Origin of the sequence: Pseudoalteromonas prydzensis, from assembly GCF_001661495.1 — a bacterium.
Lineage (GTDB): Bacteria > Pseudomonadota > Gammaproteobacteria > Enterobacterales > Alteromonadaceae > Pseudoalteromonas > Pseudoalteromonas prydzensis.
In genome coordinates this window covers 115,343-173,013 of the sequence record NZ_BDDT01000007.1, presented here as the reverse complement: position 1 = coordinate 173,013, position 57,671 = coordinate 115,343, and the positions used below count along the sequence as shown (strand labels likewise).

The following is a 57,671-nucleotide window of genomic DNA, read 5'->3' as shown; positions in this document are numbered from 1 at the left end:
ACTAACTGAGCTACCTGTTGTAAACATGCAAAGTCGGCAAGCGACGACCCGCCAAATTTTAATACGCGCATTTTTTATGTTTCCTCATCCCATAAAACGAAAAAAGGCCTGTGTTCTTAGTGAACACAGGCCTTTAAATTTGTTGCACCGACCTATGCCACTATCCAGTTAGAATGGTGGTTGTAATAATAATGGTCAATACGTGATTATTTGTTTTCATAGCCCTTAGACTGCCTTAAACATGGCTATTCTGTCAACCCTTAATAAAAAGATAAATTATGCTTTTTGGTTATAAACAAATCTAATGAATGCCAAATTTATGCAGGATTTCATTTAATCTGGTTTTATCTATTGGCTTATCAATAAAATCAATAGCGCCTAACTTTGCGACACGCTGTTTCATTGCATGTTGAATATCAGCAGAAATAACCAGCACGAAGCATTCTATTTTTTGCGCTTTAATACGCTCAAGCACCTGCACGCCATCAATTTCAGGCATTGTTAGATCAAGACACAATAAGTCAAAATTATGCGTTTTCATTAACTCTAAGGCTTCGCGGCCATTTTTTGCTTGCATAATATCTGCTGTAATACATTCATTTAAACAACGCACAACTTGTTTGCGTGCTACTGTAGAATCATCACACACCAATACGGAAAAATTCATAATATTGACAACTAAAATACCGATAATAGATCACTGAGTGAGGCTAATTGTCACTCAAAAAATCATAATGTTACAAAGTGATTGTGATTTTATAACACAAAAATTTAACAGCGATAAGCTTAAGTTTCTGCTAAAAAAAGAAAAATAGGCAATATACGGCTAAATAAGATTATTTTATTTATTTTTAAACATTTATTAGCTAACTTTAGTATTTAATGTACTCGTTGCTAGGGTATGAATTAAGCTTTGTGTAAAAAATAAAGGAGCTATGGGACCCCCATGCTACAAAAAAGCCTGTCGAAGAAGCTACTTACCAGCGTGTTATCCGTCTACTTTTTATTAACTTTTGTAGTGACGTGCGGGCAAGTTATAGCAGAGTATGTGAACACGAAAGATTATATCCGTGATGAATTAACGACTCTACAAAAAACCTTTAGCCGTAGTTTAACTCGCGCTATTTGGGAACTAAACACCAAACAAACCATCACCACTGCTGAAGGTTTATTAGCGATTCCTATGATCGAAGGCATCATTGTCCGTGATGATAGCGGCGAAATTATTTCACAGTTGGGCCGCTCGTTAGATATTCGCGAGCTGTACAGCCAACAATTAGTACAAGAAGAAGCCATCATTGAAGACACCCCATCGGGTTTATTTGGTTATACCTTTCCATTGATCTTTGAATTTTCAGGGCGTGCTACCCAAGTGGGTGATGTAACACTGTTCTCCAGCCGAGAAGTAGTATTTAGCCGAATTATGATCTCCATTTACTTTTTAATTGGTAATGCGATGATCAAAACCACTTTCTTGATCATTTTGTTTTTAATGGCATTTAGAAAATTGCTCACCGAACCCCTCGCGCAATTGACAGAGCAAATAGAAGACCTTGAGTTAAACGACCTTGAAGGACAACATATCGAGATTGAAACCAGTGAGCACAACGAATTAAAAGTGATGGAAGAATCATTTAATAAATTGATCGATAAAGTTGTGCAATATCGCAAAGAACTTGAACAGACACAAAAAAAATTAATGATCAGTAACGAAAAGCTTGATCAACAAAACCTGCAACTAGAGCAAGAAGTAGCTCGTAAAACATCAAACTTAAGCCAAGCGATGATGGATTTACAACAGCAAAAATACGAACTAGAAAAACAAAAACTCACGCTCACTGAAGAAATTGATTTGCGTCGTCATACCGAACAAGAATTACTGACTAAACAAACCGAAATGCAGCGCTATGTGGATGAGCTCAATATGGCACAAGAGCGTTTAGTTGGCTCAGAAAAAATGGCGGCATTAGGTGGACTGGTTGCTGGTATTACTCATGATATTAATACACCGGTAGGCATTGGCGTTACTGCCACCTCTTTTTTACAAGAGCGTTTATTACAAATAGAAGCGGCCTACAAAGATAAAACCCTCTCTCCTAAAGCGCTGGAAGAGTTTATTAATGATGCCAAGCAAAGTACCAGCCTATTAACCACCAATTTAGACCGCGCTTCTGAACTGGTTGCCAGCTTTAAGCAAATCGCCGTCGATCAAGCCAGTGAAGCGGTACGCACCATTAACTTTAAAGAGTATTTAGGTGAAGTCATTCGTTCATTGCACCCTAAAATTAAACATACCAGCCATCACATTAATTTAGATTGCCCAGCAGATTTAACCCTTAACCTGCCAGCGGGTGCGATTAGCCAAATATTTACTAATTTAATTATGAACTCATTGATCCACGGTTTTGATGGCATCAATAACGGTATTATTGATATTGCAATTAAAGATGAAGACGACCAAGTGATTATCGACTTTAAAGACAATGGCAATGGGGTCACTGAACAACAACTAGAGAAACTATTTGACCCGTTCTTTACCACCAAACGCGATCAAGGTGGCAGCGGCCTTGGCACCCACATCACCTTTAACTTAGTCAAGCAAACCCTCAGCGGTGAAATTGAGGTAACCAGTTCACCCGGTAAAGGCCTGCACTACCATATTAGCTTCCCCAAAGACATGCCAAAACCGTTGTCTATATTTAATAACTAGGTCGCGATACTGATTGTCTAAGACATTGCTTAATTGCTAAACGTTTGGCCAATCAGTCATTTGCGCATCAGCTTTTTATTGCTATGATTGGGCAAATTTACCGAATGGATCAATTTCCCTATGTGGTTTAGTAACCTTATTTGTTACCGCTTTAAACAAGACGTTTCATACACTCAAGAAGACTTTGATAAAGCTTTAGAACAAGATTTATTTCGCCCTTGTGGCAGCCAAGATCTAAGTACCTTTGGTTGGACAAAAGCCTTTGGTAAGCACGGTGATACCCTTGCCCATTTTTCGCAAAAAAGTATTTTAGTCTGTGCAAAGCGTGAAGAAAAAGTACTGCCAGCATCTGTTATCAACGATATGGTTGCCGAAAAAATAGAGCTTATCGAAGCAGAAGAAAATCGCCCAGTTAAGAAAAAAGAAAAAGATGAGCTAAAAGAAAACATTCTCCATAGCTTACTACCACAAGCATTTAAAAAATCGAGCTTGCAGTTTGCTTTTATCGACCAAGAAAACGGCTGGGTGGTGGTCAATAGCGGCAGTTTCAACAAAGCGGAAGAGTTATTAGCACTACTGCGTAAATCATTAGGCACGTTACCGGTAGTACCTGCCTTTGCTAACTATGATTTAGACGTATTCTTAACTGACTGGTTAACTAACTTTAGCACGCCTGAAGGTTTTGCGATTGGCTCAGATGCAGAACTTGAAGAAGCCGATGACAGTGGCGCACAAGTTAAACTTAAAGGCCATGACCTTGCCTGTGATGAAGTAAAATCACACCTTGAAAGTGGCAAACGCGTTACTAAACTAGCCCTTGATTGGCAAGAGCGCTTGAAGTTTATGCTGCAAAACGACGGTTCAATTAAACGCCTTAGTTACTCAGAAACATTAAAAGAAGAAAATGCAGATATCCCTAAAGAAGACATGCTAGTTAAACTTGATGCTGACTTTATTCTTGCTTCAGAAGAAATAAAACAACTGCTTGAGGAATTAACAGCGGGCTTAGGTGACGTTGAAGACTTAGCCTAATTTAGGTTCAGGCTGTATTAAACACAAAAAGCGCCAATTGGCGCTTTTTTGCTGTCTTAATAAAGTTAATTGAATACCGATTTCACATCATCGAGCATGTCATTGTATTCATCAGTCGAAAAAATATCTAACGATGGGATCACGCCTTTATCAATATAAGTTTGCAGTGCCGCAGACTTATCTGAGACTTGTAAAATACCTTCCATGATGGCACCAATACGAATGAAATCAACATAGCTAATATGCTCAGGGCGATAATTTGGGTTTGCCCAGCTTTCAGCCACCTCAACAAACTCATCTGTAAATTCCCATGCTCGCATAATTGCACCGCCTACTTTACCACTGAGCTTTTGTATCGCATGGGCTAAAAAACTTGGGTTTGCAAATACTTCAGGATGACGCTCTGCTTCAGTTAAGATAGGTAATACACCAATATTATAAACTAGCGATGCTAAGGTAATGGTGTCACGATTGAGTGATGTTTTTTTGTTTTCTTTTAAGAAAAACTCCATCAATGTAATTGAGTGGCAAGCTACTTTTAGCGTTTTTTGCCATGCTTTATCCATATACCCTTTGATCAATTCATTATTAGAAACAAATAATTGTTCCATTGCCATCGCAGTCGCAATGTTTTTTATTTGTCGCAAACCAATGCGGGTGACCGCTTGATTAATATTTGAAACTTTAACTGAGCGCCCCATAAACGCACTATTCGCAACTTTTATCATCCGTGCTGCTAAAGCAGGATCATGGGAAATAACATCGGCCATTTGCGCTAAATTTACATCTGGATTATCGGCAGCTTGGCGTACACGCACCGCAACCTCTGGGAGGGTTGGTAAGACTAACGTGTCATTATTAATACGATCAACCAAAATGGTCAGTAATGCGTTTTCTGTTGACATAAATGTGCCATCCTTTTGTATTGATTTGTTTAAATACCAAATCATGGATTCTTATAGATACAGTATTGTCTAAGTTACCGCTAAAGTTAAGAAAATTACAGAAAATAGTTTAGTTTATTTTCTACTAAAATTTATAACCCAAAGCCTAGAGTCAAGGAAACTTGCTATTTAAGCATAAGATTTGCTTTAATGTTGACACAACAAGGAAACAGTAGTCCTTTGTACCTAGGGCATATATTAAATCCACTTTTTAACAGGCAACATAATGACTCTTAATAAAATAAGCCAAGCACTCATTCTTAGCGGTGCCGTTTTTCTTAGCGCATGTTCTGAACAAGCCAGCACTGCAAAAACCGCGGCTGACGTTGCAACTCCCGTAAAACAAACTCAAGCTAGCGGCCCACAGCTTATTAATGCTGATACTAGTCGCTTAGATATCTATACTGACTTTAGTTTAACCACTGACTTATCACATTTAAGTGACAATCAAAAAGCACTCGTTGCTAAGCTTATTGATGCGTCAAAAATAATGGATGACCTATTCTGGCGCCAAGCATTTGGTGAAAATAAAGCATCATTTTTAGCTAAAATAAATGATCCTAAAGTCCAAAAATTTGCTGATATAAACTACGGCCCTTGGGATCGTTTAAATGGCGATGAAGCGTTTTTATCTGGCTATGAAGAAAAAACGGCAGGTGCACAGTTTTACCCTGCAGACATGACTAAAGAAGAACTAAACAAATCAGATGTAACCGATAAAAACGGCCTTTACTCTGTAATTAAGCGCGATGACAGTGGCAAACTTTATAGCGTAGCGTATTCAATTGAATACGCACAAGCTCTTGAAAAAGCAGCTAACCTATTACGTGAAGCGAGCAAGCTTGCTGAAGATAAAGAATTTGCTAACTACTTAAACTTACGAGCCGATGCCCTGCAAAGTGATGACTATCAAGCGTCAGATTTTGCATGGATGGACATGAAAAATAACCCCATTGATGTGGTTATTGGTCCAATCGAAACCTATGAAGATCAATTATTTGGCTACCGTGCTGCGTTTGAATCTTATGTTTTAGTAAAAGATTTAGCTTGGTCTGAACGTCTTGCAAAGTTTGCTGCATTTTTGCCTGAGCTACAAAAAGGTTTACCTGTTGATGATAAATATAAACAGGAAGTCCCAGGCTCAGACGCCGATCTAAACGCATACGATGTTGTTTACTATGCAGGCCATTCAAATGCCGGCAGTAAAACCATTGCTATCAACCTACCAAACGATGAACAAGTACAACTTGAAAAAGGCACACGTCGCTTACAGCTGAAAAATGCCATGCGGGCCAAGTTTGATAAAATTTTAGTGCCTATTGCCGATCAGCTTATTGTGCCAGAACAACGTAAACACATTACTTTTGATGCGTTTTTTGCCAATACCATGTTCCACGAAGTGGCTCACGGTTTAGGCATTAAAAACACCATTACTGATAAAGGCACTGTGCGCCAATCACTGCAAGAACACGCCAGTGCCCTTGAAGAAGGCAAAGCTGATATCTTAGGTTTGTATATGGTTGAGCAGTTACTTAAAAAAGGTGAGATCACGGAAGGTACATTAGAAGATTACTATATTACCTTTATGGCCGGTATCTTCCGTTCGGTTCGCTTTGGCGCATCAAGTGCGCATGGTAAAGCAAATATGATCCGCTTTAACTTTTTCGCCCAAGAAGGTGCCTTCTCTAAAAACGAGCAAGGCCTTTACAGTGTTAATATGGAAAAAATGGGCCAAGCTATGGCGAAATTATCACGCTTGATTTTAACCCTACAAGGTGACGGCGATTACGAAAAAGTTGACCAGCTAATTGCTACGCATGGTGATATTAAAGCAGAGCTTGCTAAAGACTTAGAAAAGCTAAGCCAAGCAAATATCCCGGTAGATGTAACTTTCAAGCAAGGTAAAGATGTACTCGGCCTTAATTAATATGAGCTAAATTAGTTCACAGAAAAAGCGTTACACTGTAACGCTTTTTTTCTTACTCTGATTATTTATCTGTCCAATTATTTATCACTCATGACTTCACGAACAATCGGCTCTAAGCTTGCCATTCCCCACTGCTTGCCGGTTTCAATTGCAGACTCTATATCAGCGCCTTGCTGATGGGCTGAAATAGCCATTAATGCACCAACGCGATTACTGCTTGCACAATGAACAACCACTGACTCACCTTTGAGTTGCTCTAAAAGACTGGCTAATCGTTTTGCATTATCAATGTTTACATCTTGTGCACCCGCAATCTCAATTGCGTGGTAGTTCATCCCTAAAGAATTTACTAACGCCCCTTCATCCCAATCTTGCTCATTGGCTGCTCGTAAATTAATAACGTGCATCACCTTAGCTTGCGATAGTTGCTTAAACTGATCTTCAGTTGGTTGCGCTGCTGAAAAAACTAAGTTGTTATGTGCTGCCAAGTTTTTAATATTGGCGCTATTTAGCAATTCTATAGCTGCTGGCTTCTCGCTCGCTATCACTGTTGAAGCTGCAATGGCTGTAATAAATACACTAGCACAAAGTTGCTTTATTAATTTCATACTATCCCCTAAAAGTAACTCATTCTGATTTTCAAAAATGCGTTTTTAATTGTTCTACCTGCTCATTAGTATAAGGGACACTCGGAAACTTGCCCCATACTGGCGCAGGCCATGCAGCGTCGTTTTTAAAGCGAGCGATATGATGAATGTGTAACTGCGGCACCATATTACCTAGTGCGGCAACATTGAGCTTATCTGGGTTAAACACTTCTTTAAGCAACTGGCTTAATTTCGCTGATTCTTTCATTAGCATCAGCTGATCAACATCATCTAAATCAATACTTTCATTTAAATTTGGCTTTCGAGGTACCAAAATAAACCAAGGGTATTGGCTGTCGTTCATCAGTAACACTTTACACAAAGGCCAATCTGCCACTTCAATACAATCACGGGCAAGCTCTGGGGCAAGAGTAAATTCAACCATTATTTTTATTCCTTATAGAAAGTACTTTTTCGCTACTTTATAGCATTTAGTTGCAGTTGCCCACGCTTGCCTTTACCATCATGGCAGTTTTTATTCGAGCGAAGGTAAACACGTGTTAAAAAAAATTAAACACCTCTCATGGGTGCTTCCTTTGGTGGTAACGACCATTACAGTGCAAGCACAGCCACTTACGTTAGAACGTATCTTTGATGATCCTAGTTTAGCGGGTACAGCCCCCGTACAACTTAAGTTTTCACCTGATGGTAGCCGTGTTACCTATTTGCAAGGTAAAAGCGATGATTACAACCGCTATGATTTATGGGAATACAATTTAAAAGACAACAAAAATAGTATGTTAGTGGATTCAGCTAAGCTATTTTCTGGCCCAGAAAATCTCTCAGACGAAGAAAAAGCACGCCGCGAGCGTCAACGTATTTTTGGTAAAGGTATTTTAGAATACAAGTGGTCTAAGGATGGCAAAGCGCTGTTATTTCCACTTAATGGCGACCTTTATTACTACGAGCTTGCCTCAGCAAAAAGCCGCAAACTAACCGATACCGAAGCATTTGAAACAGATGCCCGTTTTTCACCAAAAGGTAATTTTGTCTCGTTTGTACGTGAACAAAACCTGTACGCGCTTAACTTAAAATCAGGTAAAGAAATTCAACTGAGCAAAGATGGCGGTGGCGTGATCAAAAACGGCATGGCTGAATTTGTTGCGCAAGAAGAAATGGGCCGAATGACGGGTTACTGGTGGTCAGGCGATGAATCAAAAATCGCTTTCACCCGTATTGACGAAAGCCCGGTTGAAGAAGCTATCCGTAACGAAATTTACGCTGAAGAAGTGAAACTCTTCAACCAACGCTACCCATTTACTGGCACCAACAATGTAAAAATCCAACTTGGTGTTGTCGCTATTAACGATCAAAGTGTTGATTGGGTTGACCTTGGTAAAGACGACGATATTTATATCGCCCGTGCCAAATGGTTAGAAGACGATAAAACGCTTTCATACCAATGGCAAGACCGCTCTCAACACACGCTAGAATTGCGCTTTTATAACAGTGATACAAAAGAGCAAAAAGTTGCCTTAACTGAAACCAGCGATACTTGGATCAACCTACATTTTGACCTACAGTTTTTAAAAGACAAAAAACACTTTGTATGGGCCTCTGAGCGCAATGGTTACAAGCATTTATACCTTTATCGTAGTAACGGTAAATTAGTACGCCAAATCACAAATGGTGACTGGGTGGTTGATAGTTTAAAAGGTATTGATGAGAAAAAAGGCATCGTCTATTTTGCAGGTCGTAAAGACACGCCTCTAGAAAGCCACTTATACAGTGTGCCGTTATTTAAAAAGGGCGATATCAAGCGTATTACCGAACAAGGTCAATATCATAATGTCGTCATTGCCAAAGACAGTAAAACATTTATTGATAACAGCTCATCGGTAAATAAACCAGGCTCCGCTGCCCTTCGTAAAATAAACGGTGAGTTCATTACTTGGCTTGAGGAAAACAAGCTAGATAAAACACACCCATTAACGCCTTATTTAGCAAATTTAGCTGAGCCAGAATATGGCACAATAAAAGCGGATGATGGCCAAGTAATGCATTACCGTTTATTTAAACCCGCCACTATTAACGATGGCAAAAAGCACCCTGTACTCGTTAATGTTTATGGTGGCCCACATGCACAACGTGTAACTAATAGCTGGCGCAGCAAAAACTTGTACTTCCAATATATGGCACAACAAGGTTATGTGGTTTTCCAACTTGATAACCGTGGTTCATACAACCGTGGTAAAAAGTTTGAAGATGCCATTTACAAACACTTAGGTGTAGTGGAAGTAGCCGACCAAATCAAAGGCGTGGAGTTTTTACGTACCCTTGATTATGTTGATCCGCAGCGTATCGGTATCTACGGCCACAGCTATGGCGGTTATATGGCATTAATGACCATGTTTAAAGCCGGTGATTACTTCCAAGCGGGCGTATCTGGTGCACCCGTAACTGATTGGGCATTGTATGATACGCATTACACTGAGCGCTATTTAGGCCACCCTAAAACAAACGCTCAAGGTTACACTGACAGCGCGGTATTCCCTTATGCCGATGGCCTAAAAGGCCCACTGATGATTTACCATGGCATGGCTGATGACAACGTACTATTCACACATGCCACTAAGTTATTTAAACAACTGCAAGATAACGAAAAGCAGTTTGAGATGATGACTTACCCTGGCTCTAAACACAGCCTACGTGGTAAAAGTGTGCAAACACATTTACATCAAACAATTACCAGTTTCTTTAACCGCCACTTTGACGTTAAATAACCGGGTTAAACTAATTTAATAATTAAAAAAGGCTGATTGTAAAATCAGCCTTTTTTTCTCACATAAAAAATGCACTGTTATTTATTATCAGTAATCGGCTAATTACCTAGATTTTTATACAGTATTAACTACGCTTAATTATATTCGCGAACAATGCGAGCACACACAAAGGATCTTCTATGTCGTATTTACGCCGTTTTACAATTTTCCAGCGTTTAGCAATGCTGGTCAGTGTGGTGGTAATTGGCTTGCTTTTCTTAAGTATAACCAGCCTTGCACAACAGTATAACTCACTAAAAACAGAGCAATACACTAAAACAAAGAACCTGGTAGAAGCAGCCCATAGTATTATTAGCCACGCTTACTCATTAGAACAAAATGGCACATTCAACAAACAACAAGCACAACAACATGCACTCGATACCATAGCGGCCATGCGTTATGACGAAAGCAACTATTACTGGATCAACGACTATCAGCCAAATATGGTGATGCATCCAATTAAGCCAGACCTCAATGGTAAATCTTTAGCCAACAACAAAGATCCCGATGGCACTCTATTATTTATTGAAATGGTGAATATAGTAAAACAACAAGGCAGCGGCTTCGTGCCCTATAAATGGCCTAAACCAGGTAAAGATCAACCAGTAGATAAAATTGCATTTGTGAAAGGCTTTACGCCTTGGCAGTGGATCATTGGCTCAGGAGTCTACTTAGACACCATTGATGAAGCATTTTCAGAGCTACGCACCCTAATGATCATCAATGCCAGTATTATTCTTATACTATTTATTAGCTTAAGTTACTTAATTGCACGAAGTATTTTACTGCCAACCCAACTTGCTGCCGATATGATGAAAGATATTTCACAAGGTGAAGGCGATTTAACGCAGGTATTAGATGAGAGCGGCAATGATGAAGTATCGCGTTTATCTCGATACTTTAATTTATATACCACAAAAATTCGTGAATCTCTCAAGCAAGTCGCCACCAATGCTTATGAGGTAAACCAGCATGCACAAACCGTTGATGATGCCAGTAAAACTAATCATTCTTTTATCGAACTGCAAAATGATAGTTCAACTCAAGTCGCGGCTGCCATGGAGCAGATGACCCACCAAATCCATGATGTAAGCCGTAATGCTGAGGCTGCCGAACATGCCGCCGTTGATGCTGCAAGTAATGCGTCGCAAGGTAAAGAAGTGGTCGCAAAAACAATTAAAGCCATAGAAACCCTATCACAGAATATTGAAACAGTGAGTCAGGTAACGACAGATTTAGCCAACGAAAGTAACAATATCGGCTCGGTACTTGATGTAATTAGAGGGATTGCAGAGCAAACCAATTTACTTGCCCTCAATGCCGCAATTGAGGCTGCTCGTGCCGGTGAGCAAGGTCGTGGTTTTGCCGTTGTTGCCGATGAGGTTCGTACACTTGCTAGTCGCACAGGTAAAAGTACCGACGAAATTCAAGCCATGATAGCCAAACTACAAAAAGGCGCGCAAGCGGCGGTTGAAGCAGTCACCGCGAGTCAAAAGCTATCAACTAGCACCGTCGAGCAAGCTGGCTCGGCTAATAACTCATTAACTGAAATTGAGCGACTGGTTTCTGTGATCACTGATATGAACGGCCAAATTGCCCGAGCAACCGAACAACAATCAAGTGCCGCTGATGAAGTGAATCTACGCATTAATGAATTATCACAATCAACTGAACATTCATTAGCAAACACAGCGCAACTTTCTAGCGCCAGTGATAACTTAAAACACAGCAGTCAAGGACTAAGCGATGTTGTGGGCCGCTTTAAGTTAGATTGATACTTACCATGATGAGGGAATAAAAAAGCCCCGTTATGGTTAATAACGGGGCTTTTGTCTATAAATTAACGATAAGATTATAAACAGTAACGAGCAAACAGGCTGCTTAAACCTGCGGCTGTAGGCTTGCCATGTTGCCAATCGCCACCTTCAACACCACTTCCGGCAATGTCCATATGCACATAGGGAATAGGCTGTGCTGAGTCAGTACCATGCTTATCAAGGCCACCAACAATTGCTAAAAATGCCATAGGGAACTGGTGGCCACGCGCTGTAACTGCCGATGCTGCATTGTTACTTGATAGCACATCATCCGCAAGTGTACGTGGTTTGATAAAGTCATAGTCTTCACGGCGACTACGCGACACTTCAGCGCCATCAGCCCATAAATCGCCACAATCAGCCAATTTACGAGAGATATTCGCAGCACGTGCTGGACCATTTTCAACGTATGCACTGTATGGACCCATGGCACGGGCAGCGTGGCCAGTTAATGTCGCCACGGTAAAGAGCTCTGGATTTACTTGCGTTTTAGCGAGTTCTTTCATTTCGCTTAGTAGGTCACCCATTGCTAAGCGACCTTCTGCATCGGTGTTACCTATACGTACACGAACGCCTTCACGGCTGGTAATGATTTCATCTGGCACAAAACAATCAGAGCCGATCGAGTTACGTACAACCGCTAAAAAGGCAATCACTTTTACACCTTTAGGTGCAAAATCAGCAACTGATTTCATGAACCCAGCAACAGACGCAGCGCCGCCTTTATCGCGGCTCATACCCGCCATAAAGCCGCCTACTTTTAAGTCTGCACCACCAGTGTCGTACACTAAGCCTTTACCAACAAACATCAAAGTACGAGTAACGTCACCTTCTGGCACATATTCAAGTTTAACAACACGCGGGTGATGACGCTCTACCGCGTATGAAGCGCGAGCCACTGTGCTCATCATCGGGTATTCTTTATCGATAGTGGCAATATCGGCAATCACTTCAACGCTTACTTTAGAGCCTTTAAATAAATCTACGCAGTAATCTGCAAAGCGCGGTGGCGCCATACGCTCAGGTTCAGTACCACATAAATCACGCGCTGCGTATTGCCCAGCAGCAATCGCATTAACCGCTTTAATGGTTTGCTCATTGGCACCAAATAGTGCAATTTGGGTAATTGGCTCAATGCTTTCACCATGATGCTCACGTGCTTCTAGTGGCTGCCAAAGAGCTTGGCATGCACCTAAGTAGGCCACTTCTAAAGCATATTGATAACGGCTGTCTTGGCTTGCTTGTGGTAAGTAAATAGCAGGCTTAGTGCTGCCCGATGCTTTCGCCTCAATAATAGCGAGTTTAGCAGCATCAAAGTAACGTCGGACATCATCATAATCACGATTTAACGGACCTGTTGGTGCTAAAATCACGCGTTTTGAATCAACCACGAGGAAAGTAACTTGCTTACCGATACGTGCATCAACCGCCATTTGCGCTTTAATCGCTTGACTTAGATTAGGATCGTCTAATTGTGAAAAATTATCGGCAATAATAATAAGCGCGTCATGTTTTGCGTTATCTAATTGCGGGGCTGCAACTGCGTGAGGATATGCCATAAAAAAGGTCCTGTTGTCGAAAAACTGAGGACCTTATTATCATAGATTTAATTAGCTATTGCCAGCAAAGCAAGACAAGCTGATACGCTGCTGGCAACTTGCAGTTACAGTGTAAAATAAATCAGTTAGATTTATTCTCTGCGCGATGCTTAGCAATGACAGACCAGGCTTCAAGCATTACCAACACACTGATGATCAATACAATAATATCCAATGTCACTAATAACCAGTTACCTTGTTGGTAATACTCGCCAAGCTTGATCACCCCTGCAAAAAACGCCATCACTAGCACAAAACTCATCGGAATAAGCGTGTACTTAGCTGGGCGATTTGCTTTGATCAACATCACTGAAATAACTAACAAGGTTAAGCTCGCTAAAATTTGATTCGTTGAGCCAAACAACGGCCAAATGATCATGCCACCACTACCATCAGCGCCACCAGCACCAAAGGCCAATAATAAACAACTTAGCACTGCAATCAATGTGGCTATTACGCCATTTTTTATCACTTTAATATTATAAATATCACCCCACTCTTGAATGATATAACGCTGCAAGCGCACTCCAGAGTCCATCGTCGTGCCAGCAAATAGCACCACCATAACGGCAAGCAATGTCGATGCAACTTCGTTAGAAATGCCCCAACCAGTTTCAATTAGGTTCGCGCCACCGCTAACAAACGCACCGACACTACCGGCACCTAAATGGCTGTATATTTCATGCCATTCTTCTGGCGATACAGCAAGTGCAACGCCACTGACAGCAACCAAAGTGATCAGGGCTAACATACCCTCGCCCACAGCACCTAAGTAACCGACAAAACGGCCATCGGTTTCTTTATTGAGCTGCTTAGAACTAGTACCCGATGACACAATACCGTGAAAGCCCGATACCGCGCCACAGGCTATGGTCACAAACAGTAAAGGAATGATACTCGGAGTATCTATCGCTGTTTGAGTATTAAACGCAGGTGCAGTGATATCTGGCATAGAGACAAACACAGCGCCATATAACAGCACTAAGCCTACCAATAATTGCATACCATTGATGAAATCTCGTGGTTGTAACAACATCCACACTGGTAACAGTGACGCGATAGCTGCATATATAAATAAAATAATGATCCAGTTAGCATTGGCGCTTAAACCAAATAGCTCATCTGGTAGCGAAATAGGCATGCTGCTGCCTAAGTAGATGGTGTAATATAAAATCCCGACACCAATAAAGCACAATGGTATAAGAGAGACTTTTTTTCGCAACAATTGGCCAATCACGAGCGCTACCACAATAGCAGCCCACGCAGGGAAAACCGCATTTGGGCTGCTGATAAATGATTTTGCAATCACCACCCCAAACACCGCATTCACCATTAATAACACCAGAAAAACCACAATCATAAATAACGCGCGGGTACGCTTACCAATCACGGTTTCTGAGAGCGCGCCCATGGATTTGCCTTTATTACGGGCACTAGCCCAAAGCGCGCCCATATCGTGCACACCGGCAAAAAATATAGTACCTAATACGACCCACAATACGGCTGGCACCCAGCCCCAGTAAACAGCAATCGCAGGGCCAACAATTGGCGCCGCCCCAGCGACAGAGGTAAAGTGATGCCCCCATAGCACCACCTTATTGGTAGGCACAAAGTCCTTACCATCTTCTAGCTCATGTGCTGGGGTGACAAAACTGTCATCCATTTTGAAAATCTTTTCGGCGATAAATTTAGAATAAACAAACCAACCAAAAAGCATTCCAACCATACCCAGCAGTACAATAACAACTGATTGCATAGTGCTCTCTCTTATAGTTATAAAAATGTGTGTTGTTCACTTTCTACACTAGCAAGACTTGAGTAAAAAACACTCTAAACCTTTAGTCTAATATACTTAACTGAAGATGCTGTTGCGGCTCATTTTTTACGCCAATCCCGATACCAAGTAATCGTACCGGTTGCTGCTGACCACGTTGATACGCTTTGCTTAATAGTTCAGTAAATATAGCTGTGTCAATTTGATGATAGGACTGATCTGCCGATGTCACCACAAAATTGGCAAATTTTACTTTGACACTGAGTTTATTGATGCGTTGTTCTAATTGCTGTTTTGCTAATCGCCGAGTGAGCTCTTCTAACAAAATAGGTAACTGATCTAGGCATTCTTGTAAGCTGGTTTTATTGTATTCGTAGGTATGTTCAACGCTTAGCGATTTGCGCACACGCTCGGTGGATACTTTACCAATGTGTAAGCCTGCACATTTTTGATACAAGGACACGCCAAAATTGCCAACATGCTGCTGCATCCAGTTTACGCCTTTTTCGCACACATCAGCACCTGTGTATAAGCCCTTTAAATTAAGCTTTTCCAAAGTGACCTTACCAACGCCGGGTATTTTACCCAAAGGCAATTGCGCCAAAAACTCATCAACTTGCTCAGGTAACACCACAAACTGACCATTTGGTTTGTTTTCGTCACTGGCAATTTTGGCAATAAATTTGATTGGTGCCACTCCTGCTGATGCCGTTAAGCCAGTAGCGGCAAAAATATCAGCACGGATTTGCTGCGCCATTAATGTCGCACTGCCTTTACACGCTGTGCTGTCGGTGACATCAAGGTAAGCTTCATCTAAGGAAAGGGGTTCGATTAAATCGGTATAACGCTGAAAAATAGCGCGAATTTGTAGAGAAATTGCTTTGTATACCTGCATACGGCCAGGCACAATCACTAAATCAGGGCAGCGTTGTTTAGCATGATAGTTGGACATAGCCGAGCGCACACCGTATTCACGAGCAATATAGTTTGCCGTCGACAGTACGCCTCTTCTACTATTACCACCAATAGCCAACGGCACATTAGCTAACGCTGGATTGTCGCGCATTTCAACCGCGGCATAAAAGCAATCCATGTCAATATGAATAAACTTTTTCATTCCCCAAACCAAACAACTGTATGTATGAACAGTTATTATTAATTAACTTTACTCTATAAGCAAGTGATCAGCTGGGAGATTCACCTTCTATATTTTTCTTACGTGAAAATAACCTATGACCAAATAACCAAAATGCACCTTCGAACACAAAGCCAAGGATCAGCAACACGATAGCGCCCGATGCATTACCCATTGCATAACACAAAATCGCTAAACACAGCAGTGCTAGTAGGGCCAACCATTTGGTAATTTTTGCTGCAACTAAGTTCATAATTTGCTCCTTTAAATTATTAAAAATATAGCCAAACCACCTCAAAATGGGGTTAGGATATAGTTATCATTTACGTAAGCGTGAACCACTAAAGTTAGCATGTTTTGATGATTTTTCTAATTTTCTTGAGCTAAAAGCAGCATATTGCTAACCTGAGTATTCATTACAGTAATCGAGTTTGTTTATGCAATCGTTTATAGAACAACACCCTATTCACACCAAAATTAATGTTGCTTGGGGTGAAATGGATGCCTTACAGCACGTTAATAATGTCGTTTATTTTCGTTATTTTGAAACTGCCCGCATTGATTTTTTTAACCAAATTAATTTACTCGAAGATTTACAAAAAACCGGTGTGGGCCCGGTGATCAGTGAAAATAACGCCCGTTATAAGCGCCCTGTTACGTTCCCTGATACAGTACTTGTTGGCGTTACAATCAGTGACATTCAAGCTGATCGTTTTATGATGCATTACAATGTATTTAGCCAAGCACAAAACGCATTAACAACTATTGGCTCATCACAAGTGGTGATGTTCAATTTTAAAACTGGCAAAAAAGCCAACTTAAGCGAGCCTCTTTTAGCAGCTCTTAAAACCTACTCGCAAGATTAAATAAGGAATCATTATGCGTTATAACCCTCTTGGCAGTAGTGGTATCAATGTATCACGCGTGTGCTTAGGCAGTATGACGTGGGGCGTGCAAAATAACCAAGCTGATGCAGATGAGCAAATAGCTTATGCCCTAGATCAAGGTGTTAATTTTATTGATACCGCAGAAATGTATGCCATTCCACCCACCCCTGATACTTACGGAAAGACAGAGCAAATTATAGGAAACTGGCTAGCACGTAATCCAAGTAAACGAGATGACATTGTACTTGCAACCAAAATTGCGGGTAATGGTCTATCTTGGGTGCGTGATGGCGGTGATATTACTCGCCAAGCAGTGATAAACGCCGTAGATGAGTCATTAACACGCCTACAAACCGACGTCATCGATTTATACCAATTGCATTGGCCAAATCGCCAATCGCCGCACTTTAGTAAGCAGTGGCCTGGCATGATCCGCTTTAGTGATGCCGACACGCAGCAGCATACCGCTGGTATGCTAGACATTCTGGAAGGGTTAAATGATTGTGTTAAGGCCGGTAAAATTAAACATTGTGGCCTATCTGACGACACGCCCTGGGGTATAAGCCAATTTCTACGTTTAAGTGAGCAACATAATTTACCGCGTATGGTGTCGATTCAAAATGAATTTAGTTTATTACACGCGAAAGATTGGCCTTATTTAATTGAGCAATGTATTCATGAAGATATTGCCTATCTTCCTTGGTCGCCACTTGCAGGCGGTATGTTAACGGGTAAATACTTAAATGGCGCTCGCCCGCAAGGCAGTCGCTGGACCTTAGTACAACGTAATGGTTTATTCCGTGATACAGCGCAATCCCAACAAGCAATTAGTCACTATGTGGAAATTGCCCAGCAATACCAACTAACTCCAGCACAGTTGGCACTCGCATGGTGCAATCAAGTTGATGGCGTTACCTCATCGATTATAGGTGCAACCAGTTTAGCGCAATTAAAAGAAGACATAGACGCGTTTAATATCGAATTAAGTGAGCAAGCACTCACTGATATTGATGCAATATTTAGACAATATCCAATGCCGTTCTAAACAAAAAAGCCCAGCTATTGGTTATTATAGCTGGGCTTTAATACATAACACTTAACTAAAAATTAGAATCGATAGCCCGCTTGCACGGCGATACTGCGACCAGGCTCTACCCAAGTGGCATACATACCGGCAGGAGAAAATGACATATCAGTACTGTATGTGGTGGTGTATTTGTCGGTTAAATTTTTACCCAATAAGGCCAACGACCAACCATTATTATGGTCAATCAAACCTATTCGCATATTAACTTTACCGTAGCCACTTTGCTCTGTGTATGGATTTAAGTCATAGTTGGTGTAATAGCTAGACTTAAATACACTTTCGAGATTGAAGGCAAACTCCAGATCGGCCCCAACAGCTTTGCTATAATCTAGGTTCACACTACCAGACCACTTCGGCGCATAAGCCCCGGTTTGACCCGATAAGTCACACGTAACCCCGCTGCTTTCAACATTACTTGGTTGATACATTGCGCTGTTAAAGCATTTTGCACCTGTAAATTCATCCCAGCTAAAGTCAAGGTAAGCCACATTGCCTGATAACTGCCAATTATCACTTAGCAGCCAACGGCCATCAATCTCAACCCCACGGCTTGACGATTGTGCGCCGTTTTCAACGTAAAACCCAGCAACGCCATCAAAAGTGGAAGTTTGTAAATCTTCAAACTGCATATTAAACACAGCAATATTCAAATCAGCTGCGCCATCAGCTAGAGTTAATTTAGTGCCTATTTCATACGCAGTTACCTTTTCAGGCTCAAACTCCCAATCTTTCGCAAGGTTTGCCCGCGCATCAAAGCCACCCGCTTTTGAGCCAGTCGAGATTGATGCATACACCATGGCATCTTCAAACTGACGGGTAATATTAAGGGATGGGTTAAACTCATTTTCACTGCGCTCACCTGCAACCTGATGCTGCTCAAGCCCTAATTGTGAACTGAGTAACTGTAAATAAATCGGCGTTGGCAACATCGCAGGGAATCCCATACCTTGCAAAGTTGCTGGTACATTAACCACAGTCATATTATTGATCGGCGTACCTGAACTTAATTCAACCATGCTTAAACTACGTGATGCTTGCTTTTCTTCTTGTGAATAACGCAGCCCTAATGATGCTTGCCATTTGGGCGCAAAGGCGTAATCAAATTTGGCAAAAATGGCCTTTGTATCAGTATCCGATTGATAGTCTCTTGGCCCTAAAGCATTGAGTGGGTAAATTCGATATTGCTCAGAAAAATCAAGTTCGGTGGTTTGATAATAAAGCCCAGCAATATAATTGAATGGACCATCAAAATATGAACTTAAGCGCAATTCCTGACTAAACTGATTAAAGCTTTCATCGCTGGCTTGACGGTAAGTCAGCGGCGCGGGACCATGATCGCCATCGTTGCTTTGCAGCATAGTGTAATCTTGTAACCCCGTTACTGAGCTGAGTACCTGATCCCCTAAATCCCATTCAACATTGAGCGTCCAATAATCAGCGCTAAAGTCACCGCTCTCATCTTCACCAAGGGCAGCTAAGCCTTTATTCAATTTATCATTAACAACATACTGACTTATATCGCCGTATACACTTGGCAAAGGCGCGCCATATAAAGCAGGTTCAGCGAGGGGTTGGCTGGGCGTTATACCTTGATTTTCTTCTTCGTCATGTTGATATTTAAGCGACACACTAATGTCATCAGTCGGTTGCCAAGCAAGCGTTAAACGTGCAAAAACACCATCACGGCCAACTTCATCACGTGCCACTAAGGTATTATAAAAATAGCCATCTTGTTCGATGACTTTAACCGCAGCACGAGCTTGCAGATTATCAGTTAAACTGCCGCTGATCGCACCATCAAAGGTACTACCATTGTCAATTTCATAATTTAAGTTAGCATAACCGCTGAGCTCTTCGGTAGGTGCGGCGGTGGTAATATTGAGCGCACCCGCGGTGGTATTTTTGCCAAATAAAGTAGATTGTGGCCCGCGTAAAACCTCAAACCGCTCTAAATCAACAAAAGCACTGCGCATTTGATAAGCACGGCCGCGATACACGCCATCCACGTAAGTCCCTACGGTTTGTTCAAACCCTTGATTTGGCCCTGATCCCAGCCCACGCATGGTAATATTATAGCCCTGCCCTGATTGGCTAATATTAAAGTTAGCAATGCGTGATGATAACTCCTCGCTATCACTAATGTTTTTATCTTGTAACTCACTACCAGAGATTGCAGTAATCGATAAAGGCACTTCTTTTACACTTTGCGTGCGTTTTTGTGCGGTAACCATAATAACTTCAAGGCCGTTAGCACCAGATGACTCATTTTGCGCAGCGCTTGCCGCACTTGAGGCCATCAGTAAACCAAGGGTGATCGCGTTCATTTTTATTATTGTGTGCATAAATGATCCTTAGTAAATGCGCTGACAAGTCAGCGATAATAGCTATGTTAAAACCACTGCCACAATACCGTTAAGCACAGTAATAAGCCCAGAATTAACAAGGTGATAAAAACTAATCGTAAGAACAGTGCTGGGTTTATTTTGTGATGAAAATAGTTACCAACCACAGCGCCAACTAACACGCAAGGTGCAAGTAGCAGTAAGTCATGCCATTGATTATTGAATTGCCCTGAATATAAAAACCAAACACTCAGTAAGCTATTTAAAATCAACCAAATTGTCAGTAGCGTCGCGCGGAACTGACTTTTGTCTAAGCCACTGCGAGCTAGCGAATAAACAAGTAACGGCCCACCTGAAGCAAACAACCCGTGAGTGATCCCCGCTACACTGATCACCCCTGTTTGTGCATGTTTCGCCATCACTGGGCTGCTACTATTGAGCACCGCACGCGCTGCAAACCAGACGATTAAAAGAGCGAACAAAAATTTAGTCAGTAATGCTGGCAGTAAAGGGGTGAGAGCAAGCCCGATTAAAGTACCGATAAACATTGGTGGTAATATTTGCTTAGCCAATAAACCCACTTGGATGTGAGAGCGCAGCTTATAAACCATTACTGAGGTCATTAATAAATTTAATGGCACCAATAAAATCATTGCTTGCTGCACATCCATAAACAAAGCTGCGATGGTTAAGGCAATGACAATACTGCCAAACCCCGTCATTGCTTCTACGGCAAAAGCAAAAATAATTGCCAGTCCTAATCCAATTAACGCCATTAGTTGACCTCTAATTCACTAGCAAACTTACGGCTCATTAAGTGCATAAATAAACGAGGCATTAACCGATACAGTAAACTCGAAACATGCGTAAAACGATCTGGAAACAAACGCTCTTTATCAACACTAATTGCGGCACATATTTGTTGCGCCATCCAATGACTACTGCGCATTTTACCAACCATAGAACGCGCATGCTTGGTTTTTCCGCCTTCGCCATTAAGTGCATTGTTATCGATGGGAGTATCTAAAAAGCTGGGATACACCATCAATACCGAAACCCCTGAACGTTTTATCTCGGCTCTAAACGTTTCAAAATATTGATGCAATGCCGACTTTGCAGCGCAGTAACCTGCCCTTGCCATAACAGGCATCCAACCCGCCATCGAGCTTATATTAACGACTTTCCCAGCAGCAACTTCTAACAGCGGCAGCAACCCATGGGTTAAGCGCACCGGTGCAAAATAATCTACCGCCATAATTTTTTCGATCACAGCTGGACGAGTAACCTTAGCTAATGAACGATGGGTAATTCCGGCATTATTTATTAATAAATCAATGCGCTGGTATTGCAGCTTAAGTAATTCACATAGCTCATCTACACCTTTCCCATCAGCCAAATCACAGCCATAACAAGCAGCATTTACTAGCTCTAAGCTCTGCTGTTGTAGATATTCCAAATCGATATCCACTAAAATCAACTGATAACGCCCTGCCAGCTGTTTCGCTAAATCTAATCCAAGCCCTGATGCCGCACCTGTAATAAGTGCAATAGGTGCTGCTGAAGATCTAAAACTAGAATCATTCATCAACTGATAACTCCTGATTATGATTAAGGTAATAGCGAAAAACTTGTTCGCTGGTTTTTTGCGGTTGATAACTGAATTGTTGTTTTAGTGCTTGATTACATAGCACTGGACGATACCGTAAGAAGTCAAGTTGCTCTGGGCCATATTGACTCAAGCCCGTTATTTTACCCACCCATAATGCGCTTTTAAGCAGCCAAGCGGGTAATTCAAGTAATGGTTTATTTAAGGCCGCAGCAATTTCTTGTAACGTCATTGCGCCATCGCCCGCCAAGTTATAGGAGCCTGTTATGTTGTGCTCTACACCTTGCAAAATAATGGCTAATACATCTTCATCCCAAATAAATACAAAAGGAGACGCGCAACCTCGAATCGCTAACACGCGCGGCTTTTTAAACAACGCTGTAATTTGATTTGCGGTAGTTTTGCCAAGCACCGTACCAGGGCGTAAAATCAACTGCCCTAAACTTGGATATAAGCTACGGTAGCTTGCTAATAACTCTTCAATTAATCGCTTATGGTGGCTATAAGCAAACTCTTTGTTCCCCCGTAAAGCATGCTGCTCTGTTAGCCACGCGGGGTTATCGGCATGATAACCATAAGCTGCGCCGGAGCTTGTGACAGTGATATGCTTAACACCGGCTAAAACGCAGGCATTAAGTACATTTTTCGTGCCATTGACATCAATATCAAAGTCTCGTTGTGGGTTTTTAGATGGTTGCAAAATACTCGCTAAATGCACAACATGGGTGATTTTATGCCCACGCATTAAATCCGCCAATTTAGCACTGCGAATATCCATTTGTGTATAACTATCATCAGCTTGTTGCGCGGCAACAATATCAATCCCAAACACTTGATGGTGTGCTTTTAATGCAGTAACTAAACGTTTTCCGATATAACCTTGGCTACCTGTTATTAAGATTTTATGAGCCACACTGGACCTCTTTATTTTTATTGTCAGAGCAGCTGACTAGTCGGCGCAGATCTTGACGCTGCCAATAAAAACACAGCGCCATACCTGACACTAAATGCCAACATCCCCATGCAGCAGCAATAATTGCCATCCCCGTTAAGCTGTCAAAAAACGTAAAAATAATGCCTAAGCCAAGACCTGAATTTTGCAGTCCAACTTCTAAAGTAATTGCCCGAGTATCCGCATCATTGAGTTGCATTAATTTCGCACTGGTAAATCCAACGCCCAGCGCCATTGCATTATGTAATACCACCGCAAGCAGGAATACACTGGCACCAGCAACAAACGCTGCCCAATTGGAAAACAACGCAATCAATACAAATAAGAACAAGGTCACTAACGAGATAATTCTGAACAAACCATCGCAACGCGCAGCCATGGCAGGCCAATATTTACCACAGAGCAAGCCAAGGGCTAACGGCAGCGCCAACACTAACCCCACCAACATAAAGATGCTGCTTGCAGGTACATTAATTGAAGTTAATAGTTGCGCAGTATCAGGGTTTAAACTGGCATAGAGCATAAAATTAAATGGCGTCATCAAGGTTGCGAGTAAACTCGCCACCCCAGTCATGCTAACCGACATCGCCGTATTACCTTTTGCTAGGTAGGTGACAATATTTGAAAAACTACCACCAGGGCAACTGCTTACCAAAATCAGTCCAAGCGCCACCTCAGCTGGCATCGGAATAATTAAGGTGAGTGACCAAGTCAACAAAGGCAGTAACATAAATTGCGCAACTAAGCCTGTTAAAGGACCTTTAGGTTGTTTTAAAACACGTTTGAAATCAGCAAGCTTTAAATTTAGTGCAATACCAAACATCATCATTGCTAAAATTAAATTCAGCGCTAACAGGCTATTTTGTGACATCATTTACCCCAATTGCAGTTCACGCATTTCATTGTTAATGGCAGCTAAATAGTCGGCTTTGTGAACATAATAAGCCATCCGCTCTAACTCTAAGTAATTCATACCACCATTGATCCGTAACTGCGCTTTACGTTTTACTTTATCTGCAAACTTAGTTGCTTTAGCTGGATCATCTATTTGTGTGCGGATCACTTTAGCAACCAACTGGGCTTGATCGTCTCGACCTTGCCAACCCAGCCCGGTGGCTTCCACCATCCCCATCACAAACAAGTTATTGTGCTTAGGGTTAAAAACATTGAGATACAAACGTGGCGCATCGCCTTGCCAATTCAAATGAGCTTGATCTAAAAACGGATAATGTAATTTATAACCCGTTGCTGCCAAAATTAGGTCATATTCAGCCTCATTATCATCACTAAAGCGCGCACCTTGTGGAGTTAGCTCTGCAATTGTTGGCCGCACTTTAATATCACCATGGCCAATATGATGAAGAAATAACGAATTAACTACGGGGTGTGATTCATACATTTTATAATCTGGATCTGGTAAACCATAAGCACTTGGCTTGCCCGAAATTAATCTTACTAAGGTACCATCAACAATTTGCTTTAACTTATTTGGCAGACGAATTTTACCGCCAAGTGTATCGGTAGGGCGACCTGCAACAAACTTTGGTAAGAAATAATAACCACGGCGCACCACCATATCGACAGATTTAGCGCGGTGTACTGCATCAACAGCAATATCGCAAGCGCTATTACCACACCCTATGATCAACACTCGTTTATTTGCAAAAATATCGGCGCTACGGTATTCGCTTGAATGTATGTATATGCCATCAAAGCGACCTTTGAAATTACCATGATTAGGGTGGTGCAAAGTGCCATTCGCCAGCAATACACCACTGGCAAGCAATTCATGGCGCTTGCCTTTTTGATGATAGGTAATGCGCCAGAGCTGACCTTCTGGCTCACAGCTATCAACCCAACTGTCAAATTGATAATATTGATAAAGATTAAAATGCTTTACGTAACTACGAAAATAGTCACGCATCTGGTCATGCCGTGGATAAGTTGCAATATCATCGGCCATTGGAAAATCAGCAAATTCAGTCATGCGCTTAGAAGAAATTAAATGAGCTGACTCATACATAGTACTGGTTGGACTATTAATATCCCACAAACCGCCTACATCACTGTGTGCTTCCAGTCCAATTACAGGAATATCTAGCTCAGCCAAGCGCCTTACAGTACACAACCCCATCGGGCCTGCCCCTATTACTACATATGGATGCATATCAATACCTGTTAATTATTATTTTTGTAACATTTAGATTAACTACTTTTAAATAACTTGTAATAGCGAGGATAGGACAAAAACTAGTTAAAACGAGACAACTCTTGGCTGTTATGGTATAAAAAGAGGGTTATTAATAATAAATTACACACTATGAAAACCGACAGTGTCACTCCTGGCTTTAGTAAAGCCATTTTACAAGTTTTACCTAACCTTGGCGTAAGTATTGCTCCTGAACTCGTTGCCCAAATAAACCAGTTTAGTAGTGAAAGTCGCTTACCTATGGCGCTGCAGGATGGACTTTGGCAAGCATTAACGCAACTAAATGACCCTGAACTTGGACTAAAAATTGGTCTTGGTTTAAAACCCGATAGCTACGATATGCTTGGTTTTTTATTATTTAGTTGCCCGACTCTAGGTGCCGCAGTTGATAGTCTTATCGCTTATTCGGCGTTAATTGGTGAAGGCGGAAAATTCAGAAAGTCTCATTCTGAACAAGGTTGGCGAGTCACTTTTGATGCTTATTTTAATCAGCTCATCCCTATTCGCATTGAAGCTGTTTTAGCGTGCGTAGCCAGTGGTGCAAAATGGATTTCGGGCGCGCCGATAAAACCAAAGGTAGTGTCATTTTGTCATCCTCAGCAAGGTAATTTAAACACCTATCAAGCTGTTTTTGGGAATGCCGAATTACGGTTTTCACAATCAAGCAATTATCTTATTTACCACCATGATGACTGGCAATTACAACAGCGTAGCGTTAACCAAGCTGTTCAACAACAAATGCAGTCACTGGCTGAGCAGCAACTTAAGCAACTGCAACCACAATCTATTGTCGATAAGGTCAGTGTTTTATTAACAAAACAGCCTACCCTCACCCGTCAACAGACCAGCAATTTACTTGCAATGAGTGAGCGTCACCTCAACCGTAAATTAGCAGAGCATGGCATAAGCTATAAAAATATATCGGATAAAATTCGCAAAAACCTTGCTGAAAAGCTCATTTTACAAGGCAATGTTAATCAAGCAAATCTTGCAACTTACTTTGGTTATGCTGATGAAAGTGCCTTTGCTAAAGCGTTTAAACGCTGGACTGGCATGGGCTTTAAACAATATAAAGAAAACATCAAATAACCACTATTAAATAACTAGTTACTTTAGTAGCATGGTAATCAAATAGTTGTACATTTTAATAGCGTATCAATATGCATGAAAGTAACACTCTGCTGGTTAAATGGGTCTTTATCTGCACATTTCTTTTACTCAGTGCTAGCGCCACAGCAAATAACAATGTTGAAGAGATCACATGGTTGCAAAGTGATACAGCGCCGTTTCATTTAAACAAAACTAGCAAAGCACCTAATGGTGGGTTATGCGACTATTTAATTGAACAACTTATAGAACAATTACCCAATATAAAACACACCCGTTTATTAGTACCACAAAAGCGTATCGGCAAGTATTTAGATGAAGGAAAAATGGCTTGCTTTCCGTGTATGATCCGCCGCCCAAAAAGTACAAAACGAGCAACTTATTCCATACCGACTACGGTTTATCCGCCATTCAATATTATTACAACACCTGAAAATGCTAAAGCCATCAGCTCACAGCATGGTGCGCCTGTACAGCTCATTAACTTACTTACTGACAGCAACTTTATTTTTGGACAAACCGCGGCAAGAAAATTTACCGCTGAAATAAATGAAATAGCTCGTAACACCAAAAGCTTCGATCATGCCTCTTTAAGCTGGAGTAGTGAAAACGAAAGTAGTGCCGTAATAGCAAGGCTGAATCATGGCTATATTGATTATACTATCGACTATCCATTTCTAGCCGACTATTATAATCGCTTTAGCGAATTGAGTAATGTAGTCGCGTTGCCAATAGCCAATCAAAGCAACTTAGTTTTAGGGGCTATTGGCTGCTCTACACACGCACCAAATAATTTTGCTAACAATGCCCTGCGCCAAATTAACCAGGTATTACAGCAAAACATTTTACCATCAGCTCAGTATCAAGCATCGCAACGGCAATGGCTTGAAGCAACGTTTCCGGACTTTATCATGCAGTATCAAAAACAAGTATTAAACGTTAATCCGCAAGCCACTTCTGCTCCAGCAGTAGTTGAGAATCCAGATAAAGCTGAGCATTAAACTCACTGCCTTTTTTGACTTCACCAACCCCTGCAGGCGTGCCAGTCATAATAATATCGCCATCTTGTAAGCTCATAAATTGACTAATTTCAGCTAGAATATCTTCAGCCTTGTGGATCATTAACTCACAATCCCCTTGTTGCTGGATACGGCCATCGATCGTCAACTGAAAACTAAATGGCTGCTGCGCGTCTGTAATAGCCACAAACTCACTAAATAATGCCGAGCCATCAAACGCCTTAGCACGCTCCCAAGGTAAGCCTTTGGCTTTTAATTGTGTTTGTACTGCTCTTTTTGTTAAATCTAACCCTAAGCCCACAGCACTAAGCTGATTATTTTTAACGATAAAACACAGTTCAGTCTCAAAGTGTAAAGTGTCTTGATTATGCTGACTATTTAGCTGTTCACTGATAGCACTGTTTGGTTTTGTAAATAACAACATTTCACTGGGGGTTTCATTGCCCAACTCAGCAATGTGCGCCGCATAATTACGGCCAATACAAATAATTTTATTCGGTGTAACCAACTGCCCTGCAACTTTAACAGTATTCATTGCAAACCTTCCTCCTACGTATGTGTTGTTGCTAATAATGGTAATAAGTTAAAAGTTTTAACAAGCATTATCATACATTTATTCCTATATTTGACACTAAAAATGGTGACAAACAACAACTTAGCAAATAATTATGATTAAATATTTCCTATAATAACATAAACATACCGATTAGCCGCAGGTACATAAACTAATAACTATTGACGATTGTTTTACTTTCTACTAACTTAATGTAAGCGGTTACATAAATAAAATCGGGTTCGGCGGTTTTTTTTCTAACTGAATGTAAGCGCTTACATTAGACGACAAACATAACAATAAAACCAAATCTGGAGATTTGCATGAACCACACACATTTCAAGAAAAAGCAGCTTGCTATTAGTCTATCCATGGCTATGGGCTTAAGCGTGCTAATTCCTCATACCGCTGCCGCCGAAGAAGAGTCCGCTGCAAAAACAGATATGGAAGTTATTCAAGTTTCCGGTATTCGCGGCAGCTTAGTGAAGTCTATGGATATCAAACGCCAATCCGCTGGCGTTGTGGATGCCATTACTTCTGAAGATATTGGTAAATTCCCAGATACTAACCTTGCTGAGTCGCTGCAACGGATCACAGGTGTATCAATCGACCGTAGTAACGGTGAAGGCAGTAAAATCACCGTGCGTGGTTTTGGCCCTGAATTTAACTTAGTAACATTGAATGGCCGCCAAATGCCAACATCTGGTGGCCGTTCTTTCGACTTTGCAAACATTGCCACCGAGAGTGTTAGCGGTGTTGAGGTCTATAAAACAGCCCGCGCAGACATTCCAAGTGGTGGTATTGGTGCAACGGTTAATATCAGTACCGCAAAACCTTTATCGAACCCAGGTTTACATGCTTCGGTAGGTGCAAAGGCCGTACACGACACCTCAAATGTAAATGGTAAAGACATTACTCCAGAGTATTCAGGTATTTACAGCAACACATTTAATGACGACAAATTCGGTATTTTAATTTCAGGCTCAGTGCAAGAACGTGATAACCGCGAACAATCAATGGCGGTTGATAACTGGATCCCAAATGTTGATATTTCAGCATCACCGGGTTTATCAGTGACTGATAACAACCAACGTGCAGACGGCACCACCTGGTATCCGCAAAATGCCGGTTATGCATTTTCAGATAACACCCGTAAACGTACCAATGGTCAATTAGTGCTGCAATATGCTCCATCTGAAAAACTAACAGCTACGCTTGATTACACCTATTCAAAACTTGAGTTTGAAAAAGATGGCCGTAGTTTTGGTGTATGGTTTAACAACGGTGGTAACGTAAATTCAGCTAACATCAATGAAAATGGTACGTACACACAAGTAAGCGAATTTGGTGGCGACTACTCTACCAACTTAAACCGTGGTGCAACAACCAACGAGAATAAATCACTGGGTTTAAACCTTGATTGGCAAGTGACTGATAACTTCAACATTGAATTTGACGCTCATAATTCATCAGCAGAAAGCGCCGGTGTAGGTCTTGGTCATGATGCGTTTATGATCATCGGTAACACCTCATGTGATTGGTGCGAAAACCCAACCGTTAATATCGATGAAAAAATGGCTGATTTTAGCCAAGGCGAAATCCCGCTGATCGGTATGACCTTAACTAATGGCCAAGCAGAATTACTACCAAGCGATATGGGTAGTTTGTTTGCCGGTGTTAATAAAGACTCAAACACCAATGACATTGATCAATACCAGCTTAAAAGCACTTGGTATAACGAAAACAGTGGCGCCCTATCAAGTATCAACTTTGGTGTATCACACACAAAGATTGATTTTCGAACTACACAAGCTTATTCAGAGCAGCTAGCTGCAGGTTGGTGGTTAAATTCGGCTGATTGGTATGATGACAGCTTGTTTACTCGTGTTGATACCTCAGGCTTTTTAGATGGCTTCTCTGGCGGTGGTAACGACAAACTACTTAACTACTATTACGATGCCGATTTTGATGAAATTGTGGCAATCGCAGAAAGCATTGATTGTGATCACCCTGATGGCGGCATTGGTGCCTGTAGCTGGCCAGCCGAGTTAAATGGCAAGGTGCAAGCAGGCCCTATCGACAACGACCAACGTGTTAGCGAGAAAACGCTATCATTCTACACGCAAGCAAACTTTGAAACCGAATTTAACAACATGTACGTCACCATGGCGGTTGGCTTACGTTATGAAAAAACTGACGTTAGCTCTGATAGCCTTGAGAGACCAGCTACTAGCATGATATGGGTCAATGGTAACGAATGGTCATATGACTTTGGCGATCAAACCTTCTCAGCTGGCGAGGGTAGCACCAGCGAATTCTTACCAAACTTAGATATTAATGTAGAAGTTGCGCAAGATGTTATGGCGCGTTTCTCTTATAGCCGTACATTGGCACGCCCTCCAGTAGGTTCACTACGTTCCACCACCTCATTTTTAGGTAACCCTAAGGTGGGTCAACGTAAAGTAGCTGTAGGTAACCCAAACCTAAAACCATTTGTATCTGATAATATTGATTTATCACTTGAATATTACTACGGCGAAGGCAGCTATGTGTCAGCGGGTTATTACCGTAAGCAAGTGGAAAACTTTATTGTTAATCTTACTACACAAGAAACCATGGGCGATATTCGCGACCCATTTGTCGGTGATCGCGCCAATCAAGCACGTGAAGACTTAGCAGCCGAAGGGGTTACACCTTCAGATCAAGCGATTCACGACAAGATCAATGAAAACCAAGGTACGGAACAAGGTACCGGCATCACAGGCACAGCTACTGATCCACTCGCTATCTTTGACGTGTCTCGTGATAACAATGTTGAGACAGGTAATTTATGGGGCTGGGAGCTTGCTGCACAGCACATGTTTGGTGACACTGGATTTGGTGTCGTAGCAAACGCTACTTTCGTATTTGGTGATGTAGAAGCAGACCGTGATGCAATTGGTTACCAATTTGCACTACCAGGGTTAAGTGACTCAGCTAATTTCTCAGCAATTTATGATTTAAACGGTTTATCAGCGCGCCTATCGTATAACTGGCGTGATGAGTTCTTAAATGGCTTTGATCAACATTCATCGCCTATCTTTACTGAATCTTATGGTCAGTGGGATATTAACGTGAACTACGCAGTAAACGAGCAGCTAACTGTGTTTGTTGAAGGCTTAAACTTAACAGACGAAACGCAACGTACTTATGTTCGTTATTCTGAACAGTTATTACGTGCTAATCAGTACGGTGCCCGTTACAACATCGGTTTCCGCTACGCTTTCTAACATTTTGTTGTCAAAAAGCCGCTGCAAAGCGGCTTTTTTTTGCTACGATATTTATACCCTCCCTATTACAAGGGTATATGACTTAATTTGGTAATTATTAATGGCGACATCCGCGATAAATCATATCATTATAATTGGCGGCGGCAGCGCAGGCTGGCTCAGCGCAGGGCTTATTGCTGCTCAAGGACACCTGACTCACAACGCTAAAGTTACCCTTATTGAATCGCCCGAAGTGGCCACTTTAGGTGTGGGTGAAGGCACATGGCCAACCATGCGTAAAACCTTAAAAACCATTGGTATAAGTGAAACACAATTCATTCGTGAATGTGATGCATCGTTTAAACAAGGTTCTCGTTTTGATGGCTGGTGCGATGATAAAAGCAATGACGACAGTAACGACTACTACTATCACCCCTTTAGTTTACCTGTTGCCTATCAAAGCCTAAATATAGCACCTTATTGGTTTGCCCAACAGCAAGCAGTTAGCTTTAGCCATGCCGTTGCAAGCCAAAGCTATTTTTGCGATCACCACAAAGCGCCAAAAACACATTTACACAGCGACTACCAAGCACAGGCAAACTACGGCTATCATTTAGATGCAGGAAAGTTTGCGCAACTATTAATGCGTCACTGCGTTGATAAGCTCAATGTCAATCATTTACTCAGTCATGTTGATGAAGTTATCAACGATGAAGAGGGTTATATAAATGGGGTAAAAACCCGTGATCACGGCCTGATCACTGGCGACTTATTTATTGATTGCTCAGGCCACCATGGTCGCTTAATTGATAAGCACTATCAGGTACCACTCGAATCACAACAACATATTCTGTTTAATAACCGCGCAGTAGCTGTGCAAGTCCCCTATGCGAACAGTAAACAAGAGATCCTTTCATACACTAAAGCAACAGCCCAAGATAGCGGCTGGATTTGGGATATCGGCTTACAAACTCGCCGTGGTGTTGGTATGGTTTACTCGAGTGAATATGAAACTAATCAAGGCGCAAAAGATAAGCTACTGAGTTATTTAAAAACCACACAAAGTGAGCTTGATGTAAGCCAGTTAACCATCCGCGAATTGAGCTTTCAACCAGGCTATCGAACACAGTTTTGGCATAAAAACTGTATCGCAATTGGTATGTCAGCAGGCTTTATCGAACCACTGGAAGCCTCAGCTTTGGTGATGGTGGAACTGGGCTTAAACACGCTACTGGCAAACTTTCCAACTCACCGCAATGCCATGCCTCAGCTCAGTAAACGCTTTGATCAACAATGCCACTATCGTTGGCAGCGTATCATTGAGTTTTTAAAACTGCACTATGTGTTATCAAAGCGTAGTAGCGACTATTGGCAAGCACATAGAGATACCAGCACAATACCGCAAACCCTGCTTGATAACCTTGCGCTATGGCAATATCAAAGTCCTTGGCTCAATGATTTTGACCGTGCCCAAGAAGTGTTTTCAGCGGCGAGTTATCAGTTTATTTTATACGGTATGAAGCACTTACCGGCATTTCCTAAAATGAACATGCCCGCGAGTATCATTGAGCATTTTACCAATAATCAGCAAGCTGCAAAGCAAGGGTTAGCCAACTTACCCACTAACCGCCAGTTACTGGAACATATTCAAAAGTTTGGTTTACAGCCTATTTAACTTAACAGGTTTAAGTTAACCAATTGAATTAACTTTATTTAAAATCAGGAGGCCACATGGCCAACCATGTTTTACTTGATAATATTAGTCATAAAGAATTAAAAGTGATCACCGAACGTGGCGCAAAATGGGGCGATAACATCAGCTGCACAGCTATTTACCCGAGTGAATTCACTAAAGTACAAGCTAATCAACCCATTGTATTTCGTAAGCACCCACAGTCAGGGCAGTTTGAAGCATTAGCCTTATTTGGCTTTGAAAATGGCGAAAACCTACTACTCGATACACAAGGCAATTTAGCACTGAATTATTTACCACTGAGTATGCAACGCCAACCTTTTTTAATCGGCCAGCAAACGCAGTACAACCAAGGCATACCTGAGCAATCATTAGTGGTGCATGTAGATTTAGACAGCCCACGTATTAATACAACAGAAGGGGAAGCTGTGTTTTTAGAACACGGCGGCAATAGCGACTACTTAAGCCATATTGCTCAAGTATTGAATACCCTACATCTTGAAAACCAAGCCCTTCCGGCTTTTTTTTCACAACTCCTTGAGCTTGATTTACTCGAAGCATTTGCAATTGAATACCAGCAAAAAAATGCTGATAAAGTCACTGTCGGCGGTTTTTATACTATCAATCAACAAAGCTTAAATACCCTTACTAGCGAGCAACTGCAAACCTTACAGCACAGTGGTTATTTGCAGGCTATTTATATGGCAATTGCATCGCTTGAGCAGATCCCTACCTTACTTAATAAAAAATGGGCGCAGCAGTAATGCCAAGCGCAGCTCAACAAATAAAGCAGCAAGTCAGGCAATACCATATTGATGACATCGACGACTTGCCGAGCTTTTTAGCCGAGCAAACAATCCCTATTGTGATCAAAGACGTATGCACGCACTGGCCTATGGTTGAGCAAGCCAAACAAAGCGATCAACAGGCGCTGAGTTATTTAAAAAGCCTTGCGAGCGACTCACCGGTGCGGGCATTTTCAGCCCCTGCTAAAGAGCAAGGTCGATACTTTTATAATGCTGATATGAGCGGCTTTAACTTTAGCCAATATGCCAGCAATTTAGTTGCATTACTTGGCCAATTAGAACAAGCGAAGACGATAGCCGAACCAGACTCTTATTATATGGGCTCAACGGCGTGTGATTATTGTGCGCCGCAGTTTAATGTTAGTAACCCGTTAGTGGTCACGTCGCATCACTGTTTAAAGAGCTTATGGGTAGGTAATCACAGCCAAATTGCCGCCCATTATGATAATGCCGACAACCTTGCCTGTGTGGCAGCCGGCAGCCGTGAATTCATATTATTCCCGCCAGAGCAAGTAGATAACTTATATATTGGCCCGCTGGAATTTACCCCAGCAGGACAAGCCGTCAGCTTAGTGGACTTTACCGCCCCTGACTTGGACCGTTTTCCCCGCTTTGAACAGGCGCTACACAGCGCGCTGAGCGCAAAGTTATCACCAGGGGATGGCATATTCATTCCTGCACTTTGGTGGCATCAGGTGAGCGCACCAGGGGTATTTAACGTGCTGGTTAACTATTGGTGGCGCCAAGCAGCTGACCACTTAGCCAATCCATTTGATGCGCTACTGCATAGCATGCTGGCGATTAAAGATTTGCCCGCTAGCCATAAAGCTCACTGGCAGACCTTCTTTAATCATTATGTATTTAATGATGATGTTAAGCTTGGTGAACACACACCTGATGATGTAAAAGGCATTCTTGGGGAAGTGGATGAACTGACTGCACGAAAAATTCGCCAGTTATTACTACAAAAATTAAATCGTTAATACTAGAACTGAGATGAGTCTTAAGCCTGCGATTACAACGAGTTCGGCGATGTAACGCCAGGCTAAAGACCCAAATAACTTAAAGTCGTTTACCGATTATCTGCTTAGCAGAATCTTGATAAGTTGCGCAGCCTTTGCCCGTTTGTGGGTTAACACTACACTCAAATACTCGCACATAATCCACCAGCATCTGTTTTGGAAAGCCACTTTCATCCACGCCTTTTTCATTCACGTTGGCAGGCCAATTACCGCCGACGGCAAAGTTTAACAGCATATGAAAACGCTTATCAAAAGGTGCAAATCCTGGGTTTTCAATTAATGTGCCGTCAGCTTGTTCACTGGCAGAATACCACTGCTCACTTTTAAAGGTGGCAAAATGAATATCATCTACATACCAGCGCATTTCATCTTGCTGCCACTCAAGGGCATAAACATGAAAGGTATCGGCAGGATTTTGATCGCCAGCAAAAGTATAGGCTGTGCCACTGTATACATTTTTAGGGGCTGGACCGCCATAATGCAAAGTACCATGCACACGACTCTCTAAAGTGCCTACGGGCGCCGTTTTATCATCTGTTGGCACTTTAAGATTAACCGCTTCCATAATATCAATTTCGCCAGAAGAAGCCCAACGGCCATACTCCCAATCAGTAGGTAGCATCCAAATCGCCGGCCATGCACCTTGCCCCGCAGGCAACTTAGCACGAATTTCAAAGCGACCATATCGCCAATCCCCTAAGCCCTTGCTGCGTAATCGTGCAGAGGTAAACGGTTGGGTTTGGGTGAGTGAGCGCTCTGCATCGCTATTAACCTCATCACGATTAAATTTAGGACCCGTGTACTGCTCTTTAATGGCAACGAGATGTAACAACCCTTGCTCAACAAAACTGTTTTCTGCTCGGGCGGTATAACACTGCTTCTCGTCATTTCCGCCACCACGACAATTGACTTCATGCTGCCACTTTTGTGAGTCAATTTGTGAGCCATTAAATTCATCTTGCCAAACGAGTTGCCAGCCTTCACCCAAACTGGCAGTGACAGGTTCTGTTTGTTCTACCTGTTGGCAGGCGCTAAGTGCGCCTGCCAACAAGATAATTGCAGGAGTTTTTATTGACATAAAATAGCTGACTCCTGTGCATGTTCAGTGCTTACTGCTAATTTAGCAATTGATAGCTGCCAATCACCTTGAGTGCTTAATTGCCATGGTGAGAACACTTGACCTAGGTTTACATTTTGCTCAGCAAAACACGCTAAATCAATATTCAGTGTTTGCCACTGTGAATCATTATTTAGTTGTTCGGTAATATCTAATTTACCTTGGCAATCATCACCACACTGCATACCTAACCACAATGGGCTGGTGCCTGCTTTGTCGACTTTGATCTGCATCTGTAGCTGCCCTTGTTTTTCAACAAACGAACGTAAGTCAGATGGGAACGGCGCCATTAATCGTACTGCTGCAAGCTCTTCACCGGTAAAAGTGATAGCACGCGCATCTTCTTGCACGTCTTTATCAAAGGTTTTAACGCTGATTGCACCAACAGACTCTCGGCTGCTTGCCATGGTTTTTTGTTGCTCACCACTTTGCAACTGTAGGCTCCACGGCGCTTTTACCGCACGTTCAAATAACACTAAGTCCTCAAGCTGCTGTGTTCCTTGGCTTTGCTCTGGAAGGTCATCACTTAAGGTGTTTTTATCTGTATAGGTTAAACCAAAACCATACGGCAACAACGGCGAGTAATCAGCGTCTCCTCGATTGGCATTGTCGATTGGGTTATTCGGCCACGAGAATGATAGCTTACCTTTGAAATCATGATTTATAGAACCATCAGCATTGGCAAATAACACATCGCTCAAGGCATCCCCTTCACTACCTGGCAGCCAAGTAGCAACAAAGGCATCACTGGCATTTAATTCTGCATTTACCCACATCGGGCGACCACTAATAAATAGCGATACGACTGGAATACCTGCTTTTTTAAACTTACGCAACAAGGCTAAATCTGTTTTATTACCACGTTGATATTCAAGGTTGTCTAAGTCGCCGTTGCCTTCTGCATAAGGTTGCTCACCAAACACCACGATTGCAACATCTGGACGAGTATTGAACTCACCATTTAAGTCATACTGAACTTGCCCGCCTGCTTGCTTAACGGTGTGTTCAATACCATCCAAAATCGAGGTACCACCTGGGAAATCGCTATTTTCGTTACCAGTCCCTTGCCATGTAATACTCCAGCCACCTGATTGCATACCAATATTATCAGCACCTAAACCTGCCACAAGCACATTTGCTTTAGGTGAAAGTGGTAATAGCTGTTGTTTATTTTTAAGTAAAACTAATGACTCACGTACCGCTTGCTTTGCCACAGCGCGGTGCTCTGCGCTACCGATTACTTCTGTTTTACCTGATAACGGACGCTGCGCTGGGCTTGGTTTATCAAATAAACCTGCGCGCATTTTCACGCGTAAAATACGAGTCACGGCATCGTCAATTCGGCTTTGCGCAATATCGCCACTTTTTACTTGAGCAATTAAATTTTCATAAAGCGGTTTCCAGGCATCGGTTGGCACCATGTACACATCCAAACCAGCATTCGCTGCTTGTGCACAGTTACCGTTTGTACAACCGTCAATTTGCCCGTGACCGTTCCAGTCACCTACAACAAAACCATCAAAACCCATTTTTCCTTTGAGCACATCGGTCAATAAGTATTTGCTGCCATGAATTTTTTCACCATGCCAACTATTAAATGACGCCATCACTGTTTGTGCGCCCGCACCTAAACCGCCAACATAGCCTTGTGCATGAATGTCGAACAGTTCTTGCTCTGATGCAATGTTATCACCTTGGTCATCACCGCCTTGCGTTCCACCATCGCCTAAAAAGTGCTTCACGGTACTAATTACACGCTCATCAGATAAGAAATCTTTATCAACCGCACCTTGCAAACCTTTTACGATTGCCGCTGAATAATCACGTACAATTTCAGGATCTTCTGAATACCCTTCGTAAGTACGACCCCAACGATCGTCACGCACGACGGCTACAGTTGGTGCAAATACCCAATCAATGCCTGTTACCATTACTTCTTGCGCAGTGGCTGCGGCTATTTTTTCAATTAATGCAGGATTATTAGTAGCACCTAAACCTATGTTATGTGGGAACAAGGTTGCGCCAATCACATTGTTATGGCCATGTACTGCATCGGTTCCCCACATTGTAGGAATATTAATGCCATCAAGGGAATCATCCACTGATGCTTGATACATTTTCTCAGCAAGCTCTATCCAATCAGCCGCGGTTGCGTGTTTATTGTTATTAGGAAACGCCCCGCCACCATTTAAATAAGAACCAAAGCCATATTTGCGCATATCTTCGACTGTTATATCGCGAATTTCAGGTTGGATCATTTGCGCAATTTTTTGCTCCAAGGTCATGCTATTTAACAGTTTCGCAATTGCCGCTTCCATGTCGGCATCATCTTTAATGCCTGTGGTAATTTTTGGCCAAATTTCGTTATCGACTACTTTACTCGTTTGCATTTTTTCAGGCCCTGAGCAGCCGTTCATCGCTATGGCCGCCATCATTAGCGCAGTAAGAGTGAATGGTTTTTTTAATGTCATGTTTTTCACCTAAATATTAATGACGAGTTGAAGATACTTTTGAGCCAAACAGCGCAAAGTAAGTGATATATAAATAACAACCTATTGGTAACATCAGTGCTAACTGCACACCAATATTATCAGCGAGCACACCTTGTAGTAATGGAATAATCGCACCACCAACAATTGCTAAACAAAGAATACCTGAGCCTTGTGAAGTGTATTTACCAAGCCCTTGCAACGCTAAGCTGAAAATAGTTGGGAACATAATTGAGTTACACAAACCAACCAGTAAAAGCGCCCACATAGCGAATCCACCTTGTCCGGTCATTGCCATAATAATCAGCACAATGGCAAGCAAGCCATGGCAGGCAAGCACTTTACCGGCATCAAACTTTTGCATCACAACCGCACCAATAAATCGACCTATCATCGCACCGGCAAAGTAATAACTAATATAATGAGCGGCTTGTTGCTCCGTTAAGCTGCTAATATGATCAAGCGTTAAAAAACCAACCAAAAAGCTACCAATGGCAACTTCAGCCCCAACGTAGACAAAGATACCGAGTGCCCCAAAAAGTAAATGACGGTATTGCCATACACTGCCTAAATCAACAAACCCTTCAACCTGCTGACTTTGTGCTGCTGAGTCACTCTCTTTGCCTAGTTTAGGCAACTTTAAAAATGCAAAGATAACCGCAAGGACTAATAAACTGGCTGACAACATTAAATAAGGGAATTTAACTTGCTCAGCTGTTGCTTGGCTCACTTCAGTTAAAATTAACCAACCGCCAAAAATAGGCGCTATGGTAGTGCCTAATGAATTGAATGCTTGGGTCATCGTTAAGCGTGATGAAGCTGTTTTAGGCGAGCCAAGTACACTCACATACGGATTTGCTGATACTTGTAGAATAGTGATACCAGACGCTAATACAAACAACGCCAGTAAAAATAACTCATAAACATGTGCGACTGCTGCTGGATAGAAAAGCGCACAACCAATAGCGGCGACCACAAGCCCGACAACAATACCAAACTGATAACCTATCTTACTGACCAACTTCCCTGCAGGAATCGACATCACAAAATAAGCACCAAAAAAGCAAAACTGGATTAGCATAGCCTGCGTGTAATTAAGCGAAAACATGCCTTTTAAATACGGGATCAAAATATCATTTAAGCAGGTAATAAATCCCCACATAAAAAACAGTGTGGTCAACGACGTTAAAGCAAACGTTTGCTTGCTCATAGGTTGCTGGCTATGTTCGTTCTCTGCCAAAGTGTGTGTGACATGTGCCATATTAAATCTCTAATTGTTTTTAATTATCAGTTTATTACAACTACATAGGTGCTTTTTTATTAAAATTATAAAAGCAAATAATAGTTGCAACATTAAATGTAAGCGCTTACATTTATAACATATAAATCGAATTTAGCAATTTATTTACAAAAAACTTGTAAGCGCTTACATTGAACAGCTATGCTGTCTACAAAATAAATATAAAGCGATTGCTACTACTGAAAGTTAAAAGGTGCACCTTGAGCGAATTTAAAACTATATCACTGCCATCTAATTCACCAATGCTAACGCCGCAATTTGTATTTGGCGTAGCAACCGCTTCATTTCAAATTGAAGGATCACGTGATACCCGCCTACCGTGTATTTGGGATACCTTTTGCGCGCAACCAGACACAATTGCTGATAATAGCCATGGCGACATTGCTTGTGATCATGTCAATTTATGGCAACAAGATATTGAAATGATTGCAAACTTAGCCGTAGACGCATACCGGCTATCAATTTCATGGCCACGCGTACTGCATCAAGATGGCACAGTGAATAAACAAGGAATTGGTTTCTATCGTGATCTATTAATTGCATTAAAAGCACGTAATATTAAAACCTATGTCACCCTATATCACTGGGATCTTCCGCAACATTTAGAAGATCATGGTGGCTGGCAAAATCGTAACACCGCTTATGCTTTTGCAGCTTATGCTGATGTGGTAAGTAAAGAGCTTACTGGGCTGGTTGATTCCTATGCCACCTTAAATGAACCATTTTGCAGCGCTTACTTAGGGTACGAAATAGGTGTTCATGCCCCAGGTATAAAAAGTCAGCAAGCTGGCCGTCAAGCGGCCCATCATTTGCTGCTCGCCCATGGCCTTGCGATGCAAGTATTACGTAAAAATTGCCCTACAGTAGAAGCTGGCATTGTACTTAACTTTAGCCCCAGCTACCCGCTTACCGCTGCAGATAAAACAGCTGCAATGCTTGCAGATCAATATCATAATCAGTGGTATATCAAAGCCGTATTAGAAGGGCAATACCCTGACTTACTCAGCCAACTAAACGAAAATGCACAACCTGTGATTGCTGCAGGAGATATGGCAATAATTAGCCAAGAAATTGATTTTATTGGTGTTAATTACTATACCCGAATACACTATCGTAGCACTGAGGATAACTGGTTTGCCGAAGCGAGTATTGCTAATGTACCAGTCACTGATATGGGCTGGGAAGTATACCCACAAGGCTTAACAGAGTTACTAGTTTCATTAAATGAACAATATCAATTACCTAAAGTATATGTAACTGAAAATGGCGCGGCCATGGCTGATCATTTGTACGAAGGGCAAGTAACTGACTTAGAAAGAGTGAGTTATTATCATACGCACCTCAATGCTGTTCATGACGCAATACAACAAGGCGTTGATATCCAAGGGTACTTTGCATGGAGTTTAATGGACAACTTTGAGTGGGCATACGGCTATGAAAAACGCTTTGGACTCGTTTATATTGACTATTCAAATCAACAACGGATACTAAAAGAAAGCGCTAAACAATATCGCAACTTACTGCAACAACGTAAAAAATAATAATAATATTGAGTGCCAATTATGCTAACTAAAAAAGAAAAAATAGCCTATGGCTTAGGTGATACTGCCAGTAACATCATTTTTCAAACCGTAATGCTATTTTTGACTTTTTTCTATACTGATATTTTTGGTATCTCGCCTGCAATCGTCGGCACTTTGTTTTTAGTAGTGCGTGTCATTGATGCGATCACCGATCCTCTCATGGGCTCGTTAACCGACTCAACCCGCACTAAATACGGCAGTTATCGCCCCTATTTGTTATGGTTAGCACTACCATTTGGGGTGATCAGCATTATTACTTTCACCACTCCCGATCTTAGCGACACCGGAAAAGTGATCTACGCATTTGTAACGTATACGCTATTAATGCTGGTCTATACTGCGATTAATATTCCTTATTCAGCACTCGGTGGTGTACTTAGTAAAGATCCTACAGAGCGGGTATCCATCCAATCGTATCGCTTTGTGTTTGGTATGCTTGGTGGATTGATTATTAGTAGTTGTACTATGCCCTTAGTAAACTGGCTTGGTAAAGGCGATAATGCACTAGGCTATCAGCTGACTATGGTGATCATGAGTTGCTTAGGTGTGGCGTTATTTTTGATCTGTTTTCGCTTTACCAAAGAGCGTGTCGTCGCTCAGCAATATAAGCAACTAAACCTCAAACAGCAAATGCATACGCTCTGGCAAAATGGCCCGTTTAAAGTACTGTGTGCAGCCTCTTTGATGCTATTAACCAGCATGGTTTTACGTACCACTTTAGCAATTTACTATGTTAAGTATGTACTAGGTGAGGCTGATCTGGTCACCGCATTTGTTACCATAGGTATGATAGGCAACATTTTGGGCTGTGCCTGCGCGCAACCTTTGAGTAAGCGCGTTGACAAAAAAACCGCCTATATCTACTTACAATACTTATCCGCCATAATCAGTTGTGTTGCTTTTTGGCTCCCTGGTGAACAACTGATATGGGCTTTTGCTATTTACTTTTTGTGGTGCTTTGTTACACAAATGGCCACCCCATTATTATGGGCAAAGATGGCTGACACTATCGATTACGGACAGTGGCAAAATGGTCACCGTTTAACCGGCCTAGTGTATGCCAGCGTGGTATTTTTCATTAAACTTGGCCTTGCTTTAGGCGGCGCTATCGCGGGCTGGTTACTGGCTTATTATGGCTACCAAGCAAATACCGCGTTAAGCGAGCCAACTCGCGATGGTATTTTAATTTCATTTACCTTATTTCCAGCAATTGGCAGCATACTTGTCGCATTAATTATGAAAAGGTATATTCTTGATAATCAAACTGTTCAGCAAATATCGGCTGAGCTCGCAGTTAAAAGTCGTATTTAACAAGGAATTGCATGGCCACCATTTATGAGGTGTCAAAACTTGCAGGCGTATCGTTAGCAACCGTCTCAAGAGTGATGAATAATAATGCTAATGTCAGCGATGCAACGCGTGAAAAAGTAACTCGCGCAATGACTGAACTCGGCTATAGGCCAAACTCTATTGCTCAATCGTTAGCGTCAAATTGCTCAAATAGCGTAGGATTGCTTGTTTCTGAGTTGCACGGTCCTTTTTATGGCCCGATGATGAGTGGCATCGAGACCGCCTTTCGCAAGCAGGGTAAACATGTGATCATTGCAGCAGGTCACAGTAATGAAGAGCGAGAGCAACAGGCTATTGAGTTTTTAATTAGCCGTAATTGCGATGCTTTGATTTTGCATGTTGAAGCGATCAGTGATGACTACTTGATAGAGCTTAGTAAAGGGAAAACCCCTTTTGTGCTCATCAACCGCTATATTGCAGAATTATCATCACGTTGTATTATTTTAGACAATGTAAAAGGTGGCTATTTAGCCGCTAAATATGTTTTAGAGCAAGGCCATACCGATATTGCCTATATCAGTGGTCCACTGTGGAAAAAAGATGCCCAAGATCGCTTAACCGGCCATAAGCAAGCCCTTGCAGAGTATAACTTGAGCTTTAATGAACAATTACTGTATCAAGGTGACTTTATGGAAGATGGCGGTGCAGCTGGATTCCAATACTTGCATAATAATGGGCCACAATTTACTGCTCTGATCTGTGCCAATGATGAGATGGCCACCGGCGCGATGGCAACAGCAAGAGAGTGTAAGCTTAAATTACCCGAACAATTATCGATTATGGGTTATGATAATGTGTTTTTTACCCGCCATGTTTACCCGCCACTGAGTACCATAAATTACCCCATAAATGAAATGGGTCGTATGGCTGCGGACTGGGTTTTGAGTAACGTTTATCAAAAAAACACACCGCCATTACAAACGTTATTTGAACCTGAATTAATCATTCGCCAATCAGTACTTACTCACCCTCAATAAGCTGGGTTAGTAATGCAAGATTAATTGGTTTTAATAAAACGTGTTCGATATTAAGCTGCTCTAGTTGTAGCGGCTCAGGCTGCATACCACTGACAATAACTCGAGATATCTCGGGGTAATGCTTCTTGGTATAAGCTGCTAACTCTAAACCACTGCCATCTGGTAAATGCATATCTAGCAAAACCTTATCAAAGTTGCTATCGACTTTTAAAATAGCAACGCAGTGCTCATAGCTGGTAGCTATACTGGTTTGCACACCTAAGCTTTCAAGTAACAATTGAGTTATTTGCGCTGCATCAGCGTCATCTTCAACGAGTAAAAAGCGCATTTTGCTCTGTACAGAATCTACAGGAGGCAGAACCTCTGGGGAGTTTTGGCTATTATCAGCTAAATAGGTTTGTAAGCACAAATACAGCAGAGTGGCATCGACAGGCTTACCTATCACATCATTAAAACCCAGCGCCGTCAGCTCACTATGGATCCCCTTCATTGTTGCGGCGGTAAGCGCAATAATGGCGCCTGTAAACCCAGCTTTTCTCAGCTCAATGGCAGTTTCTTTACCGCCCATCACTGGCATATGAATATCTAAATAAACAATATCGTATGGATTGCCTTGCTGCTGCGCATTAGCTACTTTATCAAGTGCTTGCTTGCCGTGCTCGGCGTAATCTACTTTCGCTCCTGCGGAGGCAATCATATGCCCGACGAGCACCCGTAAATCACGTAAATCATCAACCACTAACACTCGGCCGCTAACCTTACACGGGGCTGTTTTTTGCTGCATATTAGGGGTTAAATCAAGCTTTAATAAGCGCCTTTCTACCGCTTGAATATTGCCCGGATACAGGGAAATAGTAAACTCAGAGCCCTTGCCTATTGCAGATTCTAAGGAAATACCGCCTTGCATACGGCTCAATAACTCTGAACAAATCGCCAGTCCTAATCCAGCACCACCAACAGATCGCGATTCAACATCGGCTATTTGTTCAAACGGCTTAAATATCAGCGCTTGTTTTTCAGGAGCAATGCCCATCCCCGAATCTTTAATGCTAAAAAACAGCATTTCTGTGCCATCAATTACCTTTGTCCACGCGCGAACGATGATCTCACCTTGCTCGGTAAATTTAATCGCGTTATTGATTATATTAATTAAAATTTGTCGAAGCCGCGTCGCATCAATGTTCACTACTAACGGTAAAGGTTGTAACGACTCAAAGCGCAGTGATAGGCCTTTATCAAGTGCAGAAACTCGCATCAGGGTAAACACATCAGCCATCAGGCTATCAAGATTGACGTCACTGCGACTGAGCTCTAATTTATCGGCGGCTATTCTCGACAGGTCGAGCACGTCATTTAACAAACTTAATAAGTGTTTACCGTTGCGGTAAATAACACCAAGCTCGTTATTGGCATGTTCGTTAAAGTCACTCTGCATCAGCAATTCAGTATAACCGAGAATGGAAGATAAAGGCGTGCGTAACTCATGACTCAAATGGGCTAAAAAACGATCTTTAGAGCGGTTTTCTGCTTCCGCTTTTAAACGCTCGATCCGCTCTTCTTCTATATCTCTGCGGGCTAATGCATAACGAATTGAGCGCGCAAAACGGCTACTGCTCATTTCGTTTTTAACTAAATAATCAACCGCACCAGCATCTAGGGCAGCCGAATCAAGTTCATCATTTGACTGCCCAGTAAGCATAATAATTGGCCCGGTGAAGCCATTTTCGACCGCTTGCTTTAATACCACAAGGCCATCAGATGCACCTAAACGGTAGTCAAGCAGGCAGATATCATGCAGATTTTGACTTAATAGTTGTACTGCCTGCTTAGGATCACTGCTCCATTCTATATCAAATGTATGGGAACTAAGCTGTTCAAGGTAATCACAAGTAAGAATGTAATCGTCTTCATCATCTTCAACAAGTAGCAGCTTAGTTGCCTTATCTAACATAGTGTCTCCAGTAGTTATTTTCTAATCGTTATAGGTGCTCGGTAATTCAACAAACTCAACCCAGTATTTACCGAGTGTTTTCATCAAATCAACTAAACCATCAAAGGTCACTGGTTTAGTGATGTACGAGGCTGCGCCCAAGTCGTAACCTTTAACCATGTCTTCCTCTTGCTTTGAGGTGGTTAAAATCACCACTGGAATGCCTTTTAAATTCGGGTTTGCTTTGATTGCTTGCAGTGCCTCTCGACCATCCATACGTGGCATGTTTAAGTCTAATAAAATTAAACTCGGTCGCGGCGATGAGTCACGGTCTTCAAACTTACCTTTACGTTCAAGGTATTCCAACAACTCCACACCATCTTCAACAAAATACAACTCGTTCAACACACGACTTTCGACGAGAGCATCTTGGGTTAACAAACGATCATCTTCGTCATCATCAGCCATTAAAATGGTGATTGGCTTTACTTTAGTGAACGGCATTTAAGCCTCTCCTTGCAATGTGAAAAGATCACTTTCCACAGGTAGTTTTATGATGAAGGTTGCACCCTCACCCGTTTCGCTTTGAGCTGTTATAGTGCCGCCATGACGCTCTACAATTCGTCGACAAACCGATAAACCAATACCGGTGCCTTTGTATTCTGAGCGTCCGTGTAAGCGCTGAAACGGCACAAAAATTTTGTCCGTGTACTCTGGTGAAAAACCTATGCCATTGTCTTTCACGGTAATTATTTGCCACTCAATATCAGTATTATGATCTTCACTGAATTGCGTTTGATGCGCATAATCAATATTAATTATCGGTGCTATTTCTGGGCGCCTAAACTTCACCGCATTGGAAATTAAGTTTAAAAATAACTGTTCCATCTGACTCGGATCCGCTTGTATTACCGGCATTTGGCCAACATGTACTTGCGCGTTTGACTCTTTTATCGCAATTTCCAAATCATTCAATATTTCATCAAGTACTTTTTGCAAGTCGGTATCAACAAAGTCTTTGCCGCGAGTAGTGACTCGCGAGAACTCCAGTAGATCATTGATTAAGTTAGACATACGTTGCGCTGCATTTTTCATGCGCGCAATATAATCGATGCCTTTTTCACCTAGCTCATCTTTAAACATGGTTTCTAAGCGATCACTAAATGCTTGAATTTTACGTAGTGGCTCTTGTAAATCATGGCTGGCTACAAATGCAAACTCTTCAAGCTCACGATTAGATCGACTCAATTCTTCAGAATATAAGGTCAGCTCCAAAGTCCGTTCCGTTACTTTTGCAGCTAGAGTTTCATTTTGATACTCCAGTTCTTCCCGATATTTTGCTGCGGTACGTAAGTTGATCCGCGTTAATATAAACATACCAATAATCAATAAACCACTCGTCACAGCAGTAATTGCAAAAGTGACTTTTGCCTCTTTTTTGATTTGCCCGAGCTTTCTAAATTGAACAAGCTTAAAGGCTGATTCAGCGTCTTGAATTTCGTTAGCGAGTAGGCGAATTTCCTCGTAAATCTTACGCCCTTGGTGTGTTTCTAGTAGATAATGTGCACGCCGCTCGTTGTCAGCCAATGCTAAATCAGCGGTTCTAGTTAGTATTGCCACTTTATCATCCACTAAATAGAGTAAACGAGCGACTTTATCAGCCTGACCATCGATCTCAGTTCGTAAACCTTTTACCAACTTAGCTTGTGAATTAAGCTGTAAAATAGCATCGTAATACGGTGCTAAATACGCTTCATCACCGGTCAGTAAAAAACCGCGTTGACCTGATTCAGCCTGTACAATAGAAAGATGAAGCTTTTCAATTGCGGTATTTAGCATCCCTGTGTCATCTAAACGCTGCTGAGTTTGCGTAAGGCTCTGAATAGTATTCATCGCTAAAATAGCATTACCCACCACAATACATAGCACTACAGCAATAAAACTAGCCCAGACGACATTAGTTTTGCCGAGTTGCTTTTTTTGCTTCATTTACTTTCCCTTAAATACTGTTTATGCGGTGGCATCTGAATCAGCAATTTTTTGCAAACTGTCACTACATTGTTGGCAATTACTAATTATTTTATCTAATGCTGCTAAGGCTTTATCTTTAGGCATATCATTTTCAAGTACCAACTTGATTAGCTCAGCATTCATCGAGATACGATTAAGCGGTGCTCGTGCATCGTGAACGAGTTTATTTAACGGTTCGTTATTACTCATGTTTCTCCTGTCGTAATTATCTAACTATATTCGCCAATCCCGCCGTATGCATTTAAACGGTTGTATAAGGTTTTTGTACTTATTCCCAGCATTTGTGCCGCAAGGGTTTTATTACCTTGTACTTTATCTAAAGTCGCGTGGATCAGTTCTTTTTCAACTTCTTCAATAGTTTGCCCAGCACTGACTTGATTTACTTGAGTTTGCTTATTTACTCGTGAAAAGGGTGATTCTAAGTTATCAGGTAAGGTAATTGCCTTACCTTTTGGATCGCTCATTATAAAGGCACGATGAATCGCATGGCGAAGCTCTCGCACATTGCCTGGCCAATCATAACTTTCAAGCAGTTTTAACTGACTGGCTTGCCACTGAAAATCAGTATTATTTTCGTCATTTAACTGCTCCAAAAATGCGCTAGCGAGTAAACTAATGTCTTCTTTACGCTCACGAAGTGGCGGAATATCAATAGGAAATACCGCTAACCGAAAGTAAATATCTTCACGAATAATATTATTTTGCGCGAGGTCTTCCAGCGAACGGTTGGTCGCAGAAATTACTCGACAATCAACCGCGCTTTCTTTACTACCACCGACTCGAGTGACTTTTTTAGTTTCCAGCACACGCAGTAAATTAGGCTGCATATCAATTGGCATTTCGGTTACTTCATCTAAAAATAGGGTACCACCCGTTGCCTGTTCAAAAACGCCATCTTTACGCGCAATAGCGCCTGTAAACGCGCCTTTTTCATGGCCAAACAACTCGCTGCCAATCAACTCTTTTGAAAGTGCACCACAGTTAGTTGCCACTAATGGGCCACTGCAGGCGCTGGCGTTATGAATCGCTTGCGCCACCACTTCTTTACCGGCACCACTTTCACCCATTAACATCACGTTAGCACTGGTGTTTGCCACTCGTTCAATCATGGTATACAGCTGTTGCATTTGCGGTGATTCGCCTATTAATGTTCCAAAATGCTTTTTAATACTAGGTGTTGTTTTTTTCTTAGCTGCTGCTTTTTTTGGATTTAAAACGCGTTCAATGTCTTCGCGTTGTAAAGGCTTAACCAAATGACCGACATTTGGTTCACACATTTCAGCTAATTTACCTTTTACTGAAGGGTGGCCTGAAATAAGGGTTATTTTAGGTGTTTGACCTATGCTTTTGAGGTGTTCAACTAAATGCAAGCCACTGCCGTCTGGTAACATGAAATCAAGGAAAACGTGGTCAAAATGATTATTAACAAACCACTGCTCTGCTTCGGCTAGGTTTGCCGCAGTATTGATGTTATGTCCTAAAAACTCAACGATATGACAAACAACCTCACTAAACTCATTATCATCATCAACTAAAAGTATGTTTAACATGAAAAAATCCCTATGTTTTTATCACTATTGAGCCTAACACATTAATCCTTTCATACTACAGGATTTATTCTTAACCGACAGTTTACGTAGTAAATAAAATTATTGATCACTTTTGCGATATAATTCTTTAAAATATTTATAGTTAGGAAAGCTATGCGATTACTTAAAACAGCAACTCATCCTAGTGTTAATGCTAAAGACCCTCACCAATTTACTCGCCTAACGAGCCGTGCAATTGCCTTAAAAGGCACTGATATTTTATTAATGTACACTGCCCGCTATGAAGATTTCAGCTTGCCTGGCGGCGGCATTGATGAAGGTGAAAGCATAGAGCAAGGATTAATCCGCGAGCTACAAGAAGAAACTGGCGCACAAAACATCAAAGTACTCGGTGAATTTGGGCTTTATGAAGAATACCGCCCTTGGTATAAAGACGATTTTACTGTGATCCATATAAAATCTTACTGCTATTTTTGCAGCATCGATGAACAATTAGGCCAAGCGCAACTAGAGCATTATGAGCAACAAAATGGCATGACTGCAAAGTGGGTCAATATATTTGATGCCATTGCTCATAATGAGCGGACGTTGGCAAACAGTGATAAGCAAGGCTTGTCGATTATTCGCGAGACTTTTTTGTTAAAAGAAATAGCGAAACAACTTTAGTGTTAACAGCTAACAGCCCTGTAAAGAAGCTAATCTGCTATGTTAGCTTCTTTCGACCAGAAATAAAAACGCCATAGCCCAACCAGATTACTGAGCAAAAACAAGCATTCCATCAACACTGCCATCGGTGACCCCACCAGTATATTGTGGCTTATCCACAATGCAGTCCCGAACACCATAAATAGTCGCAACAACATATCTCGCGGTTGGAAAGAAGCAAACGTTTGTATTAATGTTGCAAGCAATGCCAAGCCGCTTAGCCAATCCTGCCAACTTAATGCAACAGCCACAGTACTTAGCAACATAAAGCCCAGCATAGCCCACTGACTACGGTTAAAAATACAATAAAAATAGCGAACTGCGGCAATTAACATTAACAAACTAGCACTTATTTTATCTAGCAAGAAAAAATGCGCAGCAGTTAATAACACAGAGCTGAATAAACACAGTAATATTAATTTTCGTGATTTAAATTGAAACGACGCCAAGTCTAATAAAGTAGCGATAGCAACTAAACATTGTGAAACTAAAAACATAGTGACTCCTGAAAAAACAGCAGTCTAATTTAACCTAGCCTTGCCGCGCCTTAACTTAAGTTAAGACGCTGGCGAATTCGTGATAAAGAAATGGCTGAAACACCGATATACATTGCAACTTCTGTTAAGGTTAATTGCGCCAGCCAATGTGGTTTTTGCGCTAACAAATAGCGATAGCGCTGCTCTGGTGTATTTAATAATAAAAAAGCCTCTTTAGCTTCTTTAAAAACTAATTGCTGGGTCAATAAATGTTGTTTTAGTTGTTGCCAATCGGGCTGCTCAAATACAGCTAACGGAATGGCAATTAATCGCGCTGATTTAACCACTTGTATCTGATAAAGCGCTTGAGAATCTGTAAGCCAGTTACCATATAAAAGTGCAAACTCATCTTGAAAATAAAACTCTTTGCATTTTTGCCCGCCCTCTGCTGAAGTGTGTAATGCAGCGAGTACGCCTTCTAAAATTAAGTAACCATACTGCTGCTTTTCGCCCTGTTGTAAGATCACCTCACCGCGAGAAAATGTTTTCACCGTAAATTGCTGCTCACATTTAACAAGCAAATCATTAGCCAATACATGATAACTATCTCCTAACGGCAACATCGCTAAGTTATGCATCGACTGGTACTAACAGTTCAGTGATTTCAGCAGCACTAATCCCCTCTCTTGCAATGTATTTTTGTCCGCACCATAACGGCGAAAAATCACTTTTGCCTTGTGCTTCGGATTTAGCTCGCAATGCACTAAGTGCAATACTGGCGAATGGAAAGGCTGGGGCTTGCTGTGGCATAGTGCCAAGTTCGCGCATAACGCGGTTTTCAATCCCTCGGGCAGCGCGCCCAGAAAATAATGTAGTTAATGCGGTACTATCTGGCGCTTGTTGTAAAATAGCGTCGCGGTGCAGCGCTGACGTTGTTGCCTCTTGGCACAACAAATACGCACTTCCTACTTGGACTAACGCAGCGCCCAGTGAGTACATTTGCTTTACATCATCAACGGTTGCAATGCCGCCTGCTGCGATTACAGCAATATTTAGCTCCCGCACACATTGCTCAACCAATACCGCCGTTGGCTGCTGTAAACTTAAGTCCATTGATAAAAAGTGACCTCTATGGCCGCCTGCTTCTAAACCTTGTGCTATTACAGCATCGGCCCCATTCGCTTCTAGCCACTTAGCTTCATCAACAGTGGTCGCCGTAGAAATCACTTTGCCACCCCAGCTTTTAATTTGCTGCATAATATCACTAGCTGGTAAGCCAAAATGAAAACTGACAACTGGTGGTTTGAAGGGCGCAATAAGCGCGACAGTGTCTGCATCAATTGGCTGACGGGAAGCCGTCATGCCTAAAGTCGTGTCGTCAATATTCAGTTCATCAAAGTAAGGCGACAATAATTTGTGCCACTGCTGTTTTTGCGGCGGTGTGTAGCTGGCTGGCGTATGACAAAAAAAGTTAAGGTTGTAGGGCTTATCAGTGGCTTTAGTCAAGCTGCTGAGCTCACTCAACAACTGCTCTTTAGAGAGCATGGCACAAGGTAATGACCCTAAGCCACCGGCGTTACTCACAGCAGCAGCTAAACGAAAGTCTTGTACACCCGCCATCGGCGCTTGAATAAGCGCTAAATGCGTATTAAAAAAAGATACCGCCATAACTTTCTCCTTGTAACTTTTTCAGCTACCTGAACTTTTTACCGACATAAAACTAAATGCTAACTGAAAATAATAAAAAAATGAACCAATAAAAATAAAAAACCCAATAATTACAGTGCATTAAGAATATAAAACAAATTAATACAGAGTTGGTGTTAGCTTTGCACCCTGCTTAGTTAATATAATTTGTAAGGAGATAAAGATGACTAACACAGTAACCACCATTAATCCTGCGACCGAGCAAACAATTGCAGACTATACCCTGCTCAACCTAGAGCAAGCAAAAAATGAGATAGACAAAAGTCATACTGCTTTCTTAGAGTGGCGCCTCACTTCATTAACCGAACGCGCTAAACACTTAAACCAATTAGCCCATGTATTTGAGCAACAAAAAGAGTCACTAGCAACACTGATGACTCAAGAGATGGGAAAGCTTTATGCACAAGGCTTACAAGAAGTTGAGCTTTGCGCAGCAATCTGTCGCTACAGTGCCGAACACGGTCAAACTCAGCTGGCGGATGAAGAGCGCTCAATGGAAAATGGCCACGCGATAATTACTTATCAACCAACGGGCGTTTTACTTGGCATACAACCTTGGAACTTTCCGCTATACCAAGTTGTACGCTATGCCGTTACTAACATTATGGCGGGTAATACAACTGTTCTTAAACACGCCGGTAATGTGTTTGGTATGGCTGAAAAAATAGAACTGATGTTTGCTGATGCAGGTTTCCCTAGCCATGTATTTAAAAACTTACTGATTGATGGCAAAACAGCTAGTGAACTGATCAGCCACCAAGCAATTCGCGGTGTAACCTTTACCGGCAGTGATGGCACAGGTAAAAAAGTGGCTGAACAAGCGGGTAAACACGTGAAAAAAACTGTTTTAGAACTTGGTAGTAACGACGCTTACATGGTGCTTGATGATGCTGATTTAGAGCTGGCAATTAAAGCATGCCTGCAAGGTCGCATGATCAATAACGGCCAGACATGTGTATCAGCAAAGCGTTTCGTAGTCGTTGATGCTCTATATGATGAATTTAAAGCAGGCATTGTTGAGCAATTTAACGCGCTTAAACTTGGCGATCCAATGGACGAAGATACAGATCTTGGACCAATGGCACGTGAAGATTTAAGAGATAAAATTCATGACCAAGTACAAGAGTCGGTTAAGGCTGGCGCTAAAGTAGTTGTGGGTGGCGAAATTCCTAAGCAAACAGGTTTTTACTATCCAGCTACCTTGCTTGAGAATTTATCGTCGGGCATGCCCGCATACGATGATGAATTATTTGGTCCTGTGGCTTCACTTATCAAGGCTAAAGATAACGAAGATGCGATGCGAATTGCCAACGACTCCCGTTATGGCTTAGGTGGCGGTATTTTTTCTAAAGATGAAAAGAAAGCCATTGAACTGGCGAAAAAGCACTTTGATACCGGCATGGTTAACATCAATGGCTATGGCCTCGCTCAACCAAATCTACCATTTGGCGGGGTTAAAGACAGCGGTTATGGCCGTGAGCATGGCGGCTTTGGTATTCGTGAATTTGTGAATATAAAAACCATTATGGTCAATAGCTAATAGTGTAAATAGGCGCAAGGGCCATTAAAGGCCCTTGTTACTTTTAAAGGTCGGCACTTGATGCTTATTTACCCCATTCATTTTTAAATCCTGCGCAATTTCATCGGTATCCTCATCTTTTTCGGTCAGTGATTGCTGCTGCGCATCTTCATAAACAAGCTCCGTTAATAAAGCAAAATGATCAGAACCATATTTAGCTAAGCGTTTAATGCGCTTAACACTAAAACCTGGGCTGTGGAATAAATGATCCAATGGCCAGCGCATAAAAAAGTAATCAGCATGAAAGGTGTTAAAGAACCCCCTGCCTTTACGTGGATCTAAAAAACCGCTGAGCTTCATAAACAACTGAGTACTCCTAGACCATGCAACATCATTTAAATCCCCTGCCACAATGACCGGCCTAATAGGATTTTTAACTGCTTTAGCAACTATAATTAATTCACTATCACGCTCTCGCGAGCTGTCTTTTTCGGTTGGGCTTGGCGGCTCTGGGTGGATAAAGTGACCTTGCATCTGCAAGCCAGCATTGTTTTCAAACAACATATGAATCGAGGGAATATCGTCTGAAACAAGTTCACATATCTGCGATTGAATAATTTTATACTTGCTGAATACATGCATGCCGTAGCGGTTATCTTTAGGGCAAGCAATACGATACGGGTAATCGTTATGTAGCGCTGTGAGCTGGTTTTGCCACCAAAGATCACTTTCTAGGGTGATCAATAAATCAGGCTTATGTTGCTTCACCAAGGAAATCAATGCATCACTGTGATGATTCGACATCAAAACATTGGCACTCATAATACGAATACTGTGCTCAGCTTGAGGGTCGCTGCTTTTGACTTCATGACGAGCAAACCAACAATAGGGATAAATCCAATAGCCTTGCAAAATAAGTACGAATAGGTTTATGCCTATCATCACAATAAGTGGGATTGAACTCGTTACAAAAATGGCATAACTGAAAATTAGCAACAAGTTAATAAGCGCGCCGTAACATATTTGCAAGCGAATAAAGTCACCACCTCTAACCATATAATGCTGACTATAAGAAAGTGGCAACACGCTGGCGATAAGTAAGATAGTCGAGATTATGGCAAATAAAATAAGCACACTGCATTCCTTGTTATTGTTTATCAACCTAAATTCAGGTTATGAGATTTACTCATTTAATTACTACTAGCATAACAGCTATGTATGAATCAGTAATGAAAACAAAAAAACCACATATGTAACCTACATTTACAAACTTACCATACCTGATTGCACATTTAATACGCAAAACGGCATAAAATATGAGCATCTAAAAAGGATTTATAAACTCGCCACGGAGCCGCTTTATTCGACTTTTTAGGTGTTCCCCCATTAATGCGTTGTCATCGTAACTTCCAGCAAGCCGGTTTTACTTTAGTTGAGCTAATGATAGTCGTCGCTATTATCAGTATTATGGCTGTGCTTGCAGCGCCAAGCTATATGGCGTTTATCAAACATGACCGCCTCGTCACTCATGCTAATCAGTTACAAAGCGTCTTTAAATATTCGCGCAGTGAAGCCGTTAAGCGCAATCAAATCACTATAGCTGATCATGATAGCAGCACCACTGATATGCAATTGTGTATTTTACCAATCGGCCAAAGCTGGCTTAGCGAACAACCGCAGGGCTGTGCTTAATGAAAAATTCAAAAGGCTTTACCCTTATTACGGTGTTAATACTCACCTCAATGGCAACTTTGGTGGTACTAAGTTCACTGCGCGACACGATTATTCAAGAACGCCTCAGTGGTAATTACCAAAAGCAGATCAATGCCCGCTTAATGGCTGAAAAAGGTGTATACGCAAGTATGCAGCAACTCAACCAACAACTGCTTGATGAACCTACACAAAGTTTAGAAGACTTAGTCAATCAAAGCACCCATATCAATGGTACTGGAGGACTTGATAACACTGCCTTTAATGCCGATTTAACCATTAATAAAGATGGCGAATTAGTGATTTCTAGCACAGGTAACCGCTTTGAAGGTGAAGCAAACTTAGAGGCTATTTTTGAATTTGTGCAAACACCAGACAAGACTGGTAAATCGCCATTTTCACCAGGGATCACCGGCTGCTCAGGTATCAGTCTCAGCGGTAGCGGGAAAATAGACAGTTATGATTCATCATTGGGCGATTACAACGCAAGTCTAAGTGATGGTAGCCAAAATATCAGCGAACGCGCTTTTGTACAAACATTGGATGGGGATAGCACCATTATTTTATCAGGCAATGGGAAAATTTTTGGTGATGTGATCGCCTCCAATAGTATTCAACTTACTGGCTCTGCCGATATCAGCGGTAACGTACATTCAAATGGCTTTTTAAGTTTACCAAACAATAGCAAAATTGGTGGTAATGTTACGACATACCTGTATTACAGCCAACAAAGTGGCAGCGTCGCTGGCAATATTCAGGCAAATGGGGATATTACTCTAAAACAAACTTATGCCGGTGGTAATGTGACATCGGGAGCTAATATTAATGTCACAGGTAACACAATTGATGGCAAAGTACTTAGCCAAGGTGATACAACGGTTAACCAACCAACTATTTTGGGCGGCGTACAAAGCCATGGCAATTATAGTCAAACAGGTGGCACCGTCAGCGGTGGTGTCAGGGTATTAGGCGATGTTGCACTTACCCAATGGGGCAGCACAATTAGCAACGATGATTTACGTTATTTAGGTAAAGGCCGCTTTACTGGTGAAACCCCTGAGTATAACCGCGCACCTTATAAAACGTCCCCACCTCTGGTTATTGACACTATTACTCCCGTAGAGAAAATAGATTTTACTGAAGGTGACGCCACAAGCGGCACTAGCAGCTGCGACCCTTTAAACATCAACAACGCTATAAATGATTTAGATGATCCATTAAATAACTATCAAGATTTATACATCAGTGGCTCAGGCAAAGGCGATCATCTGCAACTACACACTAGCAAAGCAGTTTTTTTAGTTGATAATGCCAGCACACCCGATGGCGATATAACCGCGCAATCAACGCGCTTTTTAGAAAAACCAACTGACATTATATATTTTGATAATATCAACATAAAAGGCCATTTATCGGTTAAAGAAAACCACCATGCCACCCTATTTGTACAAGGTGACTTTACAATGGATGGGGCAAGCTCATTGACTATTCCAGAGCAAAGCAGCTTAACTATCATAATTCAGGGTAAGTTTAACGTTGGTGGCGGTGCGCAAGTTTATACCCCCGCAAATGGTATTACCGCACAGGGCAAACCAGTGTTTAGCATTTATAGCAATTATGTCGGTGCTGGTACTGGCGTGAGCTTTTCTGGTGGCACTGAGCAAGTTTACGCCGTTATTTACGCACCCAATAGTCATGTTGAAATAAATTCGGCAGTTGGCTTTAAAGGTTCCGTGTTAGGTAATACAGTGAATGTATCAGGGGCTGGTGGTATTCACTACGATACTGCACTAGGTAATGTAAGCACAGGTGGTAATAACGGCTCATCAGGTGCTGCGAGTCGCCTAGTTTTTAAAGGTTGGCGTTATGCAGTGCAAGAGGATCAAAGTTAGCAAAGAAATTATATTCCTCGCTAACTTTCACAATGAGTATTGCCGATCATTTATAGTCTGACAAACCAACTATTATTTCACCCGTTTGAGTTAATGTGAGCTGCTCGGATTTTTTAGACTTAAGTAATAAACCGCATCGTCTGCTTGCGGGATCAACCGCATACACTATCTGTTTTGATGGGCTAAACTTAACCACTTGATTTGCACACCTAAGCTCAACTTGCTCCAGATTTTGAGCATTTTCTAACACAATATTAGCGCGTGATAAGGAAATATAGTCAACTTGCTGATCATGAAGTGTAATTTCTGTATTTATCACCGTTGTTTGAGCTAATAGCTCATCAACTTGTTTTGTCGTAGCGAGCTTATTTTCACTAGTAAATACTTTACCTTCAATTTTCCCAAGGGAGTTTATTGCGTTGTACGCTAGGTAAAAATCTTGCTTATAAATAAAC

At 41.7% G+C, this 57,671-nt stretch carries 49 protein-coding genes (2 of these 49 running past the window's edge); 20 read left to right on the top strand and 29 right to left on the bottom strand.

The window, feature by feature from the left end:
• Positions 1-71: the 5' end (the start) of a bifunctional aspartate kinase/homoserine dehydrogenase I gene (gene thrA, locus A7968_RS14465; RefSeq protein WP_064667283.1), read on the bottom strand. The gene continues 2,347 nt to the left of window position 1, outside the view; only the first 71 of its 2,418 coding nucleotides appear in the window; the start codon lies at positions 69-71; its stop codon lies off the left edge, out of view.
• 230 nt (positions 72-301) lie between these two features.
• Positions 302-667, bottom strand: a complete 366-nt coding sequence (locus tag A7968_RS14460; RefSeq protein ID WP_157586756.1) for a response regulator — start codon at positions 665-667, stop codon at positions 302-304.
• Between the two features lie 279 nt (positions 668-946).
• Here A7968_RS14460 and A7968_RS14455 point away from each other — a divergent pair, with 279 nt between their 5' ends.
• A complete protein-coding gene (locus A7968_RS14455; RefSeq protein WP_064667281.1) occupies positions 947-2,710 on the top strand; it encodes a sensor histidine kinase in 1,764 nt (587 codons plus the stop codon).
• Positions 2,711-2,830: 120 nt separating this feature from the next.
• Complete coding sequence (gene rdgC / locus A7968_RS14450) at positions 2,831-3,742, top strand: recombination-associated protein RdgC (protein ID WP_064667280.1); 912 nt, start codon at positions 2,831-2,833, stop codon at positions 3,740-3,742.
• A gap of 65 nt (positions 3,743-3,807) precedes the next feature.
• On the opposite strand, the gene A7968_RS14445 is transcribed toward rdgC, so the two are convergent.
• On the bottom strand, positions 3,808-4,647 hold the full coding sequence (locus A7968_RS14445; protein WP_064667279.1) for an HDOD domain-containing protein: 840 nt from the start codon (positions 4,645-4,647) through the stop codon (positions 3,808-3,810).
• Positions 4,648-4,912: 265 nt separating this feature from the next.
• Between A7968_RS14445 and A7968_RS14440 the strand changes: the two genes are divergently transcribed.
• Positions 4,913-6,613, top strand: a complete 1,701-nt coding sequence (locus tag A7968_RS14440; protein WP_064667278.1) for a DUF8614 domain-containing protein — start codon at positions 4,913-4,915, stop codon at positions 6,611-6,613.
• 77 nt (positions 6,614-6,690) lie between these two features.
• On the opposite strand, the gene A7968_RS14435 is transcribed toward A7968_RS14440, so the two are convergent.
• Both A7968_RS14435 and A7968_RS14430 read right to left on the bottom strand, forming a co-directional pair.
• Positions 6,691-7,221 (bottom strand): protein-tyrosine phosphatase family protein, encoded by a 531-nt coding sequence (locus tag A7968_RS14435; protein WP_064667277.1) that lies wholly within the window; start codon positions 7,219-7,221, stop codon positions 6,691-6,693.
• Positions 7,222-7,252: 31 nt separating this feature from the next.
• On the bottom strand, positions 7,253-7,645 hold the full coding sequence (locus A7968_RS14430; protein WP_064667276.1) for an HIT domain-containing protein: 393 nt from the start codon (positions 7,643-7,645) through the stop codon (positions 7,253-7,255).
• A gap of 112 nt (positions 7,646-7,757) precedes the next feature.
• Here A7968_RS14430 and A7968_RS14425 point away from each other — a divergent pair, with 112 nt between their 5' ends.
• Together A7968_RS14425 and A7968_RS14420 are read left to right on the top strand one after the other, a co-directional pair.
• The gene (locus tag A7968_RS14425) at positions 7,758-9,983 is read left to right on the top strand and encodes a S9 family peptidase (RefSeq protein WP_064667275.1); all 2,226 of its coding nucleotides are present in this window, start codon (positions 7,758-7,760) and stop codon (positions 9,981-9,983) included.
• Positions 9,984-10,162: 179 nt separating this feature from the next.
• The gene (locus A7968_RS14420) at positions 10,163-11,800 is read left to right on the top strand and encodes a methyl-accepting chemotaxis protein (protein ID WP_064667274.1); all 1,638 of its coding nucleotides are present in this window, start codon (positions 10,163-10,165) and stop codon (positions 11,798-11,800) included.
• A 77-nt stretch (positions 11,801-11,877) separates the two neighbouring features.
• Here the strand turns inward: A7968_RS14420 and A7968_RS14415 are convergent, their stop codons facing one another.
• The 4 genes from A7968_RS14415 to A7968_RS14400 all read right to left on the bottom strand — a co-directional run bounded on the left by A7968_RS14415 (position 11,878) and on the right by A7968_RS14400 (position 16,602).
• Positions 11,878-13,401 carry a M17 family metallopeptidase gene (locus tag A7968_RS14415; RefSeq protein ID WP_064667273.1) on the bottom strand — a complete coding sequence of 508 codons (1,524 nt, stop codon included), beginning with the start codon at positions 13,399-13,401 and terminating at the stop codon, positions 11,878-11,880.
• A gap of 121 nt (positions 13,402-13,522) precedes the next feature.
• On the bottom strand, positions 13,523-15,196 hold the full coding sequence (locus A7968_RS14410; RefSeq protein WP_064667272.1) for a carbon starvation CstA family protein: 1,674 nt from the start codon (positions 15,194-15,196) through the stop codon (positions 13,523-13,525).
• A gap of 82 nt (positions 15,197-15,278) precedes the next feature.
• Positions 15,279-16,331: a DNA polymerase IV gene (dinB, locus tag A7968_RS14405; RefSeq protein ID WP_064667271.1), complete on the bottom strand. Its 1,053-nt coding sequence runs from the start codon at positions 16,329-16,331 to the stop codon at positions 15,279-15,281.
• Positions 16,332-16,398: 67 nt separating this feature from the next.
• Positions 16,399-16,602 carry a hypothetical protein gene (locus A7968_RS14400; protein WP_064667270.1) on the bottom strand — a complete coding sequence of 68 codons (204 nt, stop codon included), beginning with the start codon at positions 16,600-16,602 and terminating at the stop codon, positions 16,399-16,401.
• Positions 16,603-16,786: 184 nt separating this feature from the next.
• Here A7968_RS14400 and A7968_RS14395 point away from each other — a divergent pair, with 184 nt between their 5' ends.
• Together A7968_RS14395 and A7968_RS14390 are read left to right on the top strand one after the other, a co-directional pair.
• The gene (locus tag A7968_RS14395; RefSeq protein ID WP_064667269.1) at positions 16,787-17,215 is read left to right on the top strand and encodes an acyl-CoA thioesterase; all 429 of its coding nucleotides are present in this window, start codon (positions 16,787-16,789) and stop codon (positions 17,213-17,215) included.
• Positions 17,216-17,228: 13 nt separating this feature from the next.
• The gene (locus A7968_RS14390) at positions 17,229-18,281 is read left to right on the top strand and encodes an aldo/keto reductase (protein ID WP_064667268.1); all 1,053 of its coding nucleotides are present in this window, start codon (positions 17,229-17,231) and stop codon (positions 18,279-18,281) included.
• Positions 18,282-18,343: 62 nt separating this feature from the next.
• On the opposite strand, the gene A7968_RS14385 is transcribed toward A7968_RS14390, so the two are convergent.
• The 6 genes from A7968_RS14385 to A7968_RS14360 are packed head-to-tail and all read right to left on the bottom strand — an operon-like array spanning position 18,344 to position 25,390.
• Complete coding sequence (locus A7968_RS14385) at positions 18,344-20,665, bottom strand: TonB-dependent receptor (RefSeq protein WP_064667267.1); 2,322 nt, start codon at positions 20,663-20,665, stop codon at positions 18,344-18,346.
• Positions 20,666-20,712: 47 nt separating this feature from the next.
• Positions 20,713-21,441, bottom strand: a complete 729-nt coding sequence (locus A7968_RS14380; RefSeq protein ID WP_064667266.1) for a sulfite exporter TauE/SafE family protein — start codon at positions 21,439-21,441, stop codon at positions 20,713-20,715.
• Complete coding sequence (locus tag A7968_RS14375; protein WP_064667265.1) at positions 21,441-22,250, bottom strand: SDR family NAD(P)-dependent oxidoreductase; 810 nt, start codon at positions 22,248-22,250, stop codon at positions 21,441-21,443. The genes A7968_RS14380 and A7968_RS14375 overlap by 1 nt, the downstream gene beginning before the upstream one ends.
• The gene (locus A7968_RS14370) at positions 22,243-23,184 is read right to left on the bottom strand and encodes an SDR family oxidoreductase (RefSeq protein ID WP_064667264.1); all 942 of its coding nucleotides are present in this window, start codon (positions 23,182-23,184) and stop codon (positions 22,243-22,245) included. The genes A7968_RS14375 and A7968_RS14370 overlap by 8 nt, the downstream gene beginning before the upstream one ends.
• Positions 23,174-24,097 carry a bile acid:sodium symporter family protein gene (locus A7968_RS14365; RefSeq protein ID WP_227008853.1) on the bottom strand — a complete coding sequence of 308 codons (924 nt, stop codon included), beginning with the start codon at positions 24,095-24,097 and terminating at the stop codon, positions 23,174-23,176. Before A7968_RS14365 ends, A7968_RS14370 begins: the two co-directional genes overlap by 11 nt.
• On the bottom strand, positions 24,098-25,390 hold the full coding sequence (locus tag A7968_RS14360; protein ID WP_064667262.1) for a flavin-containing monooxygenase: 1,293 nt from the start codon (positions 25,388-25,390) through the stop codon (positions 24,098-24,100).
• A gap of 153 nt (positions 25,391-25,543) precedes the next feature.
• On the opposite strand from A7968_RS14360, the gene A7968_RS14355 reads away from it, so the two are divergent.
• Both A7968_RS14355 and A7968_RS14350 read left to right on the top strand, forming a co-directional pair.
• A complete protein-coding gene (locus A7968_RS14355; protein WP_064667261.1) occupies positions 25,544-26,521 on the top strand; it encodes an AraC family transcriptional regulator in 978 nt (325 codons plus the stop codon).
• Positions 26,522-26,592: 71 nt separating this feature from the next.
• Positions 26,593-27,540 (top strand): hypothetical protein, encoded by a 948-nt coding sequence (locus A7968_RS14350; RefSeq protein ID WP_064667260.1) that lies wholly within the window; start codon positions 26,593-26,595, stop codon positions 27,538-27,540.
• On the opposite strand, the gene A7968_RS14345 is transcribed toward A7968_RS14350, so the two are convergent.
• Positions 27,479-28,093, bottom strand: coding sequence for a fumarylacetoacetate hydrolase family protein (locus A7968_RS14345; protein ID WP_064667259.1), 615 nt, complete (start codon positions 28,091-28,093; stop codon positions 27,479-27,481). The genes A7968_RS14350 and A7968_RS14345 overlap by 62 nt on opposite strands.
• Positions 28,094-28,434: 341 nt before the next feature.
• Between A7968_RS14345 and A7968_RS14340 the strand changes: the two genes are divergently transcribed.
• From A7968_RS14340 to A7968_RS14325, 4 genes are all read left to right on the top strand, one after another.
• A complete protein-coding gene (locus A7968_RS14340) occupies positions 28,435-31,380 on the top strand; it encodes a TonB-dependent receptor (RefSeq protein ID WP_064667258.1) in 2,946 nt (981 codons plus the stop codon).
• 100 nt (positions 31,381-31,480) lie between these two features.
• Positions 31,481-33,034: a tryptophan halogenase family protein gene (locus A7968_RS14335; RefSeq protein ID WP_064667257.1), complete on the top strand. Its 1,554-nt coding sequence runs from the start codon at positions 31,481-31,483 to the stop codon at positions 33,032-33,034.
• A 56-nt stretch (positions 33,035-33,090) separates the two neighbouring features.
• Positions 33,091-33,816 carry a SapC family protein gene (locus A7968_RS14330; RefSeq protein ID WP_064667256.1) on the top strand — a complete coding sequence of 242 codons (726 nt, stop codon included), beginning with the start codon at positions 33,091-33,093 and terminating at the stop codon, positions 33,814-33,816.
• Positions 33,816-34,841: a cupin-like domain-containing protein gene (locus A7968_RS14325; protein ID WP_064667308.1), complete on the top strand. Its 1,026-nt coding sequence runs from the start codon at positions 33,816-33,818 to the stop codon at positions 34,839-34,841. The genes A7968_RS14330 and A7968_RS14325 overlap by 1 nt, the downstream gene beginning before the upstream one ends.
• 79 nt (positions 34,842-34,920) lie before the next feature.
• Here A7968_RS14325 and A7968_RS14320 read toward each other — a convergent pair whose 3' ends face one another.
• From A7968_RS14320 to A7968_RS14310, 3 genes are read right to left on the bottom strand one after another with little or no spacing between them, the layout of a single operon-like run.
• Positions 34,921-35,958, bottom strand: a complete 1,038-nt coding sequence (locus A7968_RS14320; protein WP_064667255.1) for a glycoside hydrolase family 16 protein — start codon at positions 35,956-35,958, stop codon at positions 34,921-34,923.
• Entirely contained in the window at positions 35,949-38,468 is a 2,520-nt protein-coding gene (locus tag A7968_RS14315; RefSeq protein WP_064667254.1) for a glycoside hydrolase family 3 protein, read from the bottom strand. Before A7968_RS14315 ends, A7968_RS14320 begins: the two co-directional genes overlap by 10 nt.
• 16 nt (positions 38,469-38,484) lie before the next feature.
• Positions 38,485-39,747 carry a sugar MFS transporter gene (locus A7968_RS14310; RefSeq protein WP_064667253.1) on the bottom strand — a complete coding sequence of 421 codons (1,263 nt, stop codon included), beginning with the start codon at positions 39,745-39,747 and terminating at the stop codon, positions 38,485-38,487.
• A gap of 281 nt (positions 39,748-40,028) precedes the next feature.
• On the opposite strand from A7968_RS14310, the gene A7968_RS14305 reads away from it, so the two are divergent.
• The 3 genes from A7968_RS14305 to A7968_RS14295 are packed head-to-tail and all read left to right on the top strand — an operon-like array spanning position 40,029 to position 43,696.
• Positions 40,029-41,327, top strand: coding sequence for a GH1 family beta-glucosidase (locus tag A7968_RS14305; RefSeq protein WP_064667307.1), 1,299 nt, complete (start codon positions 40,029-40,031; stop codon positions 41,325-41,327).
• A 21-nt stretch (positions 41,328-41,348) separates the two neighbouring features.
• Positions 41,349-42,680, top strand: coding sequence for a glycoside-pentoside-hexuronide (GPH):cation symporter (locus A7968_RS14300; protein ID WP_064667252.1), 1,332 nt, complete (start codon positions 41,349-41,351; stop codon positions 42,678-42,680).
• Positions 42,681-42,691: 11 nt separating this feature from the next.
• Positions 42,692-43,696 (top strand): LacI family DNA-binding transcriptional regulator, encoded by a 1,005-nt coding sequence (locus A7968_RS14295; protein ID WP_064667251.1) that lies wholly within the window; start codon positions 42,692-42,694, stop codon positions 43,694-43,696.
• On the opposite strand, the gene A7968_RS14290 is transcribed toward A7968_RS14295, so the two are convergent.
• Genes A7968_RS14290 through A7968_RS14270 form a run of 5 tightly spaced genes read right to left on the bottom strand, consistent with a single transcriptional unit; the run spans position 43,680 to position 49,207 of the window.
• Complete coding sequence (locus A7968_RS14290) at positions 43,680-45,647, bottom strand: hybrid sensor histidine kinase/response regulator (RefSeq protein WP_064667250.1); 1,968 nt, start codon at positions 45,645-45,647, stop codon at positions 43,680-43,682. The genes A7968_RS14295 and A7968_RS14290 overlap by 17 nt on opposite strands.
• 21 nt (positions 45,648-45,668) lie before the next feature.
• On the bottom strand, positions 45,669-46,130 hold the full coding sequence (locus tag A7968_RS14285) for a response regulator (protein WP_064667249.1): 462 nt from the start codon (positions 46,128-46,130) through the stop codon (positions 45,669-45,671).
• The gene (locus tag A7968_RS14280) at positions 46,131-47,615 is read right to left on the bottom strand and encodes a sensor histidine kinase (protein WP_064667248.1); all 1,485 of its coding nucleotides are present in this window, start codon (positions 47,613-47,615) and stop codon (positions 46,131-46,133) included.
• A gap of 21 nt (positions 47,616-47,636) precedes the next feature.
• The gene (locus tag A7968_RS14275; protein WP_064667247.1) at positions 47,637-47,846 is read right to left on the bottom strand and encodes a hypothetical protein; all 210 of its coding nucleotides are present in this window, start codon (positions 47,844-47,846) and stop codon (positions 47,637-47,639) included.
• 20 nt (positions 47,847-47,866) lie between these two features.
• Entirely contained in the window at positions 47,867-49,207 is a 1,341-nt protein-coding gene (locus A7968_RS14270) for a sigma-54-dependent transcriptional regulator (RefSeq protein ID WP_064667246.1), read from the bottom strand.
• 153 nt (positions 49,208-49,360) lie between these two features.
• Here A7968_RS14270 and A7968_RS14265 point away from each other — a divergent pair, with 153 nt between their 5' ends.
• Positions 49,361-49,873: an NUDIX hydrolase gene (locus A7968_RS14265; RefSeq protein WP_064667245.1), complete on the top strand. Its 513-nt coding sequence runs from the start codon at positions 49,361-49,363 to the stop codon at positions 49,871-49,873.
• Positions 49,874-49,902: 29 nt separating this feature from the next.
• On the opposite strand, the gene A7968_RS14260 is transcribed toward A7968_RS14265, so the two are convergent.
• Genes A7968_RS14260 through A7968_RS14250 form a run of 3 tightly spaced genes read right to left on the bottom strand, consistent with a single transcriptional unit; the run spans position 49,903 to position 52,056 of the window.
• Positions 49,903-50,409, bottom strand: coding sequence for a YgjV family protein (locus A7968_RS14260; protein ID WP_064667244.1), 507 nt, complete (start codon positions 50,407-50,409; stop codon positions 49,903-49,905).
• Between the two features lie 50 nt (positions 50,410-50,459).
• Positions 50,460-51,026, bottom strand: a complete 567-nt coding sequence (locus tag A7968_RS14255; RefSeq protein ID WP_064667243.1) for a Crp/Fnr family transcriptional regulator — start codon at positions 51,024-51,026, stop codon at positions 50,460-50,462.
• A complete protein-coding gene (locus A7968_RS14250; protein ID WP_064667242.1) occupies positions 51,019-52,056 on the bottom strand; it encodes an NAD(P)H-dependent flavin oxidoreductase in 1,038 nt (345 codons plus the stop codon). Before A7968_RS14250 ends, A7968_RS14255 begins: the two co-directional genes overlap by 8 nt.
• A 202-nt stretch (positions 52,057-52,258) precedes the next feature.
• Here A7968_RS14250 and A7968_RS14245 point away from each other — a divergent pair, with 202 nt between their 5' ends.
• Positions 52,259-53,635: an NAD-dependent succinate-semialdehyde dehydrogenase gene (locus A7968_RS14245; RefSeq protein WP_064667241.1), complete on the top strand. Its 1,377-nt coding sequence runs from the start codon at positions 52,259-52,261 to the stop codon at positions 53,633-53,635.
• Positions 53,636-53,659: 24 nt separating this feature from the next.
• On the opposite strand, the gene A7968_RS14240 is transcribed toward A7968_RS14245, so the two are convergent.
• Positions 53,660-54,748: an endonuclease/exonuclease/phosphatase family protein gene (locus A7968_RS14240; RefSeq protein WP_064667240.1), complete on the bottom strand. Its 1,089-nt coding sequence runs from the start codon at positions 54,746-54,748 to the stop codon at positions 53,660-53,662.
• A gap of 255 nt (positions 54,749-55,003) precedes the next feature.
• Between A7968_RS14240 and A7968_RS14235 the strand changes: the two genes are divergently transcribed.
• The gene (locus A7968_RS14235) at positions 55,004-55,306 is read left to right on the top strand and encodes a pilus assembly FimT family protein (protein WP_064667239.1); all 303 of its coding nucleotides are present in this window, start codon (positions 55,004-55,006) and stop codon (positions 55,304-55,306) included.
• Positions 55,306-57,216 (top strand): pilus assembly PilX N-terminal domain-containing protein, encoded by a 1,911-nt coding sequence (locus A7968_RS14230; RefSeq protein ID WP_064667238.1) that lies wholly within the window; start codon positions 55,306-55,308, stop codon positions 57,214-57,216. Before A7968_RS14235 ends, A7968_RS14230 begins: the two co-directional genes overlap by 1 nt.
• Positions 57,217-57,262: 46 nt before the next feature.
• Here the strand turns inward: A7968_RS14230 and A7968_RS14225 are convergent, their stop codons facing one another.
• Positions 57,263-57,671 carry the end of an energy transducer TonB gene (locus A7968_RS14225; protein ID WP_064667237.1) on the bottom strand. 665 nt of this gene lie beyond the right edge of the window, so the window shows 409 of its 1,074 coding nt (coding positions 666-1,074); its start codon lies beyond the right edge, outside the window — the gene reads right to left on this strand; the stop codon is at positions 57,263-57,265.

Excerpts from the sequence above, each read along its gene's own strand:
- A7968_RS14460 (WP_157586756.1), bottom strand. The coding sequence starts at position 667 with ATGAATTTTTCCGTATTGGTGTGTGATGATTCTACAGTAGCACGCAAA.
- A7968_RS14455 (WP_064667281.1), top strand. The coding sequence starts at position 947 with ATGCTACAAAAAAGCCTGTCGAAGAAGCTACTTACCAGCGTGTTATCC.
- rdgC (WP_064667280.1), top strand. The coding sequence starts at position 2,831 with ATGTGGTTTAGTAACCTTATTTGTTACCGCTTTAAACAAGACGTTTCA.
- A7968_RS14445 (WP_064667279.1), bottom strand. The coding sequence starts at position 4,647 with ATGTCAACAGAAAACGCATTACTGACCATTTTGGTTGATCGTATTAAT.
- A7968_RS14440 (WP_064667278.1), top strand. The coding sequence starts at position 4,913 with ATGACTCTTAATAAAATAAGCCAAGCACTCATTCTTAGCGGTGCCGTT.
- A7968_RS14435 (WP_064667277.1), bottom strand. The coding sequence starts at position 7,221 with ATGAAATTAATAAAGCAACTTTGTGCTAGTGTATTTATTACAGCCATT.
- A7968_RS14430 (WP_064667276.1), bottom strand. The coding sequence starts at position 7,645 with ATGGTTGAATTTACTCTTGCCCCAGAGCTTGCCCGTGATTGTATTGAA.
- A7968_RS14420 (WP_064667274.1), top strand. The coding sequence starts at position 10,163 with ATGTCGTATTTACGCCGTTTTACAATTTTCCAGCGTTTAGCAATGCTG.
- A7968_RS14415 (WP_064667273.1), bottom strand. The coding sequence starts at position 13,401 with ATGGCATATCCTCACGCAGTTGCAGCCCCGCAATTAGATAACGCAAAA.
- A7968_RS14410 (WP_064667272.1), bottom strand. The coding sequence starts at position 15,196 with ATGCAATCAGTTGTTATTGTACTGCTGGGTATGGTTGGAATGCTTTTT.
- dinB (WP_064667271.1), bottom strand. The coding sequence starts at position 16,331 with ATGAAAAAGTTTATTCATATTGACATGGATTGCTTTTATGCCGCGGTT.
- A7968_RS14400 (WP_064667270.1), bottom strand. The coding sequence starts at position 16,602 with ATGAACTTAGTTGCAGCAAAAATTACCAAATGGTTGGCCCTACTAGCA.
- A7968_RS14395 (WP_064667269.1), top strand. The coding sequence starts at position 16,787 with ATGCAATCGTTTATAGAACAACACCCTATTCACACCAAAATTAATGTT.
- A7968_RS14390 (WP_064667268.1), top strand. The coding sequence starts at position 17,229 with ATGCGTTATAACCCTCTTGGCAGTAGTGGTATCAATGTATCACGCGTG.
- A7968_RS14385 (WP_064667267.1), bottom strand. The coding sequence starts at position 20,665 with ATGCACACAATAATAAAAATGAACGCGATCACCCTTGGTTTACTGATG.
- A7968_RS14380 (WP_064667266.1), bottom strand. The coding sequence starts at position 21,441 with ATGGCGTTAATTGGATTAGGACTGGCAATTATTTTTGCTTTTGCCGTA.
- A7968_RS14375 (WP_064667265.1), bottom strand. The coding sequence starts at position 22,250 with ATGAATGATTCTAGTTTTAGATCTTCAGCAGCACCTATTGCACTTATT.
- A7968_RS14365 (WP_227008853.1), bottom strand. The coding sequence starts at position 24,097 with ATGATGTCACAAAATAGCCTGTTAGCGCTGAATTTAATTTTAGCAATG.
- A7968_RS14360 (WP_064667262.1), bottom strand. The coding sequence starts at position 25,390 with ATGCATCCATATGTAGTAATAGGGGCAGGCCCGATGGGGTTGTGTACT.
- A7968_RS14355 (WP_064667261.1), top strand. The coding sequence starts at position 25,544 with ATGAAAACCGACAGTGTCACTCCTGGCTTTAGTAAAGCCATTTTACAA.
- A7968_RS14350 (WP_064667260.1), top strand. The coding sequence starts at position 26,593 with ATGCATGAAAGTAACACTCTGCTGGTTAAATGGGTCTTTATCTGCACA.
- A7968_RS14345 (WP_064667259.1), bottom strand. The coding sequence starts at position 28,093 with ATGAATACTGTTAAAGTTGCAGGGCAGTTGGTTACACCGAATAAAATT.
- A7968_RS14340 (WP_064667258.1), top strand. The coding sequence starts at position 28,435 with ATGAACCACACACATTTCAAGAAAAAGCAGCTTGCTATTAGTCTATCC.
- A7968_RS14335 (WP_064667257.1), top strand. The coding sequence starts at position 31,481 with ATGGCGACATCCGCGATAAATCATATCATTATAATTGGCGGCGGCAGC.
- A7968_RS14330 (WP_064667256.1), top strand. The coding sequence starts at position 33,091 with ATGGCCAACCATGTTTTACTTGATAATATTAGTCATAAAGAATTAAAA.
- A7968_RS14325 (WP_064667308.1), top strand. The coding sequence starts at position 33,816 with ATGCCAAGCGCAGCTCAACAAATAAAGCAGCAAGTCAGGCAATACCAT.
- A7968_RS14320 (WP_064667255.1), bottom strand. The coding sequence starts at position 35,958 with ATGTCAATAAAAACTCCTGCAATTATCTTGTTGGCAGGCGCACTTAGC.
- A7968_RS14315 (WP_064667254.1), bottom strand. The coding sequence starts at position 38,468 with ATGACATTAAAAAAACCATTCACTCTTACTGCGCTAATGATGGCGGCC.
- A7968_RS14310 (WP_064667253.1), bottom strand. The coding sequence starts at position 39,747 with ATGGCACATGTCACACACACTTTGGCAGAGAACGAACATAGCCAGCAA.
- A7968_RS14305 (WP_064667307.1), top strand. The coding sequence starts at position 40,029 with ATGCTAACGCCGCAATTTGTATTTGGCGTAGCAACCGCTTCATTTCAA.
- A7968_RS14300 (WP_064667252.1), top strand. The coding sequence starts at position 41,349 with ATGCTAACTAAAAAAGAAAAAATAGCCTATGGCTTAGGTGATACTGCC.
- A7968_RS14295 (WP_064667251.1), top strand. The coding sequence starts at position 42,692 with ATGGCCACCATTTATGAGGTGTCAAAACTTGCAGGCGTATCGTTAGCA.
- A7968_RS14290 (WP_064667250.1), bottom strand. The coding sequence starts at position 45,647 with ATGTTAGATAAGGCAACTAAGCTGCTACTTGTTGAAGATGATGAAGAC.
- A7968_RS14285 (WP_064667249.1), bottom strand. The coding sequence starts at position 46,130 with ATGCCGTTCACTAAAGTAAAGCCAATCACCATTTTAATGGCTGATGAT.
- A7968_RS14280 (WP_064667248.1), bottom strand. The coding sequence starts at position 47,615 with ATGAAGCAAAAAAAGCAACTCGGCAAAACTAATGTCGTCTGGGCTAGT.
- A7968_RS14275 (WP_064667247.1), bottom strand. The coding sequence starts at position 47,846 with ATGAGTAATAACGAACCGTTAAATAAACTCGTTCACGATGCACGAGCA.
- A7968_RS14270 (WP_064667246.1), bottom strand. The coding sequence starts at position 49,207 with ATGTTAAACATACTTTTAGTTGATGATGATAATGAGTTTAGTGAGGTT.
- A7968_RS14265 (WP_064667245.1), top strand. The coding sequence starts at position 49,361 with ATGCGATTACTTAAAACAGCAACTCATCCTAGTGTTAATGCTAAAGAC.
- A7968_RS14260 (WP_064667244.1), bottom strand. The coding sequence starts at position 50,409 with ATGTTTTTAGTTTCACAATGTTTAGTTGCTATCGCTACTTTATTAGAC.
- A7968_RS14255 (WP_064667243.1), bottom strand. The coding sequence starts at position 51,026 with ATGCATAACTTAGCGATGTTGCCGTTAGGAGATAGTTATCATGTATTG.
- A7968_RS14250 (WP_064667242.1), bottom strand. The coding sequence starts at position 52,056 with ATGGCGGTATCTTTTTTTAATACGCATTTAGCGCTTATTCAAGCGCCG.
- A7968_RS14245 (WP_064667241.1), top strand. The coding sequence starts at position 52,259 with ATGACTAACACAGTAACCACCATTAATCCTGCGACCGAGCAAACAATT.
- A7968_RS14235 (WP_064667239.1), top strand. The coding sequence starts at position 55,004 with ATGCGTTGTCATCGTAACTTCCAGCAAGCCGGTTTTACTTTAGTTGAG.
- A7968_RS14230 (WP_064667238.1), top strand. The coding sequence starts at position 55,306 with ATGAAAAATTCAAAAGGCTTTACCCTTATTACGGTGTTAATACTCACC.